49 protein-coding genes (1 of these 49 running past the window's edge) are annotated in these 54,508 nt (G+C 61.3%); 25 read left to right on the top strand and 24 right to left on the bottom strand.

Annotation, left to right across the window (positions count from 1 at the left end):
- The first annotated feature begins 413 nt into the window (after positions 1-413).
- A complete protein-coding gene (locus AC07S6_RS21755) occupies positions 414-839 on the top strand; it encodes a DUF2231 domain-containing protein (protein ID WP_054921373.1) in 426 nt (141 codons plus the stop codon).
- Positions 836-2,128 (top strand): PQQ-dependent sugar dehydrogenase, encoded by a 1,293-nt coding sequence (locus AC07S6_RS21750; RefSeq protein ID WP_014718638.1) that lies wholly within the window; start codon positions 836-838, stop codon positions 2,126-2,128. Before AC07S6_RS21755 ends, AC07S6_RS21750 begins: the two co-directional genes overlap by 4 nt.
- 30 nt (positions 2,129-2,158) lie before the next feature.
- Here AC07S6_RS21750 and AC07S6_RS21745 read toward each other — a convergent pair whose 3' ends face one another.
- Positions 2,159-3,067 (bottom strand): LysR substrate-binding domain-containing protein, encoded by a 909-nt coding sequence (locus AC07S6_RS21745; protein ID WP_495113021.1) that lies wholly within the window; start codon positions 3,065-3,067, stop codon positions 2,159-2,161.
- A gap of 92 nt (positions 3,068-3,159) precedes the next feature.
- On the opposite strand from AC07S6_RS21745, the gene AC07S6_RS21740 reads away from it, so the two are divergent.
- Positions 3,160-4,143, top strand: a complete 984-nt coding sequence (locus tag AC07S6_RS21740) for a DMT family transporter (protein ID WP_495113020.1) — start codon at positions 3,160-3,162, stop codon at positions 4,141-4,143.
- Positions 4,140-4,985 (top strand): alpha/beta fold hydrolase, encoded by an 846-nt coding sequence (locus tag AC07S6_RS21735; protein ID WP_495113019.1) that lies wholly within the window; start codon positions 4,140-4,142, stop codon positions 4,983-4,985. The genes AC07S6_RS21740 and AC07S6_RS21735 overlap by 4 nt, the downstream gene beginning before the upstream one ends.
- Here AC07S6_RS21735 and AC07S6_RS21730 read toward each other — a convergent pair.
- The gene (locus AC07S6_RS21730; RefSeq protein WP_019817168.1) at positions 4,972-6,375 is read right to left on the bottom strand and encodes an MFS transporter; all 1,404 of its coding nucleotides are present in this window, start codon (positions 6,373-6,375) and stop codon (positions 4,972-4,974) included. The two genes, AC07S6_RS21735 and AC07S6_RS21730, sit on opposite strands and share 14 nt — an antisense overlap.
- A gap of 143 nt (positions 6,376-6,518) precedes the next feature.
- Complete coding sequence (locus AC07S6_RS21725; RefSeq protein ID WP_495113018.1) at positions 6,519-7,049, bottom strand: GNAT family N-acetyltransferase; 531 nt, start codon at positions 7,047-7,049, stop codon at positions 6,519-6,521.
- A gap of 443 nt (positions 7,050-7,492) precedes the next feature.
- Here AC07S6_RS21725 and proP point away from each other — a divergent pair, with 443 nt between their 5' ends.
- Together proP and AC07S6_RS21715 are read left to right on the top strand one after the other, a co-directional pair.
- A complete protein-coding gene (gene proP, locus AC07S6_RS21720) occupies positions 7,493-8,995 on the top strand; it encodes a glycine betaine/L-proline transporter ProP (RefSeq protein ID WP_014718644.1) in 1,503 nt (500 codons plus the stop codon).
- Between the two features lie 53 nt (positions 8,996-9,048).
- On the top strand, positions 9,049-9,555 hold the full coding sequence (locus AC07S6_RS21715) for a GAF domain-containing protein (RefSeq protein ID WP_020302594.1): 507 nt from the start codon (positions 9,049-9,051) through the stop codon (positions 9,553-9,555).
- On the opposite strand, the gene AC07S6_RS21710 is transcribed toward AC07S6_RS21715, so the two are convergent.
- Positions 9,530-10,453 (bottom strand): AraC family transcriptional regulator, encoded by a 924-nt coding sequence (locus AC07S6_RS21710; RefSeq protein ID WP_495113017.1) that lies wholly within the window; start codon positions 10,451-10,453, stop codon positions 9,530-9,532. The two genes, AC07S6_RS21715 and AC07S6_RS21710, sit on opposite strands and share 26 nt — an antisense overlap.
- A gap of 163 nt (positions 10,454-10,616) precedes the next feature.
- On the opposite strand from AC07S6_RS21710, the gene AC07S6_RS21705 reads away from it, so the two are divergent.
- Positions 10,617-11,639, top strand: coding sequence for an alpha/beta hydrolase (locus tag AC07S6_RS21705; protein ID WP_054921359.1), 1,023 nt, complete (start codon positions 10,617-10,619; stop codon positions 11,637-11,639).
- Positions 11,636-12,826 (top strand): MFS transporter, encoded by a 1,191-nt coding sequence (locus AC07S6_RS21700; protein ID WP_495113016.1) that lies wholly within the window; start codon positions 11,636-11,638, stop codon positions 12,824-12,826. Before AC07S6_RS21705 ends, AC07S6_RS21700 begins: the two co-directional genes overlap by 4 nt.
- On the opposite strand, the gene AC07S6_RS21695 is transcribed toward AC07S6_RS21700, so the two are convergent.
- Entirely contained in the window at positions 12,819-13,640 is an 822-nt protein-coding gene (locus AC07S6_RS21695) for an AraC family transcriptional regulator (protein WP_495113023.1), read from the bottom strand. The genes AC07S6_RS21700 and AC07S6_RS21695 overlap by 8 nt on opposite strands.
- Before the next feature lie 102 nt (positions 13,641-13,742).
- Between AC07S6_RS21695 and AC07S6_RS21690 the strand changes: the two genes are divergently transcribed.
- On the top strand, positions 13,743-14,954 hold the full coding sequence (locus AC07S6_RS21690) for an MFS transporter (protein ID WP_003190861.1): 1,212 nt from the start codon (positions 13,743-13,745) through the stop codon (positions 14,952-14,954).
- A 424-nt stretch (positions 14,955-15,378) separates the two neighbouring features.
- Here AC07S6_RS21690 and AC07S6_RS21685 read toward each other — a convergent pair whose 3' ends face one another.
- On the bottom strand, positions 15,379-15,693 hold the full coding sequence (locus AC07S6_RS21685; RefSeq protein ID WP_014718650.1) for a DUF2834 domain-containing protein: 315 nt from the start codon (positions 15,691-15,693) through the stop codon (positions 15,379-15,381).
- Positions 15,694-15,885: 192 nt separating this feature from the next.
- On the opposite strand from AC07S6_RS21685, the gene AC07S6_RS21680 reads away from it, so the two are divergent.
- A complete protein-coding gene (locus AC07S6_RS21680; protein WP_495113015.1) occupies positions 15,886-17,595 on the top strand; it encodes an amidase in 1,710 nt (569 codons plus the stop codon).
- 161 nt (positions 17,596-17,756) lie between these two features.
- Here the strand turns inward: AC07S6_RS21680 and AC07S6_RS21675 are convergent, their stop codons facing one another.
- On the bottom strand, positions 17,757-17,990 hold the full coding sequence (locus tag AC07S6_RS21675; RefSeq protein WP_060764241.1) for a DUF6434 domain-containing protein: 234 nt from the start codon (positions 17,988-17,990) through the stop codon (positions 17,757-17,759).
- Between the two features lie 154 nt (positions 17,991-18,144).
- Here AC07S6_RS21675 and AC07S6_RS21670 point away from each other — a divergent pair, with 154 nt between their 5' ends.
- Positions 18,145-18,576: a nuclear transport factor 2 family protein gene (locus AC07S6_RS21670; RefSeq protein WP_186527553.1), complete on the top strand. Its 432-nt coding sequence runs from the start codon at positions 18,145-18,147 to the stop codon at positions 18,574-18,576.
- Positions 18,577-18,583: 7 nt separating this feature from the next.
- On the opposite strand, the gene AC07S6_RS21665 is transcribed toward AC07S6_RS21670, so the two are convergent.
- Positions 18,584-19,909 carry an aminotransferase-like domain-containing protein gene (locus AC07S6_RS21665; protein ID WP_495113014.1) on the bottom strand — a complete coding sequence of 442 codons (1,326 nt, stop codon included), beginning with the start codon at positions 19,907-19,909 and terminating at the stop codon, positions 18,584-18,586.
- An 89-nt stretch (positions 19,910-19,998) separates the two neighbouring features.
- On the opposite strand from AC07S6_RS21665, the gene AC07S6_RS21660 reads away from it, so the two are divergent.
- The 3 genes from AC07S6_RS21660 to yghX are packed head-to-tail and all read left to right on the top strand — an operon-like array spanning position 19,999 to position 22,364.
- A complete protein-coding gene (locus AC07S6_RS21660; protein WP_495113013.1) occupies positions 19,999-20,889 on the top strand; it encodes a DMT family transporter in 891 nt (296 codons plus the stop codon).
- Positions 20,890-20,937: 48 nt separating this feature from the next.
- Positions 20,938-21,432: a PaaI family thioesterase gene (locus AC07S6_RS21655; protein ID WP_495113012.1), complete on the top strand. Its 495-nt coding sequence runs from the start codon at positions 20,938-20,940 to the stop codon at positions 21,430-21,432.
- Between the two features lie 44 nt (positions 21,433-21,476).
- On the top strand, positions 21,477-22,364 hold the full coding sequence (gene yghX / locus AC07S6_RS21650; protein ID WP_495113011.1) for a YghX family hydrolase: 888 nt from the start codon (positions 21,477-21,479) through the stop codon (positions 22,362-22,364).
- Positions 22,365-22,517: 153 nt separating this feature from the next.
- Here the strand turns inward: yghX and AC07S6_RS21645 are convergent, their stop codons facing one another.
- Entirely contained in the window at positions 22,518-23,390 is an 873-nt protein-coding gene (locus AC07S6_RS21645; protein ID WP_223023793.1) for a LysR family transcriptional regulator, read from the bottom strand.
- A gap of 129 nt (positions 23,391-23,519) precedes the next feature.
- On the opposite strand from AC07S6_RS21645, the gene ampC reads away from it, so the two are divergent.
- Positions 23,520-24,662: a class C beta-lactamase gene (ampC, locus tag AC07S6_RS21640; protein ID WP_495113010.1), complete on the top strand. Its 1,143-nt coding sequence runs from the start codon at positions 23,520-23,522 to the stop codon at positions 24,660-24,662.
- A gap of 193 nt (positions 24,663-24,855) precedes the next feature.
- Here ampC and dctM read toward each other — a convergent pair whose 3' ends face one another.
- The 8 genes from dctM to AC07S6_RS21600 form a co-directional block, all read right to left on the bottom strand.
- The gene (dctM, locus tag AC07S6_RS21635) at positions 24,856-26,136 is read right to left on the bottom strand and encodes a C4-dicarboxylate TRAP transporter large permease protein DctM (RefSeq protein WP_495113009.1); all 1,281 of its coding nucleotides are present in this window, start codon (positions 26,134-26,136) and stop codon (positions 24,856-24,858) included.
- On the bottom strand, positions 26,136-26,768 hold the full coding sequence (locus AC07S6_RS21630) for a TRAP transporter small permease (RefSeq protein ID WP_495113008.1): 633 nt from the start codon (positions 26,766-26,768) through the stop codon (positions 26,136-26,138). The genes dctM and AC07S6_RS21630 overlap by 1 nt, the downstream gene beginning before the upstream one ends.
- A 200-nt stretch (positions 26,769-26,968) precedes the next feature.
- Positions 26,969-27,952, bottom strand: a complete 984-nt coding sequence (locus AC07S6_RS21625) for a TRAP transporter substrate-binding protein (protein WP_495113007.1) — start codon at positions 27,950-27,952, stop codon at positions 26,969-26,971.
- A gap of 218 nt (positions 27,953-28,170) precedes the next feature.
- Complete coding sequence (locus AC07S6_RS21620) at positions 28,171-28,986, bottom strand: HpcH/HpaI aldolase/citrate lyase family protein (RefSeq protein ID WP_197884185.1); 816 nt, start codon at positions 28,984-28,986, stop codon at positions 28,171-28,173.
- Between the two features lie 14 nt (positions 28,987-29,000).
- Positions 29,001-30,194, bottom strand: coding sequence for a CaiB/BaiF CoA transferase family protein (locus AC07S6_RS21615; RefSeq protein ID WP_495113006.1), 1,194 nt, complete (start codon positions 30,192-30,194; stop codon positions 29,001-29,003).
- A 10-nt stretch (positions 30,195-30,204) separates the two neighbouring features.
- Positions 30,205-31,554 carry an MmgE/PrpD family protein gene (locus tag AC07S6_RS21610; protein ID WP_495113005.1) on the bottom strand — a complete coding sequence of 450 codons (1,350 nt, stop codon included), beginning with the start codon at positions 31,552-31,554 and terminating at the stop codon, positions 30,205-30,207.
- A gap of 11 nt (positions 31,555-31,565) precedes the next feature.
- On the bottom strand, positions 31,566-32,729 hold the full coding sequence (locus AC07S6_RS21605) for an acyl-CoA dehydrogenase family protein (RefSeq protein WP_057975753.1): 1,164 nt from the start codon (positions 32,727-32,729) through the stop codon (positions 31,566-31,568).
- Positions 32,730-32,757: 28 nt separating this feature from the next.
- Positions 32,758-33,576 carry an HTD2 family dehydratase gene (locus tag AC07S6_RS21600; RefSeq protein ID WP_495113004.1) on the bottom strand — a complete coding sequence of 273 codons (819 nt, stop codon included), beginning with the start codon at positions 33,574-33,576 and terminating at the stop codon, positions 32,758-32,760.
- A gap of 284 nt (positions 33,577-33,860) precedes the next feature.
- On the opposite strand from AC07S6_RS21600, the gene AC07S6_RS21595 reads away from it, so the two are divergent.
- The 3 genes from AC07S6_RS21595 (at position 33,861) to AC07S6_RS21585 (ending at position 37,508) form a co-directional block, all read left to right on the top strand.
- Positions 33,861-34,760, top strand: coding sequence for a LysR family transcriptional regulator (locus tag AC07S6_RS21595; protein WP_495113003.1), 900 nt, complete (start codon positions 33,861-33,863; stop codon positions 34,758-34,760).
- 116 nt (positions 34,761-34,876) lie between these two features.
- A complete protein-coding gene (locus AC07S6_RS21590; RefSeq protein ID WP_495113002.1) occupies positions 34,877-36,700 on the top strand; it encodes a serine hydrolase domain-containing protein in 1,824 nt (607 codons plus the stop codon).
- 16 nt (positions 36,701-36,716) lie between these two features.
- Positions 36,717-37,508 (top strand): MipA/OmpV family protein, encoded by a 792-nt coding sequence (locus tag AC07S6_RS21585; RefSeq protein ID WP_492616073.1) that lies wholly within the window; start codon positions 36,717-36,719, stop codon positions 37,506-37,508.
- 137 nt (positions 37,509-37,645) lie between these two features.
- Here the strand turns inward: AC07S6_RS21585 and AC07S6_RS21580 are convergent, their stop codons facing one another.
- Complete coding sequence (locus AC07S6_RS21580) at positions 37,646-38,923, bottom strand: ATP-binding protein (RefSeq protein WP_054897953.1); 1,278 nt, start codon at positions 38,921-38,923, stop codon at positions 37,646-37,648.
- Positions 38,924-39,631, bottom strand: coding sequence for a response regulator (locus tag AC07S6_RS21575; protein ID WP_014718339.1), 708 nt, complete (start codon positions 39,629-39,631; stop codon positions 38,924-38,926).
- 157 nt (positions 39,632-39,788) lie between these two features.
- Here AC07S6_RS21575 and AC07S6_RS21570 point away from each other — a divergent pair, with 157 nt between their 5' ends.
- Entirely contained in the window at positions 39,789-40,988 is a 1,200-nt protein-coding gene (locus tag AC07S6_RS21570; protein WP_495113001.1) for an MFS transporter, read from the top strand.
- Here AC07S6_RS21570 and AC07S6_RS21565 read toward each other — a convergent pair.
- Positions 40,944-41,546, bottom strand: a complete 603-nt coding sequence (locus AC07S6_RS21565; protein ID WP_032892116.1) for a MiaE family protein — start codon at positions 41,544-41,546, stop codon at positions 40,944-40,946. The genes AC07S6_RS21570 and AC07S6_RS21565 overlap by 45 nt on opposite strands.
- A 149-nt stretch (positions 41,547-41,695) precedes the next feature.
- Between AC07S6_RS21565 and AC07S6_RS21560 the strand changes: the two genes are divergently transcribed.
- On the top strand, positions 41,696-42,559 hold the full coding sequence (locus AC07S6_RS21560; protein WP_105227000.1) for a universal stress protein: 864 nt from the start codon (positions 41,696-41,698) through the stop codon (positions 42,557-42,559).
- 134 nt (positions 42,560-42,693) lie between these two features.
- Here the strand turns inward: AC07S6_RS21560 and AC07S6_RS21555 are convergent, their stop codons facing one another.
- On the bottom strand, positions 42,694-43,161 hold the full coding sequence (locus AC07S6_RS21555; RefSeq protein WP_003190830.1) for a DUF1289 domain-containing protein: 468 nt from the start codon (positions 43,159-43,161) through the stop codon (positions 42,694-42,696).
- 396 nt (positions 43,162-43,557) lie between these two features.
- Between AC07S6_RS21555 and acnB the strand changes: the two genes are divergently transcribed.
- A complete protein-coding gene (gene acnB, locus AC07S6_RS21550) occupies positions 43,558-46,167 on the top strand; it encodes a bifunctional aconitate hydratase 2/2-methylisocitrate dehydratase (RefSeq protein WP_003190828.1) in 2,610 nt (869 codons plus the stop codon).
- A gap of 217 nt (positions 46,168-46,384) precedes the next feature.
- Here acnB and AC07S6_RS21545 read toward each other — a convergent pair whose 3' ends face one another.
- Positions 46,385-47,662, bottom strand: coding sequence for a serine/threonine transporter (locus tag AC07S6_RS21545; protein ID WP_495113000.1), 1,278 nt, complete (start codon positions 47,660-47,662; stop codon positions 46,385-46,387).
- A gap of 342 nt (positions 47,663-48,004) precedes the next feature.
- Here AC07S6_RS21545 and AC07S6_RS21540 point away from each other — a divergent pair, with 342 nt between their 5' ends.
- The 4 genes from AC07S6_RS21540 to AC07S6_RS21525 all read left to right on the top strand — a co-directional run bounded on the left by AC07S6_RS21540 (position 48,005) and on the right by AC07S6_RS21525 (position 51,578).
- Positions 48,005-48,451 (top strand): hypothetical protein, encoded by a 447-nt coding sequence (locus AC07S6_RS21540; protein ID WP_495112999.1) that lies wholly within the window; start codon positions 48,005-48,007, stop codon positions 48,449-48,451.
- 187 nt (positions 48,452-48,638) lie between these two features.
- A complete protein-coding gene (locus AC07S6_RS21535) occupies positions 48,639-49,592 on the top strand; it encodes a 2-hydroxyacid dehydrogenase (RefSeq protein WP_495112998.1) in 954 nt (317 codons plus the stop codon).
- Positions 49,593-49,721: 129 nt separating this feature from the next.
- Positions 49,722-50,789, top strand: a complete 1,068-nt coding sequence (locus tag AC07S6_RS21530) for a phosphotransferase family protein (protein WP_495112997.1) — start codon at positions 49,722-49,724, stop codon at positions 50,787-50,789.
- 21 nt (positions 50,790-50,810) lie between these two features.
- Positions 50,811-51,578: an SDR family oxidoreductase gene (locus AC07S6_RS21525; protein ID WP_495112996.1), complete on the top strand. Its 768-nt coding sequence runs from the start codon at positions 50,811-50,813 to the stop codon at positions 51,576-51,578.
- Between the two features lie 51 nt (positions 51,579-51,629).
- On the opposite strand, the gene AC07S6_RS21520 is transcribed toward AC07S6_RS21525, so the two are convergent.
- Complete coding sequence (locus AC07S6_RS21520; RefSeq protein WP_495112995.1) at positions 51,630-53,360, bottom strand: hypothetical protein; 1,731 nt, start codon at positions 53,358-53,360, stop codon at positions 51,630-51,632.
- Positions 53,361-53,384: 24 nt separating this feature from the next.
- Positions 53,385-54,508, bottom strand: partial view of a calcium-binding protein gene (locus AC07S6_RS21515; protein ID WP_495112994.1) — the 3' end only. Its footprint extends 2,245 nt past the window's final position; 1,124 of the gene's 3,369 nt are visible here — the last part of the coding sequence; its start codon lies beyond the right edge, outside the window; its stop codon occupies positions 53,385-53,387.

The raw sequence follows: 54,508 nt of genomic DNA, 5'->3' as shown, positions 1-54,508 counted from the left end.
TGCCGAGTGGTGGGGCAAGAGCGTTTTGCTTACTTTTGCGCTTTTCAAAAGTGAGCCGCCGTCAGGGCGGAACCCTAGGTGGCCGTTACCTAAATAACGGATATGTACCCGGTCCAACTGTGTTGACTGTTAGGCCGCCTTCGCAGGCAAGCCAGCTCCCACAGTTGGATGGTGGGGTGTCAGGTAGATAGATGTCGGCTGTCAGGCCGTCACGGGAGCAAGCTCCCTCGCCACAGGTTCAGCGTCGCACCAAAATTGTGTAGATACCTATGCATATGCAGGGGAACGCCGGATCGAAACACACCTCGACACGCCCTCCCAGTGAACTTTCTTGCAAATGCCATGCTCCTTTCCTATGCGAAGTCAGCGCGCCCTGAGCCCAGGGTGCAGAACGATAAGGAGCCGCCACCAACATGACTACCCTCTCCACTTACCCCGTCGTCAGGCCTGGGCCGTTGCACGGGACTTTGCTTGCCGGCACCGTGCCGTTGTTTCTCGGGGCCTTGCTCAGTGATATCGCCTACGGCCAGACCTACCAGATCCAATGGGCCAATTTTGCCTCCTGGCTGATCGCCGGAGCGCTGGTGTTCTGTGGTTTTGCCCTGCTGTTTGCACTGGTCAACCTGGTGCGCGCCGAACACAAGGGCGGGCGCCCGGTGGCGTACTTCCTGCTGTTGCTGGGCACTTGGGTGCTGGGGCTGGTGAACGCCTTTCAACATGCCAAGGATGCCTACGCCATGATGCCTGCTGGCTTGGTGCTGTCGGCGATCGTCACCGTGCTGGCGATTGTCGCCACCTGGATCGGCTTGACCAACCTGCGCTCAGGAGCTGCCCGATGAAACCACTCAACACACTGACCCTGCTCAGCGCCGCCCTGTTGCTGAGTGCCTGTGGCGGCGAAGGTGACAAGACCCAGGCGCGCGGCCCTGACCCCAAGCTGCCCGAACAACAAAGCAGCCTGTTGCCGAGCATGAAGATTGCCGAGCCCACGCCGTGGGGCGATCAAAAGCCCAAGGTGCCCGAAGGCTACAGCGTCACCGCCATCGCCACCGACCTTGCGATCCCGCGCCAGACCCTGGTGCTGCCCAACGGCGATATCCTGGTGGCCGAAGGCCGTGGCGGCAGTGCGGCCAAGCTCAAGCCCAAGGACGTGATCGCCAGTGTGATCAAGGCCCAGGGCAACACCAAGGTCAAGGGCGGCAACCGCATTACGCTGCTGCGTGACGCCGACGGTGACGGCACCTATGAACTCAAGACGGTATTCGCCGACAACCTCAACGCTCCCTACGGGCTGGCATTCGCCGACGGCAAACTGTATGTGGCCAACCAGGACGCACTGGTGCGCTTTGACTACGCCGACGGCCAGACCAAGGCCAGCGCCCCGCCCGTCAAAGTCACCGACCTGCCGGCGCAGATCAACCATCACTGGACCAAGTCATTGGCCGTGAGTGACGACGGGCGTCAGCTGTATGTGGGCATCGGTTCCAACAGCAACATCACCGAACGCGGCATGGAAGTGGAGATCGACCGCGCAATGGTCTGGCAGATCGATGCCGCCACCGGTGCGCATAAGCCCTACGCTACGGGCCTGCGCAATCCGACGGCGCTGACCATCCAACCGGGCTCAGGGCAACTGTGGACCGTGGTCAACGAGCGCGATGAACTCGGCCCCGACCTGGTGCCAGACTACCTGACGTCGGTGCGTGAAGGTGCCTTCTACGGCTGGCCCTACAGCTACTGGGGCCAGAACGTCGACCCCCGCGCACAACCGCAGAACCCGGCCAAGGTGGCTGCCGCGATCAAACCCGATTACAGCCTGGGCTCCCATGTGGCCGCGTTGGGCGTGGATTTTTCCATCCCCGCCATGGGTGAAAAATTCGCTGACGGCGCGTTTGTCGGCGAGCACGGCAGTTGGAACCGTGACAACCCAGTGGGCTACAAGGTGATCTTCGTACCGTTCAGCAACGGCAAGCCCGCGGGCGAGCCCATCGACTTTGCCACCGGCTTTCGCGGCGACGATGGCAAGACCCGCGGGCGTCCAGTGGGGGTGACGGTGGACCCCAAAGGCGCGCTGATCATTGCCGACGACCTGGCCAATACGATTTGGCGCGTCACGCGCAACCAATAACCGCAGATGACAGGGGCAGCGACGCCCCTGTCAGCCGTCACTTTGCAATTGTGCGTCAAGCCAGGCCAACAACGCCGTGACCTCCTCCCGACTGCCCGCCCCTTGCTGCCTGTAGACCGAAATAGCCTCGGGCAAAAACACGCTTTCTGCGCAGGGCCGCACCAGCGCCCCACTCTCAATCAGCCGGCTTGCGGTACGACGCCAACCCATGGCGATACCGTGCCCTTCCACGGCGGCTTGCAACATCAGCGGGTAACTGTCGAAGGTGGCACTGCGCGCATCCCTGGCCAACGTGTGGCCGAACATCTGCAGCCACTCATCCCATTCCATCAAGTGCGGCGGCTCGGAGCTGTGGTGCAGAAATGTGCAGGGCTGTAATTCAGTCAGCGCTAACGGCTTTTCCGGGCATAGGTAGCCGGGGCTGCACACCGGGAACACCTCGTCGGAGGCGGTGAACATCAGCGTATGGCTGCCACTGGCACGCCGGGTACTTTGCAGGGCCACATCGAAATGCCCGTCGAACTGGGTGATCGGCCGCGTGCAGGTCACCACCTGGATCTCGATCTGCGGGTATTGCTGGTGGAAGGTCGCGAGACGCGGCATCAACCAATAGAACGCCTCGCATAGCTGGCACAGCAGTACCACGCGATTGCGCTGCGGTGATGTTCTCAGGCTGACCGCGCCCTCACTGATGCTCTGCAAGGCCTGGCTGACCACCCGCCCCAGCTCACGCCCTTCTTGCGTCAGGAACACCCCACGGTTGCGCCGACAAAACAGCTTGACCCCCAGGTTGTCCTCCAGCCCGCGAATCTGCCGACTGATAGCGGCCTGGGTGAGGTGCAATTCATCGGCCGCCTTGGAGAAACTCTCCAGGCGCGCCGCCGCTTCAAACGGCAGGAGGCTGGCCAGAGGCGGTAAGGTTTTGCCAAGTGCATTCATAATCTGTGGTTATGCATCCAAGGCTGAAAACTCGTTTGTAGCACAGCCGCAGCGCTGGGCACCATGAATCCCTCACTTCATGGAGCAGCCTGATGACCAGCGCCCGCGCCTCACTCTTTACCGGTGTGATATTGGCCGTTGTCGCCACCCTGGGCTGGGCGCTGAACTTCATTGCGCCCTACGTCACCGGCGTCTACAGCCTCTACGACTTGATGGCCGTACGGTTTCTGATGGCCGGTGGGCTGGGTCTCGTCTGGATCATGGTGTGCAGGGCGCAATTGAGTGTACTCAGCACCGGCCAGTGCGTACTGGCGGCAGCACTGGGCGCACTGGGTTGCCTCGGTTATGGCGTGTGCATTGCTGCCGGCGTGATGTTCGGCGGCCCGGTGCTGACGCCAGCGTTTGTCGGCATGGTCCCGGTGCTACTGGCGTTGATAGGCAACGCCAGTCACAAGACCCTGCAATGGCGCCAGTTGGTGATGCCGTTGTCCTGCCTCACCATGGGGCTGTTGCTGGCCACGGTCAGCAGCCTCCAACTGCCCGCCTCCGGCACCGGTTCCTGGCTGGCGGCTTTGTGCTTCTCCCTGGGCGCAGTGGCCTTGTGGCTGGGGTTCAGCGTCATCAATCAACAGCAACTGGCGCGCCTGCCAGCCAGCGCAACCGGCCTGTGGACTGCGCTGATGCTGTTAGGCGCAGGCGGCGCGGCGCTGTGCCTGCTGCCATGGCTATACGCGCTGGGCTTGTTCCGGTTGCCGACCCTTGGCGCGGGCTGGAACCAGGCATGGCCGCTGTATGCCTGGAGCCTGGGCATCGCCGTGATGTCTACGGTGGTCGGCGCCTGGGCCTGGAACGCGGCAACGCAGCGCCTGCCCATGGTACTGAGTGGCCAATTGATTGCCCTGGAATCACTCTTCGCCAGCCTGCTCGGTCTAGGCTTTCACCGGCGCTGGCCGACGCCAATGGAAGCCGTGGGCCTGGCTGCCGTGCTCGTCGGCGTGGTCATGGCGGTTCGTATCCTCCTGGCGCAGGCAAAACCCGCCACAACCCATCAGACCTTAGGGGAGACTCAACCATGACCCATTCAAACGACGCACTGGTACTGCCCCACACCTTTGACTTCCACAATCAAACCGTGCGCTGGGGCCAGCTGGGTACCCAGGGGCCGGCGCTGGTGATGGTGCATGGCACGCCGTTCTCTTCCCATGTGTGGCGGCGTATCGCGCCCTTGTTCGCCCAGCAGTACCGCGTGTTCTATTACGACCTGCTTGGCTATGGCCAGTCTGAACAGACGCCGGGCCAGGACGTGTCCCTGGGCGTGCAAAACCTGTTGCTCGCCGCCCTGCTACACCATTGGGGCCTGGAACGTCCTCATGTGCTGGCCCATGATTTTGGCGGCGCCACGGCGCTGCGTGCGCATCTGCTCAATGGCTGCGACTATGCCAGCCTGACCTTGATCGACCCCGTCGCCATGGCGCCCTGGGGTTCGCCGCTGGTGCAGCATGTGCGCCGCCATGAACAGGCCTTGAGCGACGCGCCGGCCTATATCCATGAGGCGATTGTGCGTGCCTATCTACAGGGCGCCGCCTTCACGCCGCTACCTGCCGAGGTGCTGCACGCCTACGTCACGCCCTGGACAGGCGAGGTTGGCCAGCCCGCCTTCTATCGCCAGATTGCACAGATGGACCAGCGCTATACCGACCAGATTGAAGAGCGGCTCGCCGAGCTGCGTTGCCCGGTACAACTGCTCTGGGGCGAAGAAGACCAATGGATCAACGTGGCACAGGGCGACGCGCTCGCAGGTAGATTAGGTGCACACTACCTGCGCGTCCCGCGTGCGGGGCATCTGGTACAAGAGGACGCGCCCGAGGTCATCGTCGCTGCCTTGATGACCTTTCTAGGCGGCGTTACAGGTCAGTGATTTCCTTGTGGCGCGGCACCAGCGTCTTCATCACGCTCCAGGCCACCAGGTAAGCCAGGGCGCAGATGGCAAACATGATCATGTAGCCGGTATGGATGTCGTTGATGGACTTGTAATAGTCGAACACCCAGCCACCGATCTTGGTCATGAGCACGCCACCCAGGCCACCGGCCATGCCGCCAATGCCGACCACCGAGGCCACGGTTTTCTGCGGGAACATATCGGACACGGTGGTGAAAATGTTGCATGACCACGCCTGGTGTGCCGAAGCGCCCACACCGATCAGCAACACCGGCACCCAGAAGCTGAGGTAACCCAACGGCTGCGCCAGCAACACCACCAGCGGGAACAACGCAATCACCAGCATGGCTTTCATGCGCCCGTCATAGGGGGCATCGCCGCGCGCCATGAAGTAGCTGGGGAACCACCCGCCGCCAATACTGCCGACCATGGTCATGCTGTACAGCACCGCCAGCGGCATCACGATATCGGCGCCTTTCATGCCGTACTGGGCAGACAGGTAGGTGGGCAACCAGAACAGGAAAAACCACCACACGCCGTCGGTCATGAACTTGCCGAAAGCAAACGCCCAGGTCTGGCGGTAGGTCAACAGTTTGAACCAGGAGACTTTCTTTCCTGCGGTGCCCGTCGGTGCCGGGGTAAATGGTTGTACGGTCTGGTCGCTACGGATGTAGGCGAGTTCCTCAGGTGATAGGCGTTTTTGCTGTTCCGGTTTTTCGTAAACGGCGGCCCACACGGCTACCCAGACAAAACCCAGCATGCCGATGACCATAAACGCCGCCTCCCAACCCCACAGGCCGGCAATCAGAGGGACACAGATCGGCGCCAGGATCGCGCCGACGTTGGCGCCGGAATTGAAGATACCGGTGGCCAGGGAGCGTTCTTTCTTGGGGAAATATTCGGCAGTGGCCTTGATCGCGATCGGGAAGTTACCCGCTTCGCCAATCGCCAATACCGCCCGTGAGAGCATGAAGCCGGCAATCGACACCGGAATCACCGCCAGGCCAATGGCACCACTGACCGCTGCGATACCCTCGCCCATCGGCACCGCAAACGCATGCATGATCGCGCCGGTGGACCAGATACCAATGGCTACCACATAGGCGGCCTTGGTGCCGATCCTGTCGACGAAGCGCCCGGCAAACAGCATGGAAATGGCGTAGACGAACTGGAACACCGCCGCGATGTTGGCGTAATCGGTGTTGCTCCAGCCAAACTGCGTTGACAGTTGCGGTGCCAAGAGGCTGAGCACCTGGCGGTCGAGGTAATTGACCGTGGTCGCGAAAAACAACATCGCGCAGATCGTCCAGCGATAGCTGCCGACCGCCTGGCCGACACGAAGGGCACTGATGGGCTCGTTCAGATTCATGGCATCACTTTTTATTTTTGTTAGGTAGGACATATGTAACGTCATATGTCGTCGTACAACTGCGAGTTTTATAACGAGACGCCCACGCAGTGTCAATCGCAAAGATTGCCGCTTATCCAGGATTTACGTGAATCAGAAAAATGTCAGAGCTGTGCAGTTGTAGGACGACAAACCCTGAACACTAGGCTGGGCGCTTGACCGGGGACATCATCCAGCAGGCCAAAGCGTTGCATGCCGAGCTTCTCCAATACGCGGATCGACGCAGCATGATCGGGCCGCACTAACCCGAAGACTTCCGGTAGAGATCGCGTGTCAAACGCCAGAGCCAGGGCATCCCGCCCCAGTTCAGTGGCATACCCCTGCCCCCAGGCCTCGACGGCCAGGCGATAGCCAAGGTTGATGCGCCGCTGCGTCAGGTAGTTAAGTGGCGCAATGCCGCCAAACCCGATGATGTGCTCGGGGCTCTCTTTGCGGGCAATCGCCCACCAGCCGTAGCCCTGGGAGATCCATTGCTCCAGCCAGTGATCCAATAGCCGTTGTGCCGCATCCAGGTTGGGCAGCGGGCCGGCAGGATTGAACAAGTTGGTCTGTGGATCGCCGAAGATCGCGAACAATCGCTGAACGTCTGCGGGTCCTGGTTGGCGGTAGGTAAGGCGTGAATAGCTGCATTGCATATGAAAGACTTCCCTGCTTTGCCTGACTAACAATGACAATTCCCCTGTGGGAGCGCTCGAGCTTTAGCGAGGCCGCGATGGCGATAGTTCAGGCAACACAACTGCCAACAGTACCGCCGCCCTCGTCACCTCGCCGGGGCTCGACAACTCCCACATCGGTTATGCGCCTGGCACAAATCCCTGTAGGAGCGGGCTTGCCTGCGAAGGCGGTGTGTCAGTCACTGAATCTTTGACTGAACCACCGCTTTCGCAGGCAAGCCAGCTCCCACATTTGATCTGTTTTGCCAATAGCCATGCTTCGGCCTCCAGAACCCGGCATTTTTACCCCCGTGAGAAAAAATACACAAAGCGGTGAATTATTTCGTGTCCACTTGTATCTGAACTGACAGAGCGGTGCCATCGTAGCGATGGCACCTCCCCTGTTCAGCTTTTGAGTGGCCCGCATGAAACTACGTAAAAAACGCGTCAAACCCATCGGATTGAAAGACATCACCATTGTCGACGACAACAAGATGCGCAAGGCGATCACCGCCGCCGCACTTGGCAATGCCATGGAATGGTTCGACTTTGGCGTCTATGGCTTTGTCGCCTATGTGCTGGGCAAGGTGTTCTTCCCCGACGCTTCCCCCAGCGTGCAGATGATCGCAGCACTGGCCACCTTCTCCGTACCTTTCCTGATTCGCCCGCTGGGCGGCCTGTTCTTCGGCGCACTGGGCGATAAGTACGGGCGGCAAAAAGTCCTGGCCGCCACCATCGTGATCATGTCCTTGAGCACCTTTGCCATCGGCTTGATCCCCGGCTATGCCTCCATTGGCATCTGGGCCCCGATCCTGTTGCTGCTGTGCAAAATGGCCCAGGGTTTCTCGGTGGGCGGCGAGTACACCGGCGCGTCGATTTTCGTGGCTGAGTACGCCCCGGACCGCAAGCGCGGATTCCTTGGCAGCTGGCTGGACTTCGGCTCCATCGCCGGTTTCGTGCTCGGCGCGGGTGTGGTGGTGTTGATCTCCACCGTGCTCGGTGAAGCCGAATTCGAGGCCTGGGGCTGGCGCCTGCCGTTCTTCCTCGCCCTGCCCCTGGGCATCATCGGCCTGTACCTGCGCCACGCGCTGGAAGAGACCCCGGCGTTTCAACAGCATGTCGACAAACTCGAACAGGGTGACCGCGAAGGCTTGAGCCACGGCCCTAAAGTCTCGTTCAAGGAAATCGCCACCAAGCACTGGCGTAGCCTGCTGACCTGCATCGGTATCGTCGCGGCCACCAACGTGACCTACTACATGCTGCTCACCTACATGCCGAGCTACCTGTCCCACAACCTGCACTATGCCGAAAACAGCGGCGTGCTGATCATCATCGCGATTATGGTCGGCATGTTGTTCGTGCAGCCGTTCATTGGTTTTGTCAGCGACAAGATCGGCCGCAAGCCGTTCATCATCGCCGGCAGCATCGGCCTGCTGTTCCTGTCGATTCCGGCCTTCATGCTGATCACCAGCGGCAAGACCGGCCTGATTTTCGGCGGCCTGTTGATTCTGGCGGTGGTGCTGAACTTCTTTATCGGCGTGATGGCGTCGACCTTGCCAGCAATGTTCCCCACCCATCTGCGCTACAGCGCCCTGGCCAGTGCGTTCAACGTCTCGGTACTGATCGCCGGTGTTACGCCGACCGCCGTGGCCTGGCTGGTGGAGAGCACCAACGACCTGTACATGCCCGCCTATTACCTGATGGTGTTTGCAGTGGTTGGACTGATCACGGGCCTGACCATGAAGGAAACCGCCAACAAGCCCCTGCGTGGCGCGGCCCCGGCGGCTTCCGACATGGAAGAAGCCAAGGAGCTGCTGCAGGAGCATCACGACAATATCGAGCAGAAAATCGAAGACATCGATGCCGAGATTGCCGCGCTGCAAACCAAGCGGGAAAACCTGGTACAGCAACACCCGCGCATCAACTAATAACCTGACTGTGCGTGGTCGCGGCCTGCGACCACGCCATTGGAGCGTTCAGCATGGTTTCAAGCGTCACCGCCGCACACAGGTTACTCAGCGCAGACGAGCGCGCCGCCATTGCCGAAATTGAAGCAACCACCAACATCCTCAAGCTGGTCACTCGTCTGACCGGGATGAGATTCGCCGGTATCGCCAAGTTCACCGACCAGGAATGGGTGGTGTGTTCGGCCTACGACCCGCTGCAAATGGGCATCAACGTCGACGACGTACTCGACCTTGAAACCACCCTGTGCAGTGAGTTCTGCATCAACCCACACACCCTGTTCATCCCCCAGATCAGCCAGAACGGCCGTTTCGCGTCACGCCCGGTGGTCAAGCAATACGCCATCGAAAGCTACGCCGGTGCGCCGATCTTTCTGCCCGATGGCCGCCTGTTCGGGGCGCTGTGTGCGCTGGACTCACGGGCCATGCTGTTCGACGACCCCAACCTGCCGGAAACCCTGAGCCTGTTCGCACGGCTGATTGGCTGCATCTTCTACGCTAATCTGACGCCGGCGGATCACTGACACCCGCCCTGCCCCGCAGTGTCGCCATATCACGCTTGGGCGGCACCCCGAACAGCCGGCTGTACTCACGGCTGAATTGCGACGGGCTCTCATACCCGACTTTGAACGCGGCACTGGAGACATCCTGGTGCTCGTTCAACATCAATCGTCGTGCTTCATTCAGACGCAGCCATTTCTGGTATTGCAGCGGGCTCATCGCGGTCAGTTGCCGGAAGTGATGGTGAAAGGTCGCCGCGCTCATTTGCACCCGCGCTGCCAGCTCTTCCACACGCAGGGCCGCGTCGAAATTCAACTTCAGCCAGTCGATCGCCTTGGCAATTCGATAGCCCTGCCCGTCCACCGAGCAGATCTGGCGCAGTCGGCCGGCCTGGTCGCTTTTCAATAGCCGGTAATGAATCTCGCGCTGGATCAATGGCGCAAGTACCGGGATAGCCTCGGGTTCATCCAGCAACGCCACCAGGCGCGCGAATGCGGCCAGCATGCCGTCGGTGACCGTGCCGATCCCCACGCCCTTCATGACCGCGCGCTCACGCACCGGTGGCAAGCCACCCTGGGCGATCAGCTCGGCGAGCATGCGCAGGTCCAGCTTGAACGTCAGCCCCAGGCACGGCTGCTCGGGGCTGGCCGCCAGCACCTCGGAATTGGCCGGGATGTCCAGCGACGTCACCAGGAACCGGGACGTGTTGTAGGGGTAGCCCTCGCCACCGACCCACAACTGCTTCTCGCCCTGGGCCACCAGCACGATGCACGGCTCAACCATGCACACCACCGGCGCAGCGGGTTGCTCACGCCGATAAAAGCCCAGGCCGGGGATCGGCATGGCGTAGTCGCCGGACGACGGGGTGCGCGAACCAATCGACTGGATCAGCGCGTTCAGTGGGGTGGGAGTGGACGTCATGACAGACCCTTTCAATGCTTCATTGCACTTTACCCGCGCAAGTCACGGGCGTCGTCACCTGGCCCTGAAACTCAGAGGATCAGGCAAGTAATCCACTCAAATGCACTACAGAAGCCCTGCCGTCACCCGGAAAATGTGCTGACACTTCACGAGGAACCCCCCTATGAAACGCCTCTTGCTCGCCCTGGGTTTGTTGGTGACTTCTCTTTCTTCATTTGGAGCCGATATGTCTAACGGTGCGGATAACTTCTACAGCAGCGACACAGTGACGGCCGAGCCTGTCACCTTCAACAATCAATACGGCATGCAGGTCGCAGGCACGCTGTTCGTGCCCAAGCACCTTGCCCCAGGCTCAAAGCACGCAGCCCTTGTCGTCGGCCACCCGATGGGCGCCGTCAAAGAGCAAAGCGCCAACCTCTACGCCACCAAAATGGCTGAACAGGGCTTCGTGACCCTGTCCCTGGACCTGTCGTTCTGGGGCCAGAGCGCTGGCACACCACGCAACGCGGTGTTGCCCGACCTCTACGTGGAAGACTTCAGCGCCGCCGTGGACTTTCTCGGCACTCGCCCACAGGTCGACCGGGAACGCATCGGTGCCATCGGTATTTGTGGCAGCGGCAGTTTTGTGATCAGTGCTGCGAAGATCGATCCGCGTCTCAAGGCAATCGCCACCGTCAGCATGTACGACATGGGCGCGGCCAACCGCAATGGCCTCAAGCACGGCATGACCTTGCAACAGCGCCAGCAGATCCTGCGCCAGGCCGCCAACCAGCGCTATGTAGAGTTCCAAGGCGGCGAGACCCTCTACACCGGTGGCACGCCGCAGAGCCTTACCGGCGACCCGGTCGGCGACGAGTTCTACGACTTCTACCGCACCCCCCGCGGCGAAGTCACCCCGGCAGGCGCCTCATCGCAGACCACCACCCGGCCGACGCTGACCAGCAACGTCAAGTTCATGAACTTCTACCCCTTCAACGATATCGAGACGATCTCGCCGCGCCCACTGCTGCTGATTACCGGGGCCAACGCGCACTCCCGTGAATTCAGTGAAGACGCCTATCAACGCGCCGCCGAGCCCAAGCAATTGCTGATCATCCCCAACGCCGGCCATGTAGACCTGTACGACCGCGTCGAACTGATCCCGTTTGACACGCTCACCACCTTCTTCCAGAGCCACTTGCAGTGAGTTCCGTTACCCCTCAACCGCAACGCTGGGGCGCGGTGCTGGCGATGTCGCTCGCGGCGTTTGCCTTGGTCGCCTCCGAGTTCATGCCGGTCAGCCTGTTGACGCCGCTGGCCGCTGACTTGCACATCACTGAAGGCCAGGCCGGCCAGGGCATTTCCGTGTCCGGGGTGTTTGCCTTGCTCACCAGCCTGGTGATCGCGGCGGTTGCCGCGAGGATGGATCGCAAGCGCCTGCTGATGGCCCTGACCCTGCTGATGATCGTCTCTGGCAGCGTGGTGGCGTTCGCACCGAATTACGCGGTGTTCATGTTCGGGCGCGCATTGATTGGGGTGGCGATTGGCGGTTTCTGGTCGCTGTCGGCGGCCACGGCAATGCGCCTGGTCGAGCCCGCCCAAGTGCCAAGGGCCTTGGCCATCGTCAACGGTGGCAACGCCCTGGCGACGGTGATCGCGGCGCCGCTGGGCAGCTTTCTTGGCGGCCTGATTGGCTGGCGCGGCGCATTTTTTTGCGTGGTGCCGGTCGCCGTGATTGCGCTGGCCTGGCTGTGGCTGAGCTTGCCTGCGCTCAAGCACAGCGGCGCAGCGAACACCGGCAATGCGCTGCGCCTGCTGAAAAACTCCAAGGTGGCCGTGGGCATGTGCGCCGTCAGCCTGTTCTTCATGGGCCAATTCATGCTGTTCACTTACTTGCGGCCATTCCTGGAAGGCGTGACCCGGGTCGAGGTGTCCATCCTGTCATTGATGCTGCTGGTGCTCGGCCTGGCCGGCCTGGCGGGTACGGTGTTGATTGAGCATTTGCTCAAGCGTCACCTGTACCCGACGCTGATTGCCATTCCGTTGATCATGGCCGGCATTGCCCTTGCGCTGGTGGGGTTCGGCGGTTCAGCGATTGTCACCACTCTGCTGTTGGGCTGCTGGGGCCTGGTAGCGACAGCTGCACCGGTTGGCTGGTGGACATGGCTGGCGCGCACCTTGCCCGACGACGCTGAGGCCGGCGGGGGGTTGATGGTCGCCATCATCCAGTTGGCGATTGCCGCCGGTGCCACCGTCGGTGGTGTGGCATTCGACTTGAGCGGTTATCAGGCCACCTTCGAGTTGAGCGCCGCCTTGCTGGTAGTCGCCACACTGCTGGCTTACCTGGCATCCCGGCGCCCTGCTCACGCGCGCATGGCGAGCGACGCTATTTGAAAAAATGACTCGGCGTTTTGCCAAACTGTTTCTTGAACATGCTGGTAAAAGCGCTGGGGCTTTCGTAGCCCAATTCAAACGCCACATCAATGATCTTCTCCCCCACCGCAATGCGCTCCAGCGCCAGCAGCAACCGCGCCTGCTGGCGCCATTGGCCGAAGGTCATGCCGGTTTCCTTACGGAACAGGCGCTGGATGGTGGTCTGGTCCAATCCCAACCGCGCACTCCAGTCGGCGACGGTGGAGGCATCACTCGGTTCATCCTGCAACGCCAGGCAGATCGGGCTCAGGCGCGGGTCGGCAGGCTGGGGCAGCGACAGCGGCAAGGCCGGGAGAATGGCCAGTTCGTCAAGAATCAGGTGCATGATCCGCGCGTCGCGTGAATCCTCGGCATACGGCGGTTTCAAGCTCACCGAGGCCTTGATCAGTTCACTCAGCAGCGGCGAAACCGTCACCGTCTTGGGCTCGGCCGGCAAGTTGGGGAAGCTGTCCGGGCGCACGAACACGCTGCGCATCTTCAGCGTACCCACGCAACGCAGTGAGTGAACTTGACCGCAAGGCATCCAGAAGCCACGATTGGGCGGCACCGTCCATTGCCTCAGGGCCGAGTACACCACCATCACACCGCCAATGGCGTACAGCAGTTGGTGCTTGTTGTGGCTGTGTTCGGGGATCACCCAGTTTTCGGGGTAATCGGTGGCCGAGCTGATGACGGCCCAGTCGCCCTCGTCGATTTCTCGCAGAAATTTATCCAGTAATTTGATCATTTCGCCCTTTTTGCGATGGTTTCTGCCCGAATTGCGCGAGACAGGCATTGGCGCCGAATCTAGCATAAACGCCGAGTCCAGATGGAGTGGCGGTTCACATCACCGCCGCCCGCCTCCACGCCTGTCAGCTGCCTTGTACGGAATGCCCGCATGTCCACAGTCACAGCGTCACCCGCCGCACCTTCGACCAGCCCGCAAGTAAGCCCCTTAGTCATGCGCGTCCTGGGCGCCTGTGCCCTCGCGCACCTGATCAATGACTTGATCCAGGCTGTGCTGCCATCGATCTACCCGATGCTCAAGGCCAACTACGGCCTGAGCTTCACCCAGGTCGGCCTGATCACCCTGACCTTCCAGTTGACCGCCTCGCTGCTGCAACCGTGGATCGGCTACCACACCGACCGCCACCCCAAACCCTGGTTATTACCAGCGGGCATGGTGTGCACCTTGATCGGCATCCTGATGCTGGCCTTTGTCGGCAACTTCCCGGCGATATTGCTCGCGGCGGCGCTGGTGGGTGTGGGCTCATCGACCTTCCACCCGGAAACCTCCCGCGTCGCACGCCTGGCTTCCGGTGGGCGCTACGGCCTGGCGCAATCGACCTTCCAGGTCGGCGGCAACACCGGCAGCGCTTTCGGCCCGCTGCTGGCGGCGGCGATCATCATTCCCTACGGCCAAAGCCACATTGCCTGGTTCGGCCTGTTTGCGGTGTTCGCCATCCTGGTGCTGTACGGCTTGAGCCGCTGGTACCGCCACCACCTCAACCTGTTCAAGCTCAAGCAAGGCAGCCAGGCAACCCACGGTTTGTCCAAAGGCCGCGTGACCTTCGCCCTGGTGGTATTGGCTGTGCTGGTGTTTTCCAAATACTGGTACATGACCAGCCTGACCAGTTACTTCACGTTCTACCTGATCGAGAAATTCCAGCTGTCGGTAGCCAGCTCGCAGATGTACCTGTTCCTGTTCCTCGGCGCAGTGGCCGTGGGCACCTTCGCCGGCGGCCCGATCGGCGACAAGATCGGCCGCAAGAAAGTCATCTGGTTCTCGATCCTCGGCGCCGCACCGTTCACCCTGGCCCTGCCCTACGTCGACCTGTTCTGGACCGCCGTACTCAGCGTGGTCATCGGCTTTATCATCGCCTCGGCGTTCTCGGCCATCGTGGTGTTTGCCCAGGAACTGGTGCCGGGCAATGTGGGCATGATCGCCGGGATATTCTTCGGCCTGATGTTCGGCTTCAGCGGGATCGGCGCGGCGCTGCTCGGGATGCTCGCTGACCATCACGGCATCGAATACGTGTACAAGCTGTGTTCGTTCCTGCCGCTGGTGGGCATCCTCACGGTACTGTTGCCGTCGACCAAAGGCGTTTGATCGATCACGTCGCCCCATAGCCGTAGTTATCTACAACTTTGGGGCGACGCGGGACCTGTGGCGAGGGAGCTTGCTCCCGTGACGGCCTGCCAGCCGACGCATATTTATCTGACACCACTAGATCCAAATGTGGGAGCTGGCTTGCCTGCGATGGCGGCCTGCTAGCCGAAGCCTATCTACCTGACACCCCCACGATCCAGATGTGGGTGGCTTGCCTGCGATGACCCTAGGTATCGACACAATTCCGTAGCGCTCAACGGTAACCACGATGCGAAGAGAGCCGCTCTTGATCTGCTATGGATACGTCCACAATCCAACTGTGTTGACTGCCAGGCCGCCTTCGCGAGCAAGCCAGCTCCCACTTTGGACGTCGTGCGTCAGGTAGATCAGCGTCGCTGGCAGGTCGTCACGGGAGCAACAAGCCTCACTTCATGGCCCGGCGAGAAAATCCATTAACCACGATATAGAGCAAAGGCCCTACCGACACAAACACTGCCGTCAGTAAAAAATACGGCAGCACTGAGGCCATCGACCGCCCTCGCCCACGCGCATCCCGGTACATCCACACACACGCCAGCACCGCCATCAGATACAGGTCAATCACCACCTGTGCCGTATCGGGTCTGGACATCAGTTCCCATCCAAATGCCAACAGTGACTGCTCGGCCGTGAGCATGGTCGCCACGGTATAGACGGTGAATCCCAGCAAGGCCGCCAGGGCGATATAAGGTTTTTGCATGGTCTCTTCCTTGAAGTGCAACGTTAATCAACGCGGCCACCTTAGCGATAAAGGGCGGCCACTCGCAATGTTGCTGACGCCTTGCGCGGGGATGTCGTTCCCGCCGCCTACGCGAAGTAGGCCGCGCTGGTTTTGTGAAATATCTGTACGTAGACTGCCGCCATACCCCCACTTGAAGGCGGCGAAAAAAACGTGATGCAAGTTACTGAAGTCTCCATTGCCCAATTGCGCGCTGCGCTTGAAGCCGGCCAGACCACGGCGGTCGAACTGGTGCAGGCGTACCTGGCGCGGATCGATGCCTACGATGGCCCGCAGACGGCCACCGCGCTGAACGCCGTGGTGGTACGCAACCCCGATGCGCTCAAAGAAGCCCAGGCGTCCGATGCGCGCCGCGCCAAGGGGCAAACCCTGGGGCCGCTGGATGGTATCCCCTACACGGCCAAGGACAGTTACCTGGTCAAGGGCTTGACGGCTGCATCCGGCAGCCCGGCGTTTGCCAAGCTGGTGGCCCAGCGCGATGCCTTCACCATTGAGCGTCTGCGTGCCGGTGGCGCTATCTGCCTGGGCAAGACCAACATGCCGCCGATGGCCAATGGCGGTATGCAGCGTGGCGTGTACGGTCGCGCCGAAAGCCCCTACAACGCCGACTACCTCACCGCGCCGTTTGCGTCGGGTTCCTCCAACGGCGCTGGTACCGCCACCGCCGCCAGCTTTGCCGCGTTCGGGCTGGCTGAAGAAACCTGGTCCAGCGGTCGCGGCCCGGCCTCCAATAATGGCTTGTGTGCCTACACGCCGTCCCGTGGCGTGATTTCGGTGCGCGGCAACTGGCCACTGACCCCGACCATGGACGTGGTGGTGCCTTATGCACGCACCATGGCCGACCTGCTGGAAGTGCTCGACGTCGTGGTGGCCGAAGACCCGGACACACGTGGTGACCTGTGGCGCCTGCAACCCTGGGTGCCGATCCCCAGCGTCACCTCGGTGCGCCCGGTGTCCTACGCGGCGCTGGCAGTCAACAGCGAAAGCCTGGCCGGCAAGCGCTTTGGCGTGCCGCGCATGTACATCAACGCCGACCCGGAGGCTGGCACCAGCGAAAAACCGGGTATCGGCGGCCCGACCGGACAAAAGATCCACACCCGCGCCACGGTGATCGAACTGTGGCAAGCCGCGCGCCAGGCATTGGAAGCGGCGGGTGCCGAAGTGATCGAAGTGGATTTCCCGCTGGTGTCCAACTGCGAAGGCGACCGCCCCGGCGCACCGACGGTGTTTACCCGTGGCCTGGTCTCTAAAGAGTTCCTCCACGACGAACTGTGGGAACTGTCTGCTTGGGCCTTCGATGACTTCCTGCGCGCCAACGGCGACCCGCACCTGAACCGCCTGGCCGATGTGGACGGGCCGAGCATCTTCCCCCACGACCCCGGCACCCTGCCCAACCGTGAAGACGACCTGGCCGCCGGCATGGACGAATACGTGCGCATGGCCCAACGCGGCATCACGCCATGGGACCAGATCAGCACCGTGCCCGACGGCCTGCGCGGCTTGGAGCAAACCCGGCGCCTGGACCTGGAAGACTGGATGGACACCCTCGGGCTGGACGCCGTGCTGTTCCCCACCGTGGCCGACGTAGGCCCGGCGGATGCCGATGTGAACGAAGCGTCTGCCGACATTGCCTGGAGCAACGGCGTGTGGGTGGCCAACGGCAACCTCGCCATCCGCCACCTGGGCGTGCCCACCGTCACCGTGCCGATGGGCGTGATGGCGGACATTGGCATGCCGGTGGGGCTGACCTTCGCCGGGCGTGCCTATGACGATTCGGCGCTGTTGCGCTTTGCCTCGGCGTTCGAAGCCACCGGCAGCAAACGGATGATCCCGCCGCGTACGCCACCGCTGGCGGCTATCTAGCTGGGCTCCTCATTCAAATGCGGGCTTGCTGTGGCGAGCAAGCTTGCTTGCGCTGGGGTGCGTAGCGCCCCAAAAAAGCCGGCTCCAGCTGCGCTGTCGAGCGGGAGCAAGCTCCCTCGCCACAGCAAGCCCGCTCCCACACTTTTTGTTCATATTTCAGTTCAAACACCGTGGTGCGAGGACCGAAGCACCTCGTTGCGACGCTGCCACTCCTCCACCACATCCCCCAAAGTCTTGGGTGTACCGTTACGAATCCACGCCATGAATGGACGGTTGAACTTGAACGCCGGGCCACACTGCTCAAGCATAAAGCGGCGCACGTTCTGGGTGTTTTTATAGCTAGGGGTGAGGGGTGTAGCGCGGGTGATGACGTCGCTGTGCCAGTCAAAATCCATGATGTACCTCGGCTGCGCGGATGGTGATGAACACTCTAGCGCCTACTCACCTCAAGCTTCTGCAAAATTTCACTTTCCTTCCGCCTTGAGAATATTGCATGGTTGTACGACGACATACCTCGTCGTATTTCTTAACAACAATAAGGAAACACCCATGTCCAACTTCAAAGTGCTGATCGGATTTCTGTGCCTCTTCTCCGGCTACGTCGCCGCCGCGCCCGGCGCCGCCGAGAAGGATGTAGCCCAGGCAGTCGATCAATTGACCCAAGCCATGCTGCATCTGGACCTCAAGCAGCTTCATGCACTGACGTCCGACAAGCTCACCTACGGCCATTCCAGCGGCAAGGTGCAAAACAAGGCGCAATTCATTGCCGACCTGGAAACCCATACCAGCGCATTCAAAACCCTGGAGATGCAAAACCAGACCATCACCCTCAACGGCGATACCGCTCTGGTGCGCAACCACTTCCACGCCTTGGCAGTGAACAGCGGTGTGGACACACCAACCGATATCGACAACTTCCAGGTCTGGCAAAAACAGCATGGCAAATGGCTGCTGATTGGTCGCCAGGCTTACAAGTACTGAAGATCGCTCACCACGCCACCACCTTGCGCACCTTCACCAGCGCCTCACGCAACGCCGCCATGGGCACCGAACCCAGGGCCAGGCGCAGCGCGTGGGGCACCTGGGCCGAGACCGCGAACGGTTCGGCGGTTGAAACCGAGATGCCTGCGCGCTGCAAGGTCATGGCGACCTGATCGGCGCGGGCGTCTTCCGCCAACAGTAGCCACAGAAAGTAGGAGGACGGGTGGCTGATGGTCTTCACACCGCCCAGCACCTGTGCTGCCAACGCCTGACGGGCCTGGGCATCCGCACGCTTTTGCGCCTCCAACTGCGCCACCGTGCCGTCCTCGAGCCAGCCCACCGCAATCGCGCTCATCACCCCCGGCACGTTCCAGGTAGTGGCCATGATCGTGCGTTCCAAGCCGCTCACCCAAGCCATAGGCGCAGCGATAAAGCCCACGCGTAAACCGGTGGCGACACTCTTGGACAGCCCGCCGATGTACACCGTGCGCTCGGGTGCGAGGGTCGCCAAGGGCGGCGGCGCTTTTTCGGCGAGAAACGCATAGGCGCCATCCTCGATGATCATCAGGTTGTGCTGCCGGGCGATTGCCACCAAACGCTCGCGCTGCGCCAGGCTCATCACCCAGCCCAGCGGGTTATGCAGGGTCGGCATGCTGTACACCGCTCGCACCGGGCGCTGGCGACACAGGCTGTGCAGGTGGTCAAGATCAGGGCCGTTGGCTGTGACTGGGATGGCGACCAGTTCCAGGTGCAGGGTTTCGGCCAGCACCTTGAACCCCGAATAGGTCAGTGCATCCACCGCGACCACATCCCCAGGCTTGAGCAAGGTCATCATGCTCACCGCCAGGCCATGCTGGGCGCCGCTGACCACCAGCACCTGCTCGGCTTGCACCGTCAACCCTCGGTTCAACAAGTGCCGGGCCACGGCGGCGCGCTCGTGCACACGTCCGGCATGGGGCTGATAACGCAGCAACGCCTCCAGATCGCCGGACAGGGCGAGTTGGCGCAACGCCGTGCGCAGCAGCTCGGCCTGACCCGGCAAAGACGGATAGTTGAAATTCAGGTCCAGCAAACCCGCCGCAACCGTCATCTGCCCGCTGCCCTGCCCCGGTGGCAAGGCAATCTCACGCACAAAGGTGCCGCGCCCGGTTTCTCCACTGACCAGGCCCATGGCTTCCAGCTCGCTGTACACCCGGCTGGCAGTGACCAGCGCCAGGCCATGCTCGGCGGCCAATCGCCGATGGGTAGGTAACCGCGTGCCGGGCTGCAATTGGCCGCTGCGGATGGCCTCGGCGAAGGTATCGACCAGCGTCTTGTAGCGAGCACGGGGCATAGGGATGTATCCATGACAATTTTTTGATTGTCTTAATCTTCAATCCTAGGATGCCCAGCACGCAACTGCCATTTTCGGACAGGTCCCCCATGGAACGCACTTCTCCTCTCGGCACTCTGGACAGCAGCACCCAGGGTTGGATCAACGGTTTTATCGGCGTGGTGATTTTCAGCGGCTCGCTGCCAGCCACGCGCCTGGCGGTGATGGAATTCGATCCGGTGTTCCTGACCATGATCCGCGCTACCCTCGCGGCGCTACTGGGGTTGTGCCTATTGGGGGTATTCAAGGAAAAACGCCCCACGCGCCAGCAATGGGCACCGCTGGTTATCGTCGCGCTTGGCGTGGTGATCGGCTTTCCACTGCTGACGGCCCTGGCCCTGCAGTACGTGACCTCGGCCCACTCCATCGTCTTTATCGGCCTGCTGCCACTGGCTACGGCGGTGTTCGGTATGCTGCGCGGCGGTGAACGGCCGAGGCCGGTGTTCTGGTTGTTTTCGATCCTGGGCAGCCTGTTGGTGATGGGATATGCCGTTGCCCAAGGCTTGAGCGCCGCACCCGCGGGCGATGTGTTGATGCTGTTGGCCGTGCTGGCATGCGGCCTGGGGTATGCCGAAGGCGCCAAGCTGTCGCGCAGCCTGGGCGGCTGGCAGGTGATCTGCTGGGCGCTGGTGGTGTCGCTGCCGGTGGTGGCGCCCTTGAGCCTGCTGCTGGCGCCGTCCACCCTCAGCGGTATCAGCCTGCCGGCGTGGTTGAGCCTGGGCTATGTGGCGTTGTTCAGCATGTTGATCGGCTTTGTATTCTGGTACCGCGGCCTGGCCCAGGGCGGGATTGCCGCGGTCGGCCAGTTGCAGTTGCTGCAACCGTTCTTCGGCCTGGCGCTGGCGGCGGGTTTGCTGCATGAACAGGTCAGCCTGGGCATGGTGCTGGTGACGGTGGCGGTGATCGGCTGCGTTGCCGGGGCGAAGAAGTTTGCTCGCTAACCCCTGGCCTGCTAAATAGAAGCGTCGCCCAAACAACAAGGACTCTGCATGCACAGCGTTTCTCTCCAGGACACCACGGCGCCGGAAGGCATCTGTTACGGCTGCGGCAGCAGCAACCCTCATGGCCTGCACATCAAGAGCCGCTGGGATGACGATGGCGTGCACGTCATTGCCGAGCACCAACCCGAGGCCAAATACAGCGGCTGGCCAGACCTGGTCTACGGTGGCCTGATCGCCATGCTGGTGGACTGCCATTCCAACTGGACCGCCATGGCCTACCACTACCGCGCCGAACAGCGTGAACCCGGCAGCCTGCCGCGCATCGACTGCGTCACCGGCAACCTGGGGATCAAATTCATCAAGCCCACGCCCATGGGCGTGCCCCTGGTCCTGCGGGCGCGGGTCGAAGGCGAAATCGGTCGCAAAAGCCGGGTGATCTGCGAAGTGTATGCAGGCAGCGTGCTCACCGCCGTCGGCGACTCGGTGTTCGTGCGCGTCGACACCGGGCAACTGGCCGCTGCTGCCCATGGCCGTGCGGTTTGATCCTGGTCTACAGTGACGGCAACCGCTAATCGAGGACTGCACCGATGACTCGTCTGACCGCGAAAGACTTTGCTCCCGAACTGCTGGAACTCTACGACGGCTATGCCCACGGCAAGATCAACCGCCGCGAATTTCTCGACCGCGCCGCGCTGTTCACCCTCGGTGGCCTCACCGCTTCGGCATTGCTCGCGGCCCTGAGCCCCAATTACGCCCTGGCCGAACAGGTGAAATTCACCGACCCGGATATCGTCGCCGACTACATCACCTACCCCTCGCCCAAAGGCAACGGCACCGTGCGCGGCTATCTGGTGCGCCCAGCCAAGGCGGCAGGCAAGCTGCCAGCCGTGGTGGTGGTGCATGAAAACCGGGGCCTGAACCCCTATATCGAAGACGTCGCCCGACGCCTGGCCAAGGCCGGCTTTATCGCCCTGGCCCCGGACGGCCTGACCTCGGTGGGCGGCTACCCTGGCAATGATGAAAAAGGCGTCGCCCTGCAGCAGACCGTCGACCCGACCAAACTGATGAACGACTTCTTCGCCGCCATCGAGTGGCTGATGCAGCACGACAGCAGCACGGGCAAAGTCGGCATCACCGGGTTCTGTTACGGCGGTGGCGTGACCAATGCAGCGGCGGTGGCCTACCCGGAACTGGGCGCGGCAGTGTCGTTCTACGGGCGCCAACCCGACGCCAAGGACGTGCCGCGTATCAAGGCGCCGATCATGTTGCATTTCGGTGAGCTGGATACACGCATCAATGAAGGCTGGCCGGCGTATGAGCAGGCATTGAAGGCCGCGGGGAAGAGGTATGAGGCGTTTATCTACAAGGGCGCCAATCACGGTTTTCATAATGACTCGACACCGCGCTATGACGAAGCAGCGGCGAACCTTGCCTGGGAACGCACCTTGGGATGGTTCCGCCGATACCTCGCCTAGCCAAGCGCTGACTGTGGGAGCGGGCTTGCCCGCGAATGCAGTATGTCAGTCGCTGCACCTGTTACTGCACGACCGCTATCGCAGGCAAGCCAGCTCCCACCTTTGATCTTCGTTGCTTTGGGCATTGCGTTCGCTAGACTGATCGGCTTCACCTCAGGCAACACTTGCCTGCAACCACCCTTTGAACGCCAACATCGCGGGTGTCTCAGCCCGCGACTGCAAGCGCGTCAACCAATAGCTGCCGGTGGTGATCCCCACCTCGAACGGCTGGCGGATCACATCGTTCTCCAATTGCCGTGAAAACATCAGGGCTGGCGCCAGTGCTACGCCAGTCCCTTGCAGCGCGGCCTCCATCATCGCCAGCGAAGAGTCGAACACCACGCTGCGCGGCATCCGTGTATCGCTGGGCAAACCAGCGGCCTGGAACCACAGGTTCCACTCATCGGCACGGTAGGAACGCAGCAAGGTGTGCTTCAGCACGTCAGCCGGGCTGTGCAGTTGTTCGGCAATCTGCGGCACGCACAACACCGTCAGCGGTGCCTCAAGCAAGGGGCAGGCGTCGGTGCCGTGCCACGCGCCGGCGCCAAAGCGGATGGCATAATCCAGGCCCTCGGCGGCGACATCCACGCGATTGTTGTGGGTGGACAAGCGCAAGTCGATCAACGGGTAGCGGCTGTGAAAATCCGCCAGGCGTGGCAACAACCAGCCCACCGCAAAGGTACCGACCGCCCCTACCGTCAGGACTTCACGGTAATGGCCGCCTTCAAACTGATCCAAGGTCAGGGCAATACGGTCGAAGGCGTCACGCAGCACAGGCAGCAGGGATTCACCTTCACTGGTGAGCATCAAGCCCCGTGGCAGGCGCTTGAACAGCGTGACGTTGAGTTGCGCTTCGAGACTTTTGACCTGATGACTGACCGCCGCCTGGGTCACGCACAGCTCAATGGCCGCACGGGTAAAGCTCAAATGGCGCGCCGACGCTTCGAAAGCGCGCAACGCATTGAGCGGCAGGTGGGAACGCAACATGGCTTGACCCAAATTTTTCTAATGGCAGGTGCGAGATATCATCGTTTGCCGGCGCCCGGAAATCCACCTACATTTGCCACGCCTGCGCAGGTTCCGATCGTCATTGCCTTATTTACATGGAAGCGAACCATGAAACACACCCTGAAAAAATATGCGGTTTCAGCTTTGTTGCTCGGCGCTGGCAGCTGCATGGCCGCCACCGATATGCGCCAGGTCGTGGACAGCCACGTCACCCCTCTGATGAAACAGCAAGGCATCCCGGGCCTGACGGTCGCGGTCGTCCAACACGGCGAGGTGCAATACTTTAACTACGGCGTCGCCGCCAAAGACACCCAGGCACCTGTCACCGAAAACACCCTGTTCGAAATCGGCTCAGTGAGCAAAACCTTCAACGCCACCCTAGGCGGGTATGCCCAGGCCATCGGCAAGCTCAAGCTGTCGGACATGACCAGCCAACATCTGCCCGTCCTGGCTGGCAGCGCGTTCGATCGCATCAGCCTGCTGCAACTGGCCACTTACACCGCCGGCGGCCTGACGCTGCAGTTTCCAGATGCCGCCGACAGTGCAACCACCATGATGGATTACTTCCAGCATTGGAAACCCACTTATGCGCCGGGGGAACAACGCCTTTACTCCAACCCCAGCATTGGCCTGTTCGGTTACGTGACCGCAAAAAGCCTGGGCCAGCCGTTCACCGTCGCCATGGAAAAAACCCTGCTGCCCAAGCTGGGCTTGACCAATACCTATACTCGCGTCCCCGCCGACAAGGCCGGCCAATCCGCCCAGGGCTATGACAGCCAGCAGAAACCGGTACGGGTCAACCCCGGCGCCCTGGACTTCGAAGCCTATGGCATCAAGAGCAGCAGCCAAGACCTGGCCCGCTACGTGATCGCGAACATGCATCCGCAAACCCTGGAACAACCGGTGCAACAGGCCATTGCCACCACTCACGCCGGCTACTACACCGTCAACGGCATGACCCAGGGCCTGGGCTGGGAACGCTACCCCTACCCCATCAGCCTGCAAGCGTTGCTGGACGGCAACTCCACACCGATGGCGATGGAGCCGCACAAGGTCACCTGGCTCAAACCCGTCCAGCCGCAGCCTGCCAATGTGCTGTACAACAAAACCGGGTCCACTGGCGGCTTTGGTGCGTACGTGGCGTACGTGCCAAGCAAGGACATGGGGGTGGTGATTCTGGCGAACCGGAACTACCCGAATGCCGAACGGGTGAAAGTAGCGCACGCGATCTTGAGTGCGATGGACCAATAAGGCCGCCATCGCAGGCAAGCCAGCTCCCACATTTGGATCGCGGCGCGTCAGTTAGATCAGCGTCCGCCGTCGGGTAGTCACGGGAGCAAGCTCCCTCGCCACAGGGCCTGCGTCGTCCCTGAGTTATGTAGATACCTATGCCCCGATGAGGAAGTGTCTGACCCACCGCCATCGGGGCAAGCCCCCTCCCACCCTACATTCCGAGCCACTGCGGCAGCGCGAGGAAAATGAACGGCAAGTACGTCACCATGATCAGGAACACCAGCAAAATCATCAGCCACGGCATCGCCGCGCGAATAGTCTGCCCCAATGTCAGCCCGGTCACCGCCGAGGTCACGAACAGGTTCAGCCCCACCGGCGGGTGCACCAGGCCGATTTCCATGTTCACCACCATCACAATCCCCAGGTGAATCGGATCAATGCCCAGCTTCATCGCAATCGGGAAAAAGATCGGCGCCAGGATCAGCACAATGGCCGAAGGCTCCATAAAGCTGCCGGCAATCAGCAGCACCACGTTGACCATGATCAAAAAGCCAATCGGCGTCAGCCCTTCCGAGATTACCCACGCGGTAATTTGCTGGGGGATCTGTTCGGTGGTCAGCACGTGGGCAAACAGCATGGCGTTGGCGATGATGAACATCAGCATGATCGACAAGCGCCCCGACTCCAGCAGCACCTTGGGGCAGTCGCACAGCTTCATGTCCTTGTAGACGAACAGCGCGACGAATGCTGAATACACGGCCGCCACTGCCGCCGCTTCGGTCGGGGTGAACATGCCGCTGTAAATGCCGCCGAGGATGATCACCAGCAGCAACAGGCCCCAGAATGCCCGGCGTGCACAGCTCAGCCACTCACGGAATGTCGCCCGGGGTTGCGCCGGCAGCTTCTTGATGCGGGCGACGATATAGATCGCGACCATCAACATCAGGCCCAGCAACAAGCCCGGAATCACCCCGGCCATGAACAACTTGCCCACCGAGGTTTCGGTCGCCGCCGAATACACCACCATCACGATCGACGGCGGAATCAGAATGCCCAAGGTCCCGGCATTGCAGATGATGCCCGCACCAAATTCCTTCGGATAACCGGAGCGCACCATGCCCGCCACGGCAATCGAACCCACCGCTGCCACCGTGGCCGGTGACGACCCGGACAGCGCTGCAAACAGCATGCACGCCAGCACTGCGGCAATCGCCAGGCCACCGCGGATATGCCCGACACAGGCGTTGGCAAAGTCGATCAGCCGCTGGGCCACGCCGCCGGTGGTCATGAAGGCACCGGACAACAGGAAAAACGGAATCGCCAGGAAGGTGTAGGCATCGCTGGTTTCAAACAGTTTGATCGCCAGGGAACTCACCGAGTCCTGGCTGAACATCAAAATCGACACCGCACCGGACAGCCCCAGGGCAATCGCAATCGGCACGCCCAGGAACATGAACACGAACAACAGCAAAAACAGACAGAGCACGGCCATCAGTGACGCTCCTCATGGCTGCCGGCCAACTTGCTGGCCTCACCGGCCTCGTCGGCCAACCCCAACCCGACCTGGCGGTGGGTAAAGATGCGGTAGAAAATTTCCAGGTAGCGGATCAATACCAACGCAAAGCCAATGGGCACGATCACCACGATGTCGCCGACATCGATGCCGAACTGGTCGAGGTCTTCGGCGCCGATATGCGCGGTCATCACCGCACTTACCCACTTGTAGCTGGCCACCATGAACAGCCCGGCATAGGCCAGGCAGCACAGGCAGGCGAGCATGCCGAGCAGACGCTGCACCGGGCGCCGGGTCAGCCGCACCAGCGCGTCCACACCCAGGTGGCCAGCGGTGCGCACGCCGTAGGAAATGCCGAAGAAAATCAACCAGCCGAACATGGCCTTGGTCAGCGCCACACTCCAGGTCATCTCTTGGGCCCAGGTCATGCTGCCGTCGCCCAGGGCATTGAAGAAGGGGCTGCTCCAGGCCCATTTGTCGGCCAGGGCAAAGAACAGGGTGTAGACGTTGTTGAGCATGACGTAGACGAATGTCACCAGGGTCATGGCGGCCAGCAGGAAAGCGATAAAGCCTTCCTCCAGGTGCTCCCAGACGCGCCTTAGCGTTTGCATGGCAAAACCTCGCGAGGCAGAGATAGGTAAAAGCCAGGTCAACCTGCTAGATCGTTCCCACGCTCCGCGTGGTAATGCCGCCCCGGACGTTCCACGTCCTGTATCACGCTGTGCGTAAGGCGACGCGGAGCGTCACGAGATGCATTACCACGCTGAGCGTGGGAACGATCAGTCGCGGGCAAGCCCGCTCCCACAGGGGATTACTGGTTGGAAGCGTCCGCCGCCTTGATCAGGTCTGCCCCAATCTCGCCTTCGAACTTCTGCCACACCGGGCGCATGGCTTCGCGCCACAGCGCACGTTGCTCGGGGGTCAGTTCGATGATTTCGCTGGTCTTGGCGTCGATGATCTTCTGCTTGGCCGACTGGTTCAGCGCTTCGGCCTGCTTGTTCACCTCCACGGTGACCTCGGCCATGATCTGTTCCAGGGTGCTGCGCACATCCGGCGCCAGGCCATTCCAGAACTTCGCGTTGGTGATCACCATGTAGTCGATCAGGCCATGGTTGGACTCGGTGAAGTACTTCTGCACTTCATTGACCTTCTGGCTTTCATAGTTCGACCAAGTGTTCTCGGTGCCATTCACGGTACCGGTCTGCAGGCCCTGGTAAACCTCGGCAAAGCTCATTTTGCGCGGGTTGGCGCGGATCGCCTTGAACTGTTCTTCGAGCACACTGGAAGCTTGCACGCGGAACTTCAGGCCACGGGCGTCCTTGGGTTCATGCAGGGCCTTGTTGGCAGAGAGTTGTTTGAGGCCGTTGTGCCAATAGGCCAGGCCGAGGATGTTTTTATCCTGCATCGAGGTCAGCAGTTGCTTGCCCTGGGCCGCCTGGAAACGGTCGACGGCGGCCAAGTCGTTGAACAGGAACGGCAAGTCGTAGATCTGCACTTGCTTGGTGTAGTGCTCGAATTTGGCCAGGGACGGGGCCAGCATTTGCACGTCACCCAGCAGCAATGCTTCCATTTCTTTGCCATCGCCAAACAGCGACGAGTTCGGGTACACCTCGACCTTGACCTTGCCGGGCAGGCGCTCTTCAGCAAGTTTTTTGAACAGCAGCGCGCCCTGGCCTTTGGGGGTGTTTTCGGCCACCACGTGGGCGAACTTGATCACAATCGGGTCTGCCGCCTGGGCCAGGCCAGCGGTAAACAAGGTGGCGGCGCACAGCAGCGCCCGGGAAAGCTTGAGCATGGGAATCACCTTCTTATTGTTGTGTTTAAGGCAAGGTGCCTGATGTAACGCGTGTCGTGAATTTCGAATTTTAGATACCTGCGTTCGGCCTGGCCGAACGCGCCCAGTGTGGGAGCTGGCTTGCCTGCGATAGCGGTGTGTCAGGCAACACAGACATTGACTGTCCTGCCGCTATCGCAGGCAAGCCAGCTCCCACACTTTGTTCCCGGTTTTGTCAGTTACAGTTGCGCGGCCAGCAGCCTTTGAGCGCGCAGCAACACCGGCGCATCCACCATCTGCCCATCAATCTGATAAGCCCCTGCCCCATGGGCGCCCGCCTCCACCACCCGCCTGGCCCAGGCCAGCTCTTCAGCGCTCGGCGCCAGCGCGGCATGGATCACCGCGACTTGCTTGGGATGAATGCACAACGCCCCGGCAAAACCCATCTCATAGGCGTGCCGGATCGAACGGTGCAGGCCTTCTGGGTCGTCGATGGCCGGGTGCACGCCGTCCAGCGGCGCCGCCAGGCCCGCGGCGCGCGAATGCACGATCAACGCCAGGCGCGCCTGGTCGAGGGCCAATTCGGCGGCACGGGAGTGACTGCTCAGGTTCAGGTCCAGCGCCAGGTCCAAGCCACCGAACGACAGGCGCTCCACCTGGGGCGCCTGGGCAATCTGCGCCAGTGCCAGCAAACCGCGTGCGCTTTCGATAATCGGCCAGATAGCCTTGCCGGTCGCGGCCACCACCGCCACCTGGGCCGCGCTTTCGACCTTGGGCAGCAATACCCCGGCGACATTTGCATGGGCCTTGCAGAACGCCACGTCCTCAAAATGCTCGGCATGTTGCGGCGCGTTGATGCGCACCCACACCTGGGCCTCAGGATGGGCGTGCAGGAACGCGCCCAGATTATCCCGGGCCTGACGTTTGAGCGGCTCTTCCACCGCGTCTTCAAAATCCACAATCACTGCGTCGGCGCCGCTGGCCAGGGCCTTGGCAAACCGCTCCGGGCGGCTGCCCGGCACAAACAGCGCAGAACGTACTAAAGGCTTTGGCATCACTTGATTCCTGATTAGATAACGCCGCGCTCGCGCAGGTGGTTAATGGCCTCAACGGAGTAACCCAACTGGTCGAGGATGCCTTGGCTGTGTTGCCCCAGCGCTGGAACGCCGTCCATGCGCGGGGTAAACGCAGCGTTACGGGCCGGTGGCAGCAGCGACGGCAACGGCCCCGCCGGGCTGTCGACGTCGCGCCAGCTGTCGCGGGCCTTGAGTTGCGGGTGGTCCCACACGCCTTGCATATCGTTGACCCGGGCGCTGGCAATTTGCGCGTCTTCCAGGCGCTGGATCACCGCCTCGACGTCCAGTTGGGCAAAGCGCTCCACGATGATCTGGCGCAGCACCTCGCGGTTGGCCGAGCGCTTGAAATTGGCGCTGAAGCGTTCGTCCATGGCCAGCGCCGGGGTGAGCAGCACTTTGTCGCAGAACGCCGCCCATTCGCGCTCGTTCTGCAAGCCGAGCATCACCGTGCCGCCGCCCCCGGTGGGAAACGGCCCGTAGGGGTAAATCGTCGAATGCGCGGCACCCGCACGCGGTGGCGGCGGCGCGCCGTCGAAGGCGTAGTACATCGGATAGCCCATCCACTCCACCAGGCTTTCGAGCATGCTCACATCAATGCGGCTGCCCTGGCCGGTTTTGCCGCGCAGCAGCAGCGCCGACAGAATGCCGCTGTAGGCGTACATCCCGGCGGAGATATCCGCGATGGAGCAACCGGCCTTGGCCATCTGCTCTTCACCTGGGCCACCGGTCACCGAGAGAAAGCCGCCCTCGCTCTGGATCAGCAGGTCGTAGGCTTTCTTTTTCTCGTAGGGCCCGCCTTCACCGTAGCCGGAAATATCGCAGACGATCAGGCGTGGAAAGCGCACGTGCAGCGTCTCGAACGATAAGCCCATGCGCGCTGCCGCGCCGGGGGCAAGGTTCTGCACCAACACATCGGCATCGGCCAAAAGCGCATCCAGAATAGCGCCCGCCTCGTCCTGCTTGAGGTCCAGGGTCAGGCTTTCCTTGGAGCGGTTGGTCCAGACGAAATGCGACGCCAGGCCACGCACCCGCTCGTCATAGCCACGGGCGAAGTCGCCGGTGCCGGGGCGCTCTACCTTGATGACCCGGGCACCGAGGTCGGCCAGCTGGCGCGTGCAAAATGGCGCGGCAATCGCGTGTTCCAGGCTGACGACGGTGATGCCGTCCAGCGGTCGTTGTTCAGTCATGACAAATCCCTCAAAGCCAATGGGCCATGGACGCGGTAGTGCGCAGGTTCCACACCTGCTCGATCAGGCCTCTGGCCTGGGCCGGGGTGCGGGCGCCGCTGAAGTGGGCCAGGCGCTGGAACTTGTCCGCCAGCTCGGCACGGCTCAGGGTGTTGCCCGGGTCGCCCTTGGGTTCATCAATGGCACCGTGCAGCGTGCGGCCATCGGTGGTGGTGACGGTAACGCGGCCCAGCCAGCGTTGCGGGTAGGCGTTGTCGACTTCGGGGTCCAGGCTCATGCAGACCTTGTCGCGAAACGCCGCGACCGCAGGATCGGTCAACGCCAGCTCATGGAATTCAGGCAAACCGGCTTTGCCATGCACAGCGATCAGCCCAAGCACCGTGCCCATGGAAAATTTGGCCTGGTGCACGGTGGCCGGCACCGTCACTCGGCCGAGTACGTCAATGGCGCCTTGGTGCACGTGGGTTTGCACCTGGGAAATCTGCGCAGCGCTCAGGCCTTCACGCTGCATCACGTCCAGCAGCGCATCGGCAGCAGGATGGGTGTGGCGACAGGAGGCGTGGAATTTGAACGAGGTTTCCACCAGCGCCCAACGGCTGCCCAGCTCGGAAGACAATTTGCCCGGTTGGGCATCACTGGACATACCGGCCGCCAAACCTTGCTCACCTTCAAGGATATTGCGCGCGCCGGTCAGCCCATCGGCCGTAAGGTAAGCCGCCAGCAAGCCGTCCGCCGCCGCTTTGGCCGTGTGCAGTTGCTTGGAGTCGGCGGCATCGCGCAGAAACTCCCACAGCCCGGCAGCCTGGGTGCCGGCGCTGCCGAGCAGGTTGATGAATTGTTCTTCGTTGAAATCGAGCAACTTGCCCACCGCGACCGCCGCCGCCAGGGTGCCGACCGTGGCCGTGGTGTGGAAGATGCGGTAGTGCGAGCGGCCCATGAACTCACCGATGCGAATCCCCGCCTCGTAGCCGGCCACCGAGGCCAGCAACAGTTCACGGCCAGACTTGCCGAGGTCCTGGGCAGCCGCCAACGCGGCGGGAAACACCACGGTGGCCGGGTGCAGCACGGAACTGTTGTGCAGGTCATCCTGCTCCACCAGGTGTGAGGAGGCGGCGTTGACCAGTGCGGCGAAATACGCGCTGGTGCCGGTGCCGTTGACGATCATCTGGGCCGGGCCGCTGCTCGGGCCCATCTTCTGCGCGTAGCGTTCAAACAAGGGGATCGGGTGCGCGCCTTGGCTGGCCAAGGCTGATGCGAGCCAATCCAGGTACAGCTCTTCGGTGCGCGCCAGCACGGGCTCGGGCAATTGTGAGTACGTCAGCTCGGCCAGGAACCGGCACAGGGCTTGGGTATGATGCATGCTCAAGGCCCTCAGAAGCTGCGTGGCAATTCGAGCAAATGCTCGGCCACGTAGGACAGGATCAGGTTGGTGGAGATCGGCGCCACCTGGTACAGGCGGGTCTCGCGGAATTTGCGCTCCACGTCGTACTCGCAGGCAAAGCCGAAGCCACCGTGGGTTTGCAGGCAGGCGTTGGCCGCTTCCCAGGACGCCTTGGCCGCCAGGTACTTGGCCATGTTGGCACTGGCCCCGGCGTTTTTGCCGCTGTCGTATTCCTCGCAGGCACGCCAGCGCATCAGGTCGGCCGCTTCGATCTCGATATGCGCCTCGGCAATCGGGAACTGCACGCCCTGGTTTTGCCCGATGGGCCGGCCAAACACCACACGGTCGCGGGCATAGGCGCTGGCCTTTTCGATGAACCAGCGGCCGTCACCGATGCACTCGGCGGCAATCAGCGTGCGCTCGGCATTCAGGCCATCGAGGATGTATTTGAAGCCCTTGCCCTCCTCGCCAATCAGGCTGTCCAGGGGCAGCTCCAGGTTGTCGAAGAACAGCTCGTTGGTCTCGTGGTTGACCATATTGGCGATGGGCTGCACGGTCAGGCCGTTGCCGATGGCGTGGCGCAGGTCTACCAGGAAGATTGACATGCCTTCGGATTTTTTCTTTACGTCGGCCAAGGGCGTGGTGCGTGCCAGCAGGATCATCAGGTCGGAATGCTGTACCCGAGAGATCCAGACTTTCTGGCCGTTGATCACGTACTTGTCGCCGCGCTTGATCGCCGTGGTCTTGATCTTGGTGGTGTCGGTGCCGGTAGTGGGTTCGGTGACGGCCATCGACTGCAGGCGCAATTCGCCGCTGGCCAGCTTGGGCAAGTAGAAGCGTTTTTGCGCTTCGCTGCCGTGACGCAGCAGGGTGAACATGTTGTACATCTGGCCGTGTACGGTGCCCGAGTTGCCGCCGCAGCGGTTGACTTCCTCAAGGATCACCGAGGCTTCGGCCAGGCCCAGGCCGGAACCGCCGTATTCCTCGGGGATCATGGCCGACAGCCAACCGGCGTCGGTCAGGGCCTTGACGAAGGCTTCGGGGAAGCCTTTTTCTTCATCGATCTTGCGCCAGTAAGCGGCATCGAACTCGGCGCACAAGGCGCGCACGCCTTCGCGGATGGCCTTGAGTTCTTCGTTGTCATGGGCATTCATTAACGGCTCTCCGCCTGTTGTTATCGGGTTATTCGAAATGCACTTGGGCGGTCTGTGCCAGGCCTTCAGTGTTGCCAGCCCAGAGTTCTGCGACGCCGGTTGCGGTGATGCGCCCGCCGACCTCAAAAGGCTGTGGCGCAATCAGTGGGCGCACGCCGCGATAGGCAAAGCGGCGCAGGGTCGCCTCAGGGTGCGCCCGGCAGAACGCACGCAGGTTCAAAGTGGCGATCAGCGGGCCATGCACCACCAGGCCGGCATAGCCTTCGGTACCGGTGACATAGGGGTAGTCGTAGTGGATGCGGTGGCCGTTGAACGTGACGGCGCTGTAGCGGAACAACAGGGTCGGCGTCGGCTCGACGGCCTCTGTCCATTCGCCCCGGGCCAGCGCGTCGCCGCTGCCAGGCTTGGGTGGCGTGGGTTCGCGGTAGACGATGTCCTGTTCCTCGCGGATGGCCAGGCGCCCTTCCTGGGAGTAGTCATGGCGCACGGTGACAAATAGCAGTGAGCCGGTGCGCCCGGTCTTTTCTTCGACCTGGGTGATGGTCGACACGCGCGTAGCCGCCTCGCCAGCCCGCAGTGGCTGCAGAAATTCAACACGCCCTCCGGCCCACATGCGATTGCGGTTATCGGCCGGTGGCAGGAACCCGCCGCGTGCCGGGTGGCCGTCGCCGCCCAACGCCACCTCCGGCAGCGGGTCCTGGAAAAAGCACCATTGCCACAACGCAGGCACAGCGTCGCCGTCGGCAGGCACCTCTTCACCTAACGTCGCGGCGATGCGCTTGAGCAGGTTATGGCTCAGGTGGTCGTGGGCGGTCTCACTTCGGCCGATCCAATCAGTGGCGCTCATCGGGTGCAGGTCCTCAGGCAGTGGGTGTCTGCCGTGGATCATGCAAGGGCCTGCCCGTTCTGAGAATTTGCATTTCAATAAACCAGCGTTCGGTTATGCTGAACGCTAACAGCCACACCGTGAACCAATGTGGGAGCTGGCTTGCTGTGGCGAGCAAGCTTGCTTGCGCTGGGGTGCGTAGCGCCCCCAAAAAAGCCGGCTCCAGCTGCGCTGTCGAGCGGGAGCAAGCTCCCTCGCCACAGCAAGCCAGCTCCCACAGGAAACCTGTTGTCCGGGAGTTTTGCATGCACTTCGATCTCGCCGACCTGCGCCTGTTTATCCATATCGCCGAATCCCCCAGCCTCACCCAGGGTGCCAAGCGCGCCTTCCTCTCGCCGGCTGCCGCCAGTGCGCGGATCAAGGCCCTGGAAGGCCAGCTCGACACGCGCCTGTTGTACCGCGACAGCCGGGGCGTGGAGATCACCCCGGCAGGCGAGCGCCTGTTACACCATGCGCGGTTGATCATGCGCCAGGTGGATTACCTCAAAAGCGAGTTCACCCAATACGGCGTGGATTCGGCCGGGCATATCCGTATCTTCGCCAACACCACGGCGGTCACCGAGTTTTTGCCGGAGGTCTTGGCAGGCTTTCTGTCACAGCGCCCGGGCGTCACCGTCGACCTGCAGGAGCGCCTGTCGCGGGACATCGTGCGTGGGGTGCTCGATGGCACCAGTGACATGGGCATCATCGCCGGCCCCGTGGAAGCCTCCGGCCTGCAAGTGTTGCATTTCAGCACCGACGAACTGGTGCTGATGGTACCCGTCGGGCATCCGTTGGCCGACCAGCCTTCGGTGACCCTTGAGCAGACCCTGGCGTATCAGCATATCGGCCTGCATGAAGGCAGCACGCTGTTGAGTTTCCTGCGCGAACACGTCGAGCGTCTGGGCAAGCAATTGTCGCTGCGTATCCAGGTCTCGAGCTTCGAGGCGATCTGCCGGATGGTCGAGGCCGGCGTGGGCATTGGCATCATTCCAGAGTCCGCCGCCCTGCGTCACAGCCGCACCATGCAACTGGTGACGGTGAAACTGGACGAGCCCTGGGCGATTCGCGAGCGCAGCATCCTGGTACGCGAGCTGGAAGCGCTGCCGGGGACCATTCGCGCCCTGATCGCCACGTTGATGCCCGCCCCCCAGGGCAAATCCTGATGTTTTTGTAAGCGGCCGTTAACAGTCTTTGACAGTTTCCCGACAAAGCACTCAAAGATTCCAAGCCCTCGCCGCCCTAGCATTCCAGCATCCAAATCATCATTCGGGTGCTCTCGATGTTTCGCAGACTGCGCGGTATTCCGCTCTTGGGTTGCCTGTTGGGCAGTATCGGTTGCCACTCGCAACCGCCTGTCCCGCCGCCGATTCAAAAAGGCGATTACGGCGCAATCATCCGCTACCTGCAAACCCGCATTCCCCAGGAGATGGCGCGGGACAATGTGGCGGGATTGTCGATTGCCCTGGTCAATGGCCAGGAGCTGATCTGGGCCCGCGGCTTTGGCCTGGCTGACAAAGACCTGGGGGTGCCGGTCACGCCCAATACCGCGTTTCGCGCAGGTGGCATCTCCAAGCTGCTGAGCGCCACGGCAGCGCTGCAACTGGTGGAGCAGCAACACCTGGCGCTGGATGCGCCAATCCAGCAGACCCTGCGTGAGTTCTACGTGCGCTCCCGCTTTCACAGCGATCAGGCCGAGGCGGATCGAGCGATCACCTTGCGGCGCTTGCTCAGCCATCAATCCGGCTTGCCCAGCGAGCACCTGCGCGACCTGCGCAGCACCTATGCCATGGGGCAGATGCCGATGCGTGTGTCGGGTGTGTGGCTGAGCAGCCTGCCGGGTTCCCAGGTGGCGTATTCCAACCTTGGCTATGCGTTGGTGGGCGCCGCCATTGAGCGCAGCAGCGGCAAAAGCTTCGAAGCCCAGTTACAAAGCAGCCTGCTCACACCCTTGCGAATGAACCAGTCCAGTTTCCTGGGTACCGGTGCGCAAATGAGCTATCGCGCCCACGGCTACGAGGATGGCAAGGCCAGCACCGACCCCCAGGTGCGTGACCTCGCCGCCGGTGGCCTGTGGACCAGCCCCAAAGACCTCAGCCGCTACGTACGCATGCTGTTTGCCAAGGGCACCTACAAGGGCAGCCAGATCCTCGGCAGCACGTCTATCGACGCCATGTTTACCCAGCAAAACACCGGCAATGCCTTGGATTTCGACTGCCAGATGGGCTTGGGCTGGTTCTTGGCGCCCTGTGGTGACGAGCCCATCGGCCCCGGTGTGCGCACCTACCAGCACAGCGGTGGCGGCGACAACTTCGTGGCCCAGTTGACCCTGCTGCCGGATCAGCAACTGGCCGTGGTCATCATGGCCAACGACAGCAACGCCGAAGACATGGTGGTGTCGCTGACCACCGACAGCCTGCGCCTGATGCTCCAGGCTCAGACCGGCAAGCCCGTATGCGCCGATGACTGCCAGGCCCCCAGCCACGGCCTCAAGCTGCGCCATGTACCGGCGGCGGTGGATCGCAAGCGCCTGGCCGGCTTCTACGCGACCGCCTGGGGCGTGTTCCGCATCAGAGATGAGCATGCGCGCTTGACCGGTGAACTGGCCGGCTACGATTTCCAGCTATTACGTGATGAGCAAGGCTGGCTGCGGGCGCAGAAAAAGATACTGGGGTTCTGGCGCAAGGACCTTGGCGAGTTGGGCCGCGTGCAGCTGGATGTGGTCACGGTACAAGGCCGCCAAATGCTCACCGCCCGCAGCCATGGCCAACGCATTGCCATCGGCGAACGCATCGAGCCGCCGCCCTTGTCCGCCGCCTGGGCCAACACGGTCGGCACCTACCAGGTGCTCAGCAGCCATGAACCCGACGCGCCATTGAGTGGCATCAGCGTGCGCCAGGAGGACGGTTTCCTGGTGATTCGCGGCCAATTGCACGGCGAGCCGTTGACCGACTACATCCTGCTGCCCATCGACAACGCCCATGCGGTGCTGGCCGGCAACGGCTACGGCCTGGGCGATACCGTCAGCCGCCAGGTCAACGGCCTGAGTGCTTCGGGCTACTCGTTCAAACGCACCCATTCACCCCACACACCCTTGAACCTCTAACCAGGAAAACACCCTGATGCACTCAAAAAACCTGTGCCTGTCATTGACCTCACTGTGCCTGCTCGCCGCCGCCGATACGGCGCTTGCCGAAGACTGGCAATACAGCCTCAAGGCCGGCATGGCCAACGCACCCCGCTACAGTGGCAGCGACGAACGTATGACGGCGCCTGTGCTCGGTGGCAAAATCATCAGCCCCTGGGGCGTCTTCCTCGACACTGATACGGGCTTGGGCTGGGGTTACGAAGGTAATGCCCTGAGCTTCAGCGCATACGTTGGCGCAAGCGATTCGCGCAAGGATAAAAATGAAAGCATGCATGCCGGCTCCAAACGCCTCAAAGGCATGGGCGAGATCAAGTCACGTCCGCAATTGGGGGTGAGTGCCGCCTACAACCTCGGCGGTGTGATCATCGGCGCCACCCTGGAACATGCGCTTGAAGAAGATAAACACAAGGAAACCGGCAAGGCTTTTACCCACCTGGAGTTGAGCCTGGGTACCAATCTCTATGAAGGCCGCTACGGCTCCGTCGATGCCGCCATCAACAGCCACTTCGGTGACCGCAACTACCTGCAAACCTGGTACGGCGTGACTGCCGACCAGGCCACCCGCAGCCGCTTCAAGGAATACAAGGCAAGTGCCGGCAATATCAGCAATGGCATGAACCTCTCATGGAGCGTGCCGATCAACGAACACACGCAGTTCTCGACCCTGCTCGATGTGCAATACCTGGCGGATGAAGCAGGCAAGAGCCCGATTGTGGAGCAGCGGCTGCAAGCGTCGGTGTTGGGGGAGCTGCAGTACACCTTCTGATCTGACTTGCCCTCTGTAGGAGCGAGCTTGCTCGCGCAAAACTCGCAGGCGCCGCGTTTATCCAGAAAACACGCGTTATCGTTGAGGTTTTTCGCGAGCAAGCTCGCTCCTACAGGATGGCATTAGGGTAAGCCCCCTTACTCGGCGTATGCCCACGTCATTCGAAACGACGCCCCGCCCCACTCCGAATCCTGCACTTCCACCTGCCCGCCGTGCCACTGGCTGACACGCTTGACCAGCGCCAGGCCCAGACCAAATCCGCCTGTGCGGCGGTCGCGGCTGGCGTCAAGGCGCAGGAAGGGTTCGAATATCTTGGTGCGACCCTCCAGCGGTACCCCCGGCCCATCGTCGTTGACCCGCACTTCGTAACCGCTGCCAAACTTGACCAGCGACACTTCCACGCGGCGATCGGCATAACGAATCGCGTTGCGCAGCAGGTTGATCACGGCCCGCGCCATAAAGCGTGGCTCGATCTGGATAACGTCCACCTCGCAGGTGCGCAACGACAACTGCACCCCTTCCGCTTCGGCCTCCAGGGCCACGCTGCCGATCACACTGTCGAGCCAACTGTGGGCCTCGATATGCTCGCGGGTGACCTGGGTCGCGCCTGGCTCAAGGCTGGCATAGGTCAACAGCTCGGAGACCATTTCTTCCAGTTCACCGAGGTCGGCGTACATGTCGTTGATCAACGCTCGGCTTTGCCGTGGGTCGCTCTGCTGCCTGAGTTGGTCCAGCTCGAATGACAGCCGCGCAATCGGTGTACGCAATTCGTGGGAGACCGCGTTGGTGAGTTCGCGCTGGTTGGCGATCAAACCTTCGATGCGCTCGGCCATCTGGTTGAAGTGCCCGGCCAGTGAACGCACGGTGGAGCGAGTCGGCAGCAAGATGCGCGAGCCCAGGTCATTGTCACCGAAACGTTGCGCTGCCAGGCGGATGTGCTCCAGGTCGCGCCAGTGTGGACGCACCCAGAAATACAGGACGATGGCCAGGCTCACGCCCAGGAAAGCGTAGGCCCAGAGGTACAACCACTTGGGTTCCTCCGGCAATCTGATTTCGAGCAGTTGCGGGCCGTCGTCGATAGGCGCAAGAAATTTCATGAAGTCCTCGCGCACCACTACCTGGCCAGCCGCCAGGAGTTTCTGTTCCCGTTCGCTCAAATCCTGGGTGTCGCGCTGCACCAGTTCGAGCCGCAAGCCGTAATGCGGTTGCAGTTCGTCCAGGCGTGCCTGGCGCGCCTCTGCCTGCACGGGGCGCAACTGTTCCACCAGGGCCCACGCCGGGCCGCGCAGGGCTTCACGGTTATAGGTCTCGTTGGACTCGGGCATGTAAGCGTCCAGGCCGAAGTTGACCAGCCAGATCGACCCGGCCAGGCCGAGCGCGAGAATCAAATAGAGGCGCAGGTACAAGCGCAGCATCTACACCTCCCACGCGAACGGGTTGAACAGGTAGCCCTTGCCCCAGATGGTCTTGATGCACACCGGCTCGCGGGGGTTGTCATTGAGCTTGCCGCGCAGTTTGCTGATGTACACGTCTACGCTGCGGTTCAGCCCGTCAAAGGCAATGCCGCGCATGCGGTTGAGGATGTCGTCGCGAGAGAGAATCTTGCCCGCGCTGCTGGCCAGCAACCACAGCAACTCGAACTCCATGGTGGTGAGGTCAATGGTCTCGCCGCCCAGGCGGACCACCCGGCAACTGCGATCAATCGACAAGCGGCCAAATTCCAGGGCACCGCGCACGGTGGGCTCGGGTACCTGGCGGCGCTGCAGCGCACGCAGGCGCGCCAACAACACCGGCGGTTTGATCGGCTTGATCACGTAGTCGTCAGCACCGGACTCAAGGCCAAGGATATGGTCCAGGTCATCTTCCTTGGCGGTGAGGATCACGATGGGCGTGTCCGACACGTTGCGAATCTCGCGGCAGACATGCAGCCCGCTCTGACCCGGCAGCATCAGATCGAGCACGACGATCTTCGGCTTGAAATCCAGGAACGCCGCCAGGGCTTCATCGCCCCGGTATACCACCCGTACCTCGAAACCATGCTGCGACAGAAAGTGCGAGACCAGCCCTGCCAGCTTTTCATCGTCCTCAACGAGCAGGACCTTGCCCAGACCCAGGTTTTCCATAAGTTCTCAGTGTGGATGCGCGGATTGAAATGGGGCCATTATAGGTGGCAAGCTGGCCGACAGAGGTGGCTGACCAGTCCCCAGCGAAGAAGCTTCATGCTTTTAAGAGTTTTTAACAAATAGCCTGCACTTTTTAACGCCATTGACAGGGAGTTCCATGCGCAAGGATTACCTGGCGTTCTTCATTTCGCTGTTCCTTTCACGGCTGGCCGACCAGGTTTTGCTGTTTATCGTGCCACTGATCGTGTTCCAGACCACGCAAAGCGTGTCGTGGGCGGGGTTGGCGTTTTTTGTCGAGTCACTACCGCGCTACCTGGCGTTTCCGGTGTGCGGCGCGTTGTGCGACAGGTTTTCACCGGTGCGTATCCTGCATATCAGCCAGGTGTATCGGGCCTTGGCCTGCGTGGTGGCGATGGCGCTGTATGGGCTGTTCGACGGTATCCATTGGCTGGTCATGCTGTCCGCGGTATGCGGCATGTTGACCACCCAGGGCATCATGGCGCGGGAAGTGGTGATGCCGCATATCTTCGGGCAGTACACCTACGCCAAGACCTTGTCCTATTCGCAGATCGCCGACCAGGGCGGACTGGTGCTCGGGCCATTGGTGGCGGCGCTGATGCTGGAAGTCTGGGCGTGGCCATGGGTAGTGCTGGGCGTCGCCGCGCTGTTTGTACTGGCAGACCTGGCGATGCTGATCTGGCAGCGCAACACCACGGTGGACCTGCACATCCATGAACAACAGCCGGGTAACTGGCTGCAACCCCTGCGCACCGCTTTTGGCCACATCCTCAACCGGGTGGAGTTGAAGCGCATCATCGTCCTGGCGGTCGGTGTGAACCTGATGGTCGGCGTGACGCTGGCCACCTCGGCGGCCATGGTCACCGGCCACTACGCAGCGGGCAAAGACGCCTATGCCCTGCTGCAAGCCGCCGGGGCGCTGGTGACAATCGCGATTCTGTTCTACCTGGCGCATTCATCACTGAAGCTGAAGGTACTGGGCGGGTTGTCGTACTCGATGATCACCGTCGGCGCGCTGATCACAGCGCTCAGCCCCGGCGTGTGGGCCTACACGGTGGGGTTCCTGCTGCTGACCGGTTTCGACAAGATGTTCAACGTGTACCTGCGCAGCACCCGCCAACGGGTGATTCCGGTGCAGGACTTCGGCAAGACCGTTGGCGTGATGACCTTGCTCAACAACCTGGCCCAGCCCTTGGCGGGCTTGATGATTGCCGTGTTGGCAGCGCCTTTGGGCACGCCAACGGTGATCCTGCTGCTGACCGGGATCACCGCCTCGATCGGTGTGGCCGTGGCCTCAGGCTGGCACGCCACTGTGAAAGCGGAACTCGACGTCGGGTGATTCGATCAGGTCCTGCTCGGTGGCCCGCACCCGCTCGATCACCTGGGCGATATCCTTGGCGTCGCCGTACTGGTATGCCAGTTTCAAGTAGCCCTGGAAGTGCCGCGCCTCGCTTTTGAGCAAGCCGAAATAGAACTTGCCGAGTTCTTCGTCCAAATGCGGCACCAGCGCTTCGAACCGCTCGCAACTGCGCGCTTCGATAAAGGCGCCCACCACCAGGGTGTCTACCAGCTTGACCGGCTCATGGCTGCGCACCACCTTGCGCAAACCCGAGGCATAACGCCCGGCGTGCAGTTGACGCAGTTCGACCTTGCGCTTTTTCATCAGGCGCATGACCTGCTCGTGGTGCACCAACTCTTCGCGGGCCAGGCGCGACATCATGTTGATCAGGTCAACGTGGCCGTAGTACTTGGCCATCAGGCTCAAGGCGGTGCTGGCGGCTTTGAATTCGCAGTTCTTGTGGTCGATCAGCAGGGTTTCCTGATCGGCCAACGCGGCCTGGACCCAGGCATCGGGGGTGCGGCAGCCGAGGAATTCATGGATTTCGGGCAGGTTCATCGGGCTCACGGGCAAAGGATCACAAAAGGGCGCCGATTATACCGACCCCGCCGCAGACCACCAGCCACCGGCCTTGATGTGTATCAACATGACGGCTGCCGGCCAGCAACTATAGTTAACCAACGCCCGCCCTTTTGGAGATCCCGACCATGCAAGCCATCCGCAGCATCCTGGTGGTCATCGAGCCCGAGCATTCGGAAAGCCTGGCCCTCAAGCGTGCCAAGCTGATTGCCAAAGTGACCGACGCGCACCTGCACTTGCTGGTCTGTGACAAGAAGCACGAGCATTCGGCGCTGCTGAGCCTGCTCAAGGAGGGCTTGAAAGAAGACGGCTACAGCGTCACCACCGAGCAGGCCTGGAACGACAGCCTGCATGAAACCATCATCGATGTGCAGCAAGCCGAAGGCTGTGGCCTGGTGATCAAACAGCACTTCCCCGACAACCCACTGAAAAAAGCCCTGCTGACCCCGGCGGACTGGAAGTTGCTGCGCTACTGCCCAACGCCGGTGTTGCTGGTCAAAACCGCCACCCCCTGGGCGGGCAGCGTGATCCTGGCGGCCATCGACGTGGGCAACGCCGACGGCGAACACCGCTCGCTGCACAATTCGATCATCGACCATGGCTTTGATATCGCCAGCCTCGCCAAAGCGCAGTTGCATGTGATCAGCGCTCACCCCTCGCCCATGCTGTCGGCGGCAGACCCGACCTTTCAGCTCAAGGAAACCATCGAGGCGCGTTACCGCGAGCAATGCAAGGCCTTCCAGGCCGAGTTCGACGTGGACGACAGGCACCTGCATATCGAAGAAGGCCCGGCCGATGTGCTGATCCCACATATCGCCCATCGGTTGCAGGCCGCGGTGACCATTATCGGCACGGTGGCGCGCACGGGGATTTCCGGCGCGTTGATCGGCAATACCGCAGAAGTGGTGCTGGATGCGGTGCAAAGCGATGTGCTGGTGCTCAAGCCGCAGACGCTCATGGATCATCTGCAAGAGCTGGCGACCAAGCCCTGACACCGACCTTCAGGCAATGTGGATCAAATGTGGGAGCTGGCTTGCCTGCGATTGCAGTGGGTCAGCTGGCGCATTTGCTCCTGATACACCGCTATCGCAGGCAAGCCAGCTCCCACATTGACCTCGCCAGTCAGTCAACCCAGCGCATCTTTCAAGAACCCCGGCGCGATATAGCGCTGGTAATGCGCCTCGGACAAGATAAAGAACTCGCGATCAATGGCATCGCGCAGTTCAGGCAGCGCCCAGTCGCGAAACTCCGGCAACAGCACCATGCCATAGGCCTCCAGGTTATTGATCACCCGGGCCCCACGGGCGATCAACTGATAGGCCCAGCAATACTCGGACTGGTGTGGCACAAAGCGAATCTTGCGTTGCTCCAACTGCCCGCGCAGTGTCTTGGGGTCGAAAACCTCCACTTTACCGGCCATGACCTGCACCAACAGCTGCTCAAGCCTGAGCCAGACCGCACGTTTTTCTTCTTCGTTATAGCCATTCCACTGGATCACTTCATGGTGGAAGCGCTTGCATCCACGGCACACGAGATCGCCGTAGACCGTGGAACACAGGCCGACGCAGGGGGTCTTGATGGTTTGGTTGGGCATGAGCAGCAACACGCAAATCAGCGAAACAGTGCGCCATGTTAGCCCTTTGTCTAAGGTTGATCACCCAGCAAACTTGAGTAGGCAACTTACCTTTAGATTTTTTTTGCCGTAGAATCACCCGGCCTTGTAAGGCGCCAATAATCCGCTGGAAGCTGTTTTCAAAGCGTCACGAGCACAGTCGTTCCTTCAGAACGGTGTTGGCGCAGGTTCGACCCGGTAGGTCAGAGCCCGCGCCAACCCTCATCAGCTCCGTTCTGCAGGCGTAAAACTTTGAAAGCAGCTTCTGTAAAGGAATGCCGGCAGCGCTGGCTTTGCGGCCCAAAAAGCCCCTGAGCGCATGCGTGCCGTTCATTTCTGGATGAGCGTCCCGTGGGACCACTGATGAGGGTAATAACTGTGCTTGAAGCCTACCGCAAACATATCGAAGAGCGCGCAGCACTGGGTATCGTTCCCCAGCCGCTTAACGCCGAACAAACCGCAGGCCTGGTCGAGCTGCTGAAAAATCCTCCGGCTGGCGAAGAAGAATTCCTCGTTGACCTGATCACCAACCGCATTCCACCAGGCGTTGACGAAGCTGCCTACGTAAAGGCCGGTTTCCTGTCTGCCCTGGCCAAGGGCGAAGCCACTTCCCCCCTGATCGACAAGAAACGCGCTGTTGAACTGCTCGGCACCATGCAGGGTGGCTACAACATCGTGACGTTGGTCGAGCTGCTGGACGACGCCGAACTGGCACCCGTCGCGGCCGCCCAACTCAAGCACACCCTGCTGATGTTCGATGCGTTCCACGACGTCGCCGAAAAAGCCCGCAACGGCAACGAGCACGCCAAAGGCGTGATCCAGTCCTGGGCTGACGGCGAGTGGTTCCGCAACCGCCCTACCCTGGCCGACAAGATCAGCCTGCGCGTCTTCAAGGTCACCGGCGAAACCAACACCGACGACCTGTCGCCTGCGCCTGACGCCTGGTCCCGCCCTGACATCCCGCTGCACGCCCTGGCCATGCTGAAAATGGCTCGCGAAGGCATCGTGCCGGACGAGCAAGGCAAGACCGGCCCGATGAAGCAGATCGAAGAGATGCGCGGCCAAGGCTTCCCGATCGCCTACGTGGGTGACGTGGTCGGTACCGGTTCGTCGCGTAAATCGGCAACCAACTCGGTACTGTGGTTCTTCGGTGACGACGTGCCTTACGTGCCGAACAAGCGTGCTGGCGGTTTCTGCTTCGGCAGCAAGATCGCTCCGATCTTCTACAACACCATGGAAGATGCTGGCGCACTGCCAATCGAATTCGACGTCACCAACATGAACATGGGCGACGTGATCGACCTGTACCCGCATGCTGGCAAAGTCTGCAAGCACGGCACCGACGAAGTCCTGACCACCTTCGAAATGAAGACCCCGGTGCTGTTGGACGAAGTTCGCGCCGGCGGCCGTATCCCGCTGATCATCGGCCGTGGCCTGACCGACAAGGCACGCGCTGAGCTGGGCCTGGGCCCTACCGACCTGTTCAAGCTGCCTGAAGCGCCTGTCGACACCGGCAAAGGCTTCACCCTGGCACAGAAAATGGTCGGCAAGGCTTGCGGCCTGCCAGAAGGCAAAGGCGTTCGTCCTGGCACCTACTGCGAGCCGAAGATGACCACCGTGGGGTCCCAGGACACCACCGGCCCAATGACCCGTGACGAACTCAAAGACCTGGCGTGCCTGGGCTTCTCGACCGACCTGGTGATGCAGTCCTTCTGCCACACCGCGGCTTACCCGAAGCCGATCGACGTGACCACCCACCACACCCTGCCTGACTTCATCATGACCCGTGGCGGTGTATCGCTGCGTCCAGGCGACGGCATCATCCACAGCTGGCTGAACCGCATGCTGCTGCCGGACACCGTCGGTACCGGTGGCGACTCCCACACCCGTTTCCCGATGGGCATCTCGTTCCCGGCCGGTTCTGGCCTGGTCGCGTTCGCCGCAGCCACTGGCGTAATGCCACTGGACATGCCGGAATCGATTCTGGTGCGCTTCAAAGGCAAGATGAAACCTGGCATCACCCTGCGTGACCTGGTGCATGCCATTCCTTACTACGCGATCCAGGCTGGCCTGCTGACCGTAGAGAAGAAAGGCAAGAAGAACGCCTTCTCTGGCCGCATCCTGGAAATCGAAGGCCTGAACGACCTGACGCTGGAACAGGCTTTCGAACTGTCCGACGCCTCGGCTGAACGTTCGGCTGCCGGTTGCACCATCAAGCTGTCCAAAGAGTCCGTTACCGAGTACCTGAACTCCAACATCACCCTGCTGCGCTGGATGATCGGCGAAGGCTACGGCGATGCACGCACCCTGGAACGTCGCGCCCAAGCGATGGAAGCCTGGGTTGCCAACCCGGAGCTGATGGAAGCCGATGCCGACGCCGAATACGCCGAAATCATCGAAATCGACCTGTCGGAAATCAACGAACCGATCCTCTGCGCGCCAAACGACCCGGACGACGCCCGTCTGCTGTCCAGCGTCGCTGGCGAGAAGATCGACGAAGTGTTCATCGGTTCGTGCATGACCAACATCGGTCACTTCCGCGCTGCCGGTAAGCTGCTGGAGCAGGTCAAGGGCCAGCTGCCTACCCGTCTGTGGCTGTCGCCGCCGACCAAGATGGACGCGCACCAACTGACCGAAGAAGGCTACTACGGCATCTACGGCAAGGCTGGCGCACGTATGGAAATGCCAGGCTGCTCGCTGTGCATGGGTAACCAGGCACGCGTTGAGCCGAACTCCACCGTCGTGTCGACCTCGACCCGTAACTTCCCGAACCGCCTGGGTGATGGTGCAAACGTCTACCTGGCATCGGCTGAGCTGGCGGCAGTCGCCTCCACTCTGGGTCGCCTGCCGACCGTCGAAGAGTACATGGGCTACGCAGCGAAACTGGACACCATGGCCAGTGACGTCTACCGCTACCTGAACTTCGACCAGATCGCTGAGTTCCGCAAGATCGCAGCAAGCGCCAACATCCCGGTGATTCAAGCTTAACGGTGTGTTGATGTGAAGAACGCCGCGTATCGCAAGGTACGCGGCGTTTTTTATGCCTGGAATTAACCTTTACTGCCAACACAAAACAAATGTGGGAGCTGGCTTGCCTGCGATGACGTCAGTTCAATCACCTCTCTAGTGACTGATACACCGCTATCGCAGGCAAGCCAGCTCCCACACTTTTAGAGCCGTGCAGTCAGATAGACCGCATCAGGGCTCAAGCAACCAGCGAATACACCAACGCCGTAATGGCAACCAAGCCAACCGCAGTCACAAACACATTCGACGCCTGCCCACGGTACTTGGCCATGGCCGGCACCTTGCGGATCGCGTACATCGGCATCAGGAACAGAATCGACGCAATCACCGGCCCACCCAGGGTCTCGATCATGCCGAGGATGCTCGGATTAAGCGTGGCGACGATCCAGCACACCACCAACATGAAGGCGGCGGTCATGCGGTCCAGGGTCTTGGGTGCCGGGCGGCGACCGGTCTTGACCACCAGGCCCTTGAGGCCTTCGCTGGCGCCGATGTAGTGGCCCAGGAACGACTTGGCAATCGCCACGAACGCAATCAACGGTGCGGCAAAGGCAATCGTCGGGTTATCGAAGTGGTTGGCCAGGTACGACAGGATCGACAGGTTTTGCGCTTTGGCTTCGGCCAACTGCGCGGGCGACAGGGTCAGCACGCAACTGAACACGAAGAACAGCACCATCGCCACCATCAACAGGTGCGCGCGGGACAGGATCTGCGCGCTGCGCTCCTCGGCGTGTACGCCGTACTGGCGCTTCTGGTCCACCGCAAAGGCCGAGATGATCGGCGAATGGTTGAACGAGAACACCATCACCGGAATCGCCAGCCACAGCGTGTTGAGCAAGGCTGAAGGCGCGGGGACTTCACTGGCGGTGCTGAGGATGCCACCGGTCCAGTGCGGCACCAGATACACCGCCAGGAACAGCAAGGCCACAATAAACGGGTACACCATCAGGCTCATGGCCTTGACGATCACCTGCTCACCGCAACGCACCACGGCCAACAGGCCCAGGATCAATACAAACGCCAGGATCGCCCGAGGCGGCGGCAGGATGTGCAGTTGGTGCTCCATGAAGCTGCTGACAGTATTGGTCAGCGCCACGCTGTAGATCAGCAGGATCGGGAAAATCGCAAAGAAGTACAGCAAGGTGATCAGTGCACCGGCCTTGATACCGAAATGCTCTTCAACCACGTCGGTGATGTCGGAACCTTCGCGGCCGGACAGCACGAAACGGGTCAGCCCACGGTGGGCAAAGAACGTCATCGGGAAGGCCAGCAACGCCAGGATCACCAGCGGCCAGAAGCCCCCCAGGCCCGCGTTGATAGGCAGGAACAAAGTACCGGCGCCAATGGCGGTACCGAACAGCCCGAGCATCCAGGTAGTGTCCTGGCGGCTCCAGCTTGTGAGCGTTGCAGGTGTCGTTGCATAGCGTTCGTCGACGCTATTGGCCTGATCATTCATCCGGTCGGATCTCCGCATTCACACGGCCAGCACGAGTCAGAAAAACCTGACAGGCAGCGCCCTGGCCGAAACAAGGGCCGGATTGTCCGGGATTCTCGTGGAGAAGCAAAGACTTAGCTGAGGAATGGTTATGCGGTGCAGCTGTTCAAGGCTGGCGTGATCGGGGGATGTATAGGAATGATGAGAGGTATCAATACCAGCGCCTTACTTCTACGCCTATAAACAGGAAAGAAGAATCCTACGCTGAATTCAGAAAGAGCCTGCTTCCAAATTATAAGTTCACGATTAAAACAGAGCCGGATTTGCGCCCATTAAAGCCAACAACAGTCGAGGCACCTTAATATGAGTACAGGTACGCTCTTCAAATCGCTGTTAATCCCTGCAGTGCTAACGATCACGTTCTTACCAAACGCAGCCACAGCACAGACGAGTGTCGAGCCTTCCGCAAAACCTATCGCCATCACCCCCGACAACGCAGTCTTGTTGACCGTATTTCTCAAACATGATCAATCGCGGCCATTAAGTGAGTTGAAAACTCAATTGGCCAAACAGGAATTTCATAAGGTATTCCCGCCTGCCGGTGTCGAAGTCGTCAGCTGGAACATCACCATGGGCATCGGCCAGGTCGTCGTGCTACGCCTGCCGGCTTCGCGCTTGGCCGAGGTCAACTTGGCAATCGAGAACACCGCGTGGGGTGCCTACAAGACAGAATTCTTTCCAACGTACGATTTCATGCCGATAGCAAAAAGGGAGCAAGCCCAGGCGCGGCAGAGCAGTGCTGCTCAGTAGCTGACGCCTGCGCCTAAGCGCCCCGCTCCCTGATGTACCGTGCGCCGCTCGGCCTTTATGCCGTTCTGCGCACTCTCTAAAGCGGTCCCGGTCCACGATACAAGAAATTTTTCCTCCCCTTTTAAAACGCTCCACCTTACAAATCCCGCATACTCAAGCGCTCAAACCCTTCAGGAAGAGCCTTGCGATGCCCACCACTGTCCTGGTCCTGGTTGAAACCATCAACGAATACCTGCAAATCATCGAGAGCAACGACTTTCATGTGATCCTGGCGCCGACGCCTACTGAACGCGCCCAAGCGATCAAGACCCATGGTGGGCAGATTCAGGCCGTGCTGACCCGCGGACCGCTTGGGTTGTACGCCGAAGAGATCGCCGCGTTGCCATTACTGGAGATCATCTGCGTGATCGGTGCCGGCTACGAACATGTGGACCTGCAAGCGGCAAGCAACCGCGGGATAGTGGTGACTAACGGTGCCGGCGTGAACGCACCCTCGGTGGCCGATCACGCCATGGCGTTGCTGTTGTCGCTGGTGCGCGCAATTCCCCAGACCGACGCCGCTGTTCGCCGCAGCGAGTGGCCGAAGGTCATGCGCCCTTCCCTGGCCGGCAAACAACTGGGCATTCTCGGGCTGGGGGCCGTGGGCATGGAAATCGCCAAGCGCGCCGCCCTCGGGTTTGGCATGGAAGTGAGCTATCACAACCGCCAACCTCGCGATGACGTGGATTACACCTACTGCTCAACGGCCGTCGAACTGGCGCGCACTTCGGACTTCCTGATCCTGGCCACGCCCGGTGGGGCCGGCACTCGCCATCTGATCGATAAACATGCGCTGGATGCGCTGGGGCCCAATGGCTATCTGGTGAACATCGGCCGTGGCAGCGTCGTGATCACCGCCGACCTGGTGGCTGCCCTGGAGCAACGGCGTATCGGCGGCGCCGCGCTGGATGTGTTCGACGATGAACCCAAGGTGCCCGACGCCCTCAAGCGCCTGAGCAACACCGTCCTGACCTCCCATGTGGCCGGCCTGTCACCAGAGGCTGCCCATGACACCGTGCAGCGGGTGGCCGACAATCTGGTGGAATACTTCGCCGGCCGTCCAGTGCTCACACCGGTCGCGCTGCCAGCGCCCGCAAAATGACCAATCAGGCACGCTGATCACCCTTCAACACGCTAACCTATTAAACCGCCCCGACCTTGTCGCTGGGCGGCTATGCGCATTAGATTAGGAAATAGTCCAAGGCCTTTAGAATAAGCAGAAGGGATAAGCATGGCGCTGAACGACCAATCGACCCAGATTCGCGCAGGCGAAGAACTTGATGCCAGCCTGATCGATCCCTACCTCAAAGCTCATATTCCGGGCCTGAGCGGTACCGTCAAAATCAGCCAGTTCCCTGGTGGCGCGTCGAACCTGACTTACCTGCTGGAATACCCCGACCAGGAATTTGTGCTGCGTCGCCCGCCGTTTGGTCACAAGGCCAAGTCTGCCCACGACATGGGCCGCGAATACCGCATTCTCAACCAGCTCAAAGATGGCTTCCCGTACTGCCCCAAGGCTTATGTGCACTGCACCGATGAATCGGTGATCGGCGCCGAGTTCTATGTGATGGAGCGCGTCAACGGCATCATCCTGCGTTCCGACCTGCCGGCTGAGCTGGGCCTGGACGCTACCCGCACCGAAGCCTTGTGCAAGAGCTTTATCGACAAGTTCGTCGAACTGCACCAGGTCGACTATCACGCCTGCGGCCTGGCCGACTTGGGCAAGCCTGAAGGCTACGTGGCGCGGCAGATTCGCGGCTGGGGCGAGCGCTATGAAAAAGCCCTGACGCCCGATGCGCCAAGATGGGAGGCGGTACGCGCCTGGCTCAACGACAAGATGCCTGCCGACCACCCCACCTCCAGCATCGTGCACAACGACTACCGCTTCGACAACGTGATCCTCGACCCGCACAACCCTATGCAGATCATCGGCGTGCTGGACTGGGAACTGACCACCCTGGGCGACCCGTTGATGGACTTGGGCAACACCCTCGCCTACTGGATCGAAGCCGCGGACCCGGCGCCGGTGCAACTGATGCGCCGCCAGCCGAGCAACGCCCCCGGTATGCTCACCCGCCGCCAGTTTGTCGACTACTACGCCGAGCGCTCCGGCATCCAGATCGACAATTTCGATTTCTATTACACCTACGGCCTGTTCCGCCTGGCCGGGATTGTGCAGCAGATCTACTACCGCTTCTTCCATGGCCAGACCCAGGACAAACGCTTCGCCCAGTTCATCCACATGAACAAACTGCTGGAGCAGATGAGCCTGAATGTCATCGGCAAATCAGCGCTCTGAGTGCAACTACAAGGAACCCTCATGTCCAAGACCAACCTGTTCGACCTCGATGGCAAGATTGCGTTTGTTTCCGGCGCCAGCCGTGGCATCGGTGAGGCCATCGCCAAGTTGCTGGCCCAGCAAGGCGCCCATGTGATCGTCTCCAGCCGCAAGCTGGAGGGTTGCCAGCACGTGGCCGATGCGATCATCGCCGAGGGCGGCAAAGCCACGGCCATTGCCTGCCATATTGGAGAAATGGAGCAGATCACCCAGGTGTTCGCCGGCATTCGTGAACAGTTCGGCCGCCTGGATATCCTGGTAAACAACGCCGCTACCAACCCGCAGTTCTGCAACGTACTGGACACCGACCTCGGCGCATTCCAGAAGACCGTTGACGTGAATATCCGTGGTTACTTCTTCATGTCGGTGGAAGCCGGCAAGCTGATGCGCGAGAACGGCGGCGGCAGCATCATCAACGTGGCCTCGATCAACGGCATCTCGCCGGGCGTATTCCAGGGCATCTACTCGGTGACCAAGGCCGCCGTGATCAACATGACCAAGGTGTTTGCCAAGGAATGTGCGGCCTTTGGAATCCGTTGCAACGCGCTGCTGCCGGGCCTGACCGATACCAAGTTTGCCTCGGCGCTGGTCAAGAATGATTCCATCCTGAAAATGGCCCTGGCCCACATCCCGCTCAAGCGCGTGGCCGACCCCAGCGAAATGGCTGGCGCGGTGCTGTACCTGGCCAGTGATGCGTCGAGCTATACCACTGGGGTTTCGCTGAATGTGGACGGTGGTTTCTTGTCCTGACGCCCCAGGCGCCATCGGTGGCAGACGGGGCTGAGCCGTCTGCCATCAGACTCAGACTCGCACGCCGCTCATATCGATCTTGAATAGCACCAGTTTGCCGTCTGGCAGGGTCGCGCCAATCACCTTGAACAGCCGCTGACGGTCCAGCGCATCCGCTACCTGTTGCCTGGCCCCTGGATCACTGCGGTCCAACTTCTTCAACACGCGTCTAACCCAGCCATCCTCCATCTGGAAATGCTCATAGACCCTCTGCATGCTGACATTGCGCGGTTTGGCATGCTTGACCTCAAGCACGTAGACATCGCCCGCGGGCCCTTTGAACACCAGATCGAAACCGTTTTGACCGCCACCGTAGGTTCCACCAGGGATGATTTGATAGCCATCATTGACCAGTAGTGCGCGGTACATCTTCTCATTGGCAAGCCCACGGCCCTTTGCATCCTGAATACTCAGCGTCCTCCATTGATCAAACAACGCTATTTCATCCGCGCGCCTTTGCCGATGGGGATAATGAAACTGGTCGTTGGCGGCCACTGCGTCGACATTGAACGAGCCCTCACGGCGTACCGCAACGGTGGCCATGCCTTGAAACGGATCAAACTGCACAATGCCCATGGGTAGGGCGAGGCCGTCGGCCTTGGCCTGTATCCCCTGTAACAGCCGAGCATAGGGATAACCGTGGGTCCAGATATGCGTATCAATCTTGCGATCTTGCAGGTGCGCGGGTGCATTGCGGATAGCCGGGTTATCGAATGCAATCATCTGCCGCGCATACTGGCGCATGTAGCAGTACGTTTGCCTGTCCTGCGTCGACATCACGCCCTGGCTCATATCACTGGTAACAGTGGTGTAGCCCAGAACCTTGCGGGCCGCGCGAATGATGGCGCCGATGCTGCCAAAGCGCATCTCGGGCACCCACGAAGCACGGCTGCCACCGGTATCCAGGTAAACACCCGGCGCATGGCTGTGTGCATTGGGAATCATCTGGTATTTATTTCTCGTGCTATCAAGATCGACGCGAACCACTACGCCCCCCACCTCCAGATAGCTGGCGATTGAGTCACCAGAGATCTGAATGATGCCGTCTTCGGTGATGGCCCCGCTTTGCTGCCACACCCCACGCGCGTCAGGTACGTAAAGTTTGTTATCGCCCGCTTTGAAGGACGCCAACGAGAACCGGGCATCGCCGTAGTAGCTCTGCCCGGCCATGACGTACTGTCTTTTCCCCTGGATAGCCGGCCCCGTCGTTGCGCCCCCACCTCGTGCATCGTAAAGCTGCAGATCCAACCGTGGATCCCGCGGCACGGGGGCGGCCATCGGCATCGACACCGGTGCACTGGCATGAGCCGCCGTCGTCACGCCGGTCCAGGTCCAAGTGCTCCCCACTCTGCTGACAGCAGATGGGCTGGCCCCCAGTTGATGAGCCAAACGCGGGTGATAAGTGCCGCTGGCCGGGTGATAGTCCACTTGCACTGTCTGCCCGGTATCCAGATCAATGTAACTGCGGCCGGCAGCCTGACGAATACCCTCGGCATTTGCGGGCCCAAGCGCATCGCCCGTTACCCACACTGCCTGCGGCGGCAGCGGCCCAGGCAGATCCAGCGCACTTATGTGCGCGACCCCAAGCGCGTCGCCGTGCCCGGTGCTCTGCACGCCTCGATTCACAGGTTGAAGGGAAGGAACCAGACGGCCATAGTCCCTGACCATGACGGTGTCGGCACCCAAGCCGATACGTGAGGGTGATACATGCCCGGTCCTGGGTGATTGAGGTTTTTGCTGCATAAAAAATCCCTTTTCAATGATCTATCAAACTGAATCGGCACCGATAAACCGCAGTTGCGCAGACGTCACAGTGCGCTGGGGATCAGCGTCCGCTCCCCAGCAATCGCGACCTGCATCGTAATGAATGCCTGACACCGTACCGTCCTCCAGCTCAAGGCCGACGATACGTAACTGACGCACCATCACGGTCGTCCACTGGCGAGAACGGCGCAGCGCACCCAGTACCTCATCGATGCTCGAATAACGGCAAGCATCCAGTTGCACGAGGCAGATCGCGCCCAGGTCCTGGCGGATGTCGTACTGCTCGCCCTGCAGGGTGTGTACGCTGACCTGTTCCAGCGGTATCGAAGGGTCTGTCACGGGAGGCAGCAACACTGTCACGCTGCCAATGGTCAACGTTTCGTTGATCAGGGCGATATGCGCCCGCTCAATCAACTCGCCAAGACCGGCGGTATTGATCCGCCAGAACGACGCGTCCGCCGTTTTGGCCAACGCCCCCGGCGTGGACAGGGCAATCGTTGAACCTGTGCTGGGCACGACCTCGTAGGTCGATGAGCGCCCCATCAGCGCATAAGGCCTCTGGTAATGGGGCGGTGCAGGAATAACGACTTTCTGTTGCACCGATTGCAACCAGATGCCCTTGGCGCTGTGCGGTCGAAAAAAACCGTGCACGCCGGGCTTTTCTATCAAGGCAGAGCTGCCGTCGAAGGTCTTGAACCCGGGCGAGGCACGGTCTTGGATATAGGATTGCTGGGCCGCCTGCACGCGGTATGAGACGCCGTCGTTCATGACCAGCACGAATCGGCAGTCCAGCGTCAAGGCCACCGCGATGATGTTTGAGGTCACGTTGGTGCGCGCCGAAGAACGATCGCTGGCATAGTGGGCGAGGACCAATTGGCTGCCGTCGATGAACCTGATGGTTAATTTCACGTCGCTGTAGGTCAGCGAATCGAAATGCCCCGTCCTGCGCAAGGTCACACGGTAATGGGCCAAGGCCTGGAGAATCTCCCGCGACGAATAGTCCACGTACAGCACGCATGCAGTGGTATCGCCCTTGAGGCGAACATCGAGCACCTTTGCACCTGGCCCGCGTTCGACGAACCCACGCGTAGAACGCCCATGGGGCACCACGAACGTGCCAGCGCCCA

The sequence above is a fragment of the Pseudomonas sp. GW821-FHT07B01 genome, assembly GCF_059419065.1.
The sequence above is the reverse complement of the archived record's forward strand: the minus strand, read 5'-3'. Positions and strand labels throughout refer to the sequence as shown.

Bases quoted from the DNA above. Each gene is read 5' to 3' on its own strand.
- AC07S6_RS21555 (WP_003190830.1), bottom strand. From the start codon at position 43,161: ATGCCCAACCAAACCATCAAGACCCCCTGCGTCGGCCTGTGTTCCACG.
- AC07S6_RS21645 (WP_223023793.1), bottom strand. From the start codon at position 23,390: ATGTTGCGTTCCCACCTGCCGCTCAATGCGTTGCGCGCTTTCGAAGCG.
- AC07S6_RS21520 (WP_495112995.1), bottom strand. From the start codon at position 53,360: ATGCAGCAAAAACCTCAATCACCCAGGACCGGGCATGTATCACCCTCA.
- AC07S6_RS21545 (WP_495113000.1), bottom strand. From the start codon at position 47,662: ATGAATGATCAGGCCAATAGCGTCGACGAACGCTATGCAACGACACCT.
- AC07S6_RS21595 (WP_495113003.1), top strand. From the start codon at position 33,861: ATGCACTTCGATCTCGCCGACCTGCGCCTGTTTATCCATATCGCCGAA.
- AC07S6_RS21530 (WP_495112997.1), top strand. From the start codon at position 49,722: ATGGCGCTGAACGACCAATCGACCCAGATTCGCGCAGGCGAAGAACTT.
- AC07S6_RS21525 (WP_495112996.1), top strand. From the start codon at position 50,811: ATGTCCAAGACCAACCTGTTCGACCTCGATGGCAAGATTGCGTTTGTT.
- AC07S6_RS21755 (WP_054921373.1), top strand. From the start codon at position 414: ATGACTACCCTCTCCACTTACCCCGTCGTCAGGCCTGGGCCGTTGCAC.
- AC07S6_RS21590 (WP_495113002.1), top strand. From the start codon at position 34,877: ATGTTTCGCAGACTGCGCGGTATTCCGCTCTTGGGTTGCCTGTTGGGC.
- AC07S6_RS21585 (WP_492616073.1), top strand. From the start codon at position 36,717: ATGCACTCAAAAAACCTGTGCCTGTCATTGACCTCACTGTGCCTGCTC.
- ampC (WP_495113010.1), top strand. From the start codon at position 23,520: ATGAAACACACCCTGAAAAAATATGCGGTTTCAGCTTTGTTGCTCGGC.
- AC07S6_RS21610 (WP_495113005.1), bottom strand. From the start codon at position 31,554: ATGCATCATACCCAAGCCCTGTGCCGGTTCCTGGCCGAGCTGACGTAC.
- AC07S6_RS21630 (WP_495113008.1), bottom strand. From the start codon at position 26,768: ATGCAAACGCTAAGGCGCGTCTGGGAGCACCTGGAGGAAGGCTTTATC.
- AC07S6_RS21570 (WP_495113001.1), top strand. From the start codon at position 39,789: ATGCGCAAGGATTACCTGGCGTTCTTCATTTCGCTGTTCCTTTCACGG.
- AC07S6_RS21735 (WP_495113019.1), top strand. From the start codon at position 4,140: ATGACCCATTCAAACGACGCACTGGTACTGCCCCACACCTTTGACTTC.
- AC07S6_RS21665 (WP_495113014.1), bottom strand. From the start codon at position 19,909: ATGCCCCGTGCTCGCTACAAGACGCTGGTCGATACCTTCGCCGAGGCC.
- AC07S6_RS21660 (WP_495113013.1), top strand. From the start codon at position 19,999: ATGGAACGCACTTCTCCTCTCGGCACTCTGGACAGCAGCACCCAGGGT.
- proP (WP_014718644.1), top strand. From the start codon at position 7,493: ATGAAACTACGTAAAAAACGCGTCAAACCCATCGGATTGAAAGACATC.
- AC07S6_RS21620 (WP_197884185.1), bottom strand. From the start codon at position 28,986: ATGCCAAAGCCTTTAGTACGTTCTGCGCTGTTTGTGCCGGGCAGCCGC.
- AC07S6_RS21730 (WP_019817168.1), bottom strand. From the start codon at position 6,375: ATGAATCTGAACGAGCCCATCAGTGCCCTTCGTGTCGGCCAGGCGGTC.
- AC07S6_RS21605 (WP_057975753.1), bottom strand. From the start codon at position 32,729: ATGAATGCCCATGACAACGAAGAACTCAAGGCCATCCGCGAAGGCGTG.
- AC07S6_RS21675 (WP_060764241.1), bottom strand. From the start codon at position 17,990: ATGGATTTTGACTGGCACAGCGACGTCATCACCCGCGCTACACCCCTC.
- dctM (WP_495113009.1), bottom strand. From the start codon at position 26,136: ATGGCCGTGCTCTGTCTGTTTTTGCTGTTGTTCGTGTTCATGTTCCTG.
- AC07S6_RS21575 (WP_014718339.1), bottom strand. From the start codon at position 39,631: ATGGAAAACCTGGGTCTGGGCAAGGTCCTGCTCGTTGAGGACGATGAA.
- AC07S6_RS21725 (WP_495113018.1), bottom strand. From the start codon at position 7,049: ATGCAATGCAGCTATTCACGCCTTACCTACCGCCAACCAGGACCCGCA.
- AC07S6_RS21670 (WP_186527553.1), top strand. From the start codon at position 18,145: ATGTCCAACTTCAAAGTGCTGATCGGATTTCTGTGCCTCTTCTCCGGC.
- AC07S6_RS21615 (WP_495113006.1), bottom strand. From the start codon at position 30,194: ATGACTGAACAACGACCGCTGGACGGCATCACCGTCGTCAGCCTGGAA.
- AC07S6_RS21685 (WP_014718650.1), bottom strand. From the start codon at position 15,693: ATGCAAAAACCTTATATCGCCCTGGCGGCCTTGCTGGGATTCACCGTC.
- AC07S6_RS21625 (WP_495113007.1), bottom strand. From the start codon at position 27,952: ATGCTCAAGCTTTCCCGGGCGCTGCTGTGCGCCGCCACCTTGTTTACC.
- AC07S6_RS21745 (WP_495113021.1), bottom strand. From the start codon at position 3,067: ATGAATGCACTTGGCAAAACCTTACCGCCTCTGGCCAGCCTCCTGCCG.
- AC07S6_RS21710 (WP_495113017.1), bottom strand. From the start codon at position 10,453: ATGACGTCCACTCCCACCCCACTGAACGCGCTGATCCAGTCGATTGGT.
- AC07S6_RS21655 (WP_495113012.1), top strand. From the start codon at position 20,938: ATGCACAGCGTTTCTCTCCAGGACACCACGGCGCCGGAAGGCATCTGT.
- AC07S6_RS21600 (WP_495113004.1), bottom strand. From the start codon at position 33,576: ATGAGCGCCACTGATTGGATCGGCCGAAGTGAGACCGCCCACGACCAC.
- AC07S6_RS21535 (WP_495112998.1), top strand. From the start codon at position 48,639: ATGCCCACCACTGTCCTGGTCCTGGTTGAAACCATCAACGAATACCTG.
- AC07S6_RS21740 (WP_495113020.1), top strand. From the start codon at position 3,160: ATGACCAGCGCCCGCGCCTCACTCTTTACCGGTGTGATATTGGCCGTT.
- AC07S6_RS21560 (WP_105227000.1), top strand. From the start codon at position 41,696: ATGCAAGCCATCCGCAGCATCCTGGTGGTCATCGAGCCCGAGCATTCG.
- AC07S6_RS21690 (WP_003190861.1), top strand. From the start codon at position 13,743: ATGTCCACAGTCACAGCGTCACCCGCCGCACCTTCGACCAGCCCGCAA.
- yghX (WP_495113011.1), top strand. From the start codon at position 21,477: ATGACTCGTCTGACCGCGAAAGACTTTGCTCCCGAACTGCTGGAACTC.
- AC07S6_RS21705 (WP_054921359.1), top strand. From the start codon at position 10,617: ATGAAACGCCTCTTGCTCGCCCTGGGTTTGTTGGTGACTTCTCTTTCT.
- AC07S6_RS21565 (WP_032892116.1), bottom strand. From the start codon at position 41,546: ATGAACCTGCCCGAAATCCATGAATTCCTCGGCTGCCGCACCCCCGAT.
- AC07S6_RS21580 (WP_054897953.1), bottom strand. From the start codon at position 38,923: ATGCTGCGCTTGTACCTGCGCCTCTATTTGATTCTCGCGCTCGGCCTG.
- AC07S6_RS21540 (WP_495112999.1), top strand. From the start codon at position 48,005: ATGAGTACAGGTACGCTCTTCAAATCGCTGTTAATCCCTGCAGTGCTA.
- AC07S6_RS21715 (WP_020302594.1), top strand. From the start codon at position 9,049: ATGGTTTCAAGCGTCACCGCCGCACACAGGTTACTCAGCGCAGACGAG.
- AC07S6_RS21750 (WP_014718638.1), top strand. From the start codon at position 836: ATGAAACCACTCAACACACTGACCCTGCTCAGCGCCGCCCTGTTGCTG.
- AC07S6_RS21695 (WP_495113023.1), bottom strand. From the start codon at position 13,640: ATGCCTGTCTCGCGCAATTCGGGCAGAAACCATCGCAAAAAGGGCGAA.